The 42457-nt window shown below is 66.4% G+C and carries 27 protein-coding genes and 1 riboswitch (1 of these 28 running past the window's edge); of the genes, 10 read left to right on the top strand and 17 right to left on the bottom strand.

Annotation, left to right across the window (positions count from 1 at the left end; translation table 11 throughout):
* The 9 genes from CYU59_RS20245 to pks2 (CYU59_RS20205) form a co-directional block, all read right to left on the bottom strand.
* On the bottom strand, positions 1 to 735 hold a 735-nt coding region (locus CYU59_RS20245), incomplete at its 3' end, for a polysaccharide pyruvyl transferase family protein (RefSeq protein WP_293001983.1).
* Entirely contained in the window at positions 732 to 1601 is an 870-nt protein-coding gene (locus CYU59_RS20240; RefSeq protein WP_293001980.1) for a glycosyltransferase family 2 protein, read from the bottom strand. The genes CYU59_RS20240 and CYU59_RS20245, both read right to left, overlap by 4 nt.
* Positions 1598 to 3061, bottom strand: a complete 1464-nt coding sequence (locus CYU59_RS20235) for a PE-PPE domain-containing protein (protein WP_293001977.1) — start codon at positions 3059 to 3061, stop codon at positions 1598 to 1600. The genes CYU59_RS20240 and CYU59_RS20235 overlap by 4 nt, the downstream gene beginning before the upstream one ends.
* A gap of 33 nt (positions 3062 to 3094) precedes the next feature.
* Positions 3095 to 3841 carry a GAP family protein gene (locus CYU59_RS20230; RefSeq protein ID WP_293001974.1) on the bottom strand — a complete coding sequence of 249 codons (747 nt, stop codon included), beginning with the start codon at positions 3839 to 3841 and terminating at the stop codon, positions 3095 to 3097.
* Positions 3841 to 5091, bottom strand: a complete 1251-nt coding sequence (locus tag CYU59_RS20225; protein ID WP_293001972.1) for a glycosyltransferase — start codon at positions 5089 to 5091, stop codon at positions 3841 to 3843. Before CYU59_RS20225 ends, CYU59_RS20230 begins: the two co-directional genes overlap by 1 nt.
* Positions 5088 to 8333 (bottom strand): RND family transporter, encoded by a 3246-nt coding sequence (locus CYU59_RS20220; protein ID WP_293001970.1) that lies wholly within the window; start codon positions 8331 to 8333, stop codon positions 5088 to 5090. The genes CYU59_RS20225 and CYU59_RS20220 overlap by 4 nt, the downstream gene beginning before the upstream one ends.
* A 70-nt stretch (positions 8334 to 8403) precedes the next feature.
* Positions 8404 to 9843, bottom strand: coding sequence for a condensation domain-containing protein (locus tag CYU59_RS20215; protein ID WP_293001968.1), 1440 nt, complete (start codon positions 9841 to 9843; stop codon positions 8404 to 8406).
* Between the two features lie 53 nt (positions 9844 to 9896).
* Complete coding sequence (gene pks2, locus CYU59_RS20210; protein WP_293001966.1) at positions 9897 to 16175, bottom strand: sulfolipid-1 biosynthesis phthioceranic/hydroxyphthioceranic acid synthase; 6279 nt, start codon at positions 16173 to 16175, stop codon at positions 9897 to 9899.
* Positions 16176 to 16181: 6 nt separating this feature from the next.
* Positions 16182 to 22445 (bottom strand): sulfolipid-1 biosynthesis phthioceranic/hydroxyphthioceranic acid synthase, encoded by a 6264-nt coding sequence (gene pks2, locus CYU59_RS20205; RefSeq protein WP_293001964.1) that lies wholly within the window; start codon positions 22443 to 22445, stop codon positions 16182 to 16184.
* 848 nt (positions 22446 to 23293) lie between these two features.
* Between pks2 (CYU59_RS20205) and CYU59_RS20200 the strand changes: the two genes are divergently transcribed.
* The 3 genes from CYU59_RS20200 to CYU59_RS20190 all read left to right on the top strand — a co-directional run bounded on the left by CYU59_RS20200 (position 23294) and on the right by CYU59_RS20190 (position 24937).
* Complete coding sequence (locus CYU59_RS20200; protein ID WP_293001962.1) at positions 23294 to 23518, top strand: hypothetical protein; 225 nt, start codon at positions 23294 to 23296, stop codon at positions 23516 to 23518.
* Entirely contained in the window at positions 23515 to 24156 is a 642-nt protein-coding gene (locus CYU59_RS20195; RefSeq protein WP_293001960.1) for a TetR/AcrR family transcriptional regulator, read from the top strand. Before CYU59_RS20200 ends, CYU59_RS20195 begins: the two co-directional genes overlap by 4 nt.
* Before the next feature lie 97 nt (positions 24157 to 24253).
* Positions 24254 to 24425: riboswitch (M-box (ykoK) riboswitch) on the top strand.
* 296 nt (positions 24426 to 24721) lie between these two features.
* Positions 24722 to 24937: an Rv1535 family protein gene (locus CYU59_RS20190; protein ID WP_293001958.1), complete on the top strand. Its 216-nt coding sequence runs from the start codon at positions 24722 to 24724 to the stop codon at positions 24935 to 24937.
* A 62-nt stretch (positions 24938 to 24999) separates the two neighbouring features.
* On the opposite strand, the gene CYU59_RS20185 is transcribed toward CYU59_RS20190, so the two are convergent.
* Positions 25000 to 25764, bottom strand: coding sequence for a lipase family protein (locus CYU59_RS20185; RefSeq protein ID WP_293001956.1), 765 nt, complete (start codon positions 25762 to 25764; stop codon positions 25000 to 25002).
* Between the two features lie 133 nt (positions 25765 to 25897).
* Between CYU59_RS20185 and CYU59_RS20180 the strand changes: the two genes are divergently transcribed.
* Both CYU59_RS20180 and ileS read left to right on the top strand, forming a co-directional pair.
* The gene (locus CYU59_RS20180; RefSeq protein WP_293002006.1) at positions 25898 to 26695 is read left to right on the top strand and encodes a thioesterase family protein; all 798 of its coding nucleotides are present in this window, start codon (positions 25898 to 25900) and stop codon (positions 26693 to 26695) included.
* Between the two features lie 258 nt (positions 26696 to 26953).
* Positions 26954 to 30070, top strand: a complete 3117-nt coding sequence (gene ileS / locus CYU59_RS20175) for an isoleucine--tRNA ligase (protein WP_293001954.1) — start codon at positions 26954 to 26956, stop codon at positions 30068 to 30070.
* Here ileS and CYU59_RS20170 read toward each other — a convergent pair.
* Positions 30060 to 30842: a class I SAM-dependent methyltransferase gene (locus CYU59_RS20170; RefSeq protein WP_293001952.1), complete on the bottom strand. Its 783-nt coding sequence runs from the start codon at positions 30840 to 30842 to the stop codon at positions 30060 to 30062. The two genes, ileS and CYU59_RS20170, sit on opposite strands and share 11 nt — an antisense overlap.
* A 198-nt stretch (positions 30843 to 31040) precedes the next feature.
* On the opposite strand from CYU59_RS20170, the gene CYU59_RS20165 reads away from it, so the two are divergent.
* Entirely contained in the window at positions 31041 to 32429 is a 1389-nt protein-coding gene (locus tag CYU59_RS20165; protein ID WP_293002004.1) for a DNA polymerase IV, read from the top strand.
* Here CYU59_RS20165 and CYU59_RS20160 read toward each other — a convergent pair.
* A complete protein-coding gene (locus tag CYU59_RS20160) occupies positions 32394 to 33314 on the bottom strand; it encodes an asparaginase (RefSeq protein ID WP_293001950.1) in 921 nt (306 codons plus the stop codon). The genes CYU59_RS20165 and CYU59_RS20160 overlap by 36 nt on opposite strands.
* Positions 33315 to 33433: 119 nt before the next feature.
* Here CYU59_RS20160 and lspA point away from each other — a divergent pair, with 119 nt between their 5' ends.
* On the top strand, positions 33434 to 34153 hold the full coding sequence (lspA, locus tag CYU59_RS20155) for a signal peptidase II (RefSeq protein WP_293002002.1): 720 nt from the start codon (positions 33434 to 33436) through the stop codon (positions 34151 to 34153).
* Positions 34150 to 35076 carry an RluA family pseudouridine synthase gene (locus tag CYU59_RS20150; RefSeq protein WP_293001948.1) on the top strand — a complete coding sequence of 309 codons (927 nt, stop codon included), beginning with the start codon at positions 34150 to 34152 and terminating at the stop codon, positions 35074 to 35076. The genes lspA and CYU59_RS20150 overlap by 4 nt, the downstream gene beginning before the upstream one ends.
* On the opposite strand, the gene CYU59_RS20145 is transcribed toward CYU59_RS20150, so the two are convergent.
* Positions 35077 to 35832 carry a class I SAM-dependent methyltransferase gene (locus tag CYU59_RS20145; protein ID WP_293001946.1) on the bottom strand — a complete coding sequence of 252 codons (756 nt, stop codon included), beginning with the start codon at positions 35830 to 35832 and terminating at the stop codon, positions 35077 to 35079.
* A 279-nt stretch (positions 35833 to 36111) separates the two neighbouring features.
* Between CYU59_RS20145 and CYU59_RS20140 the strand changes: the two genes are divergently transcribed.
* Positions 36112 to 37260, top strand: coding sequence for a uroporphyrinogen-III synthase (locus tag CYU59_RS20140; RefSeq protein ID WP_293001943.1), 1149 nt, complete (start codon positions 36112 to 36114; stop codon positions 37258 to 37260).
* A complete protein-coding gene (locus CYU59_RS20135) occupies positions 37257 to 37970 on the top strand; it encodes a sirohydrochlorin chelatase (RefSeq protein ID WP_293001941.1) in 714 nt (237 codons plus the stop codon). Before CYU59_RS20140 ends, CYU59_RS20135 begins: the two co-directional genes overlap by 4 nt.
* Here the strand turns inward: CYU59_RS20135 and nirD are convergent.
* The 4 genes from nirD to CYU59_RS20115 all read right to left on the bottom strand — a co-directional run.
* On the bottom strand, positions 37967 to 38371 hold the full coding sequence (gene nirD, locus CYU59_RS20130) for a nitrite reductase small subunit NirD (RefSeq protein ID WP_293001939.1): 405 nt from the start codon (positions 38369 to 38371) through the stop codon (positions 37967 to 37969). The two genes, CYU59_RS20135 and nirD, sit on opposite strands and share 4 nt — an antisense overlap.
* A gap of 1 nt (position 38372) precedes the next feature.
* Positions 38373 to 40898, bottom strand: a complete 2526-nt coding sequence (gene nirB, locus CYU59_RS20125; RefSeq protein WP_293001937.1) for a nitrite reductase large subunit NirB — start codon at positions 40896 to 40898, stop codon at positions 38373 to 38375.
* An 88-nt stretch (positions 40899 to 40986) separates the two neighbouring features.
* On the bottom strand, positions 40987 to 41547 hold the full coding sequence (locus tag CYU59_RS20120; protein WP_293001935.1) for an NTP transferase domain-containing protein: 561 nt from the start codon (positions 41545 to 41547) through the stop codon (positions 40987 to 40989).
* 8 nt (positions 41548 to 41555) lie between these two features.
* On the bottom strand, positions 41556 to 42457 hold the 3' end of the coding sequence (locus CYU59_RS20115) for a bifunctional nitrate reductase/sulfite reductase flavoprotein subunit alpha (protein WP_293001933.1). The gene runs 3118 nt beyond the window's last position; 902 of the gene's 4020 nt are visible here — the last part of the coding sequence; its start codon lies off the right edge, out of view — the gene reads right to left on this strand; the stop codon is at positions 41556 to 41558.

The raw sequence follows: 42457 nt of genomic DNA, 5'->3' as shown, positions 1-42457 counted from the left end.
GAGTTCGTGTGCTGCGGCGTTGGCGTTGGGGGGGTGCACGATTGGGGCGTCGAGGCCGGCGAGTGCGTGTTCGGTCCAGCGTCGGTCGGCGCGGTTCATCAGAATCCCGACAAAGCGATGACCCTGCTTCGCCAGATGTGCCGTGGCGCCAGCAATCTCGGATGCAACAGCGTCCGGGTCGCGTCCCCAGAGATCGTCACCGAATCCGAGGTTCAGTCCGATCAGGCCGTCTTCAGCGGCGACGTCGGGGCGGGGCAGTAGCAGGGCCGGATCACCGGACACGCTGACGTCCAGGCCGGCCTCGGCCAGAAGTTGCGCGCTGCGCGGGCCTCGCACCGACACGGTACGAAACTCCGACAGCAGCGGCACCCAACGTTTCAGCTCACCTCTGCCGGAACCGCTGCGCCGCCCGACGAAACTGGGATCTTCGACGCCGACGCCGATCGCGTAGCTCCCGTTGTTCCGGGTGAGTGCGCGGCCGCGGGTGACCATGCGACGCCAATGACGTCGACCGACGAGGGTGCCACCGCCGACGACCTGGATGCTGTGCCGCAGTGAGCGGTTCAATCCTGTTGCCGCGGCGTGAATTTTCTCACCGGGGAAGCGCGGCACGTCCAGCACCGTGGCACCGGGTAGCTGTGATCGCACGGCGTCGTAGATCGCGTCGTCGCCGATGTTGCCCATCCGCTGCCAACCCAGGTAAGCGACCAGGGCATCGTTGCGGTGGATGCTCATCGGATCGGCTCCAATGTCTTCGGGCCAGTCGGTGTCCGGCCGCCGACGACAAACCGCGTGATCCCGTGCTTACGAATCAGATAACGGGTCGCGGTGCTTTCCCATTTGCGACGGTTCTTGCCGCGCACGTCGATGTGGTGGTGGACGACTCGGACGCTCGGATCGAACTGACGATGAATGCCCTTGGTATCCAGGCGGATCGCCAGATCTTGAGCTTCGTGCGAACGTAACGCGGGGTCGTAGCCGCCCACAGCCTTGAAAACATCGGAGTAGACCAGCAGGTTGCCTTCGTGAAGCCAGTACGCTGCCCGTGGCCTCGGGTCATCCAGCAGCCGGGGCCAGCCCGGGGCGATCGGACCTGCCACACGTTGGACCATGCCGGCCAACCGCGGCTCGTGCCGCCAATGGTCAACCAGGCGCGGAACATTGGAGGTGAAATTGCCCCACAGGGTGAACGCCGCGCCGAAATTGCAGTACTCCTGGCTGCCGTCGGTGCGGCTGACCAGGCCACCGATCATGCCGACACCGTGGCGGAGATAGCGTTCGGCAATCTCGCGTGCCACCGTCGGGGTGTCGGCAGTCCTCAGTTCCATGTCGGCGTCGATGAAATGGATCAGCGTGCCGTCGCCGACGCGGCCGATGATCTGGTTGCGGTTGGCACCCGCACCGCGGTTTTCGGGACTGCGCAGCAGTTCCACGTTGTCGCCGAATTCGCCGACCACGTCGACACTGTCGTCGATAGAGGCATCGTCGAGAACGAAGATCCGGTCATAGCGCTGAGCAAGCAGTTGCGGTAGGAGGGTACGCAGATGCTCGCCCATGTTGTAGTTGGGCACCGCGGCGACGACCGGCAGTCGGCGGGTCACAGCGACGGCACCAAATCGGTCAGCGTGGCCAGGATCGACTCAGCGGCATTGTCGAAGACCGTCTGCGCGAAACCGCCCAGCAGCGGGTAGATCGCCAGATCGGCCCCGATCGACAACCCGAGTGCCTCGATCGGGTTGTCCAGGTTGTCCATGATCAGGCTGAGGTTGTACTCGGGCACGCTGATCAGCGCCGCCTGCAGGATGTCTTCGGTTGCGTCGTACGTAGCGGACAAGGTGCTGCCGATATCCGACAGGGCATCTGCGATGTCGCCGGAAAAGGCCGTCAGCGCAGCCGGATCGTTCAGCAGGGTGGTCAGCGCCGACAAGATCTCGTCGGGATCGAACACCGTGCCCGAGGTCAACGACGAGGTGTCCGTCAGACCATCGAGCAGCGAATCGAGAGACCACGACACCGGATTCGGGCCGGTGCCGGTGAAATCACCGATGAAGTCCTCGATTCCGGTCTGGGTCCCGGCGATCAACAGCCCGGGCAGCTTCTCGAAGTCGGCCAGGCTGGGCAGCAGCCCGAATTCGGTGGCCTCGTTCGCCGGTGCGGTCGACCAGCCGAATTCGGGGTCTCCGTAGCCCAGGTTCACCAGCGCGGTGAGATTCGGCTGAAGCAGGTCGGCCAGCGGATTGCCGATGATCGGTACCTCCCGCAGCGGATCCAGCAGCGGAAGGTCGTCGACCGGGATGATGTAGTAGTCGGTCAGGCCTCCCGTGGTGTCCAGCGGAATCGCTTGTGCGATCTGCTCAGGTGTGAGGGTGTCGTAGTCGAAATGCGTTTCGCTCATATACGCGTTGAGAACCGACAACAGGTTCAGCGGATAGCGCGGAAAGTCCGCCCAGGTGTCGTATTCCATCGTGTAGATCGTGGTGGCGAAGTCGTCGGAGGGTGTCGCGCCGGAAAAGTCGATTCCCAGGCTGGGCAGTTCCAGGCCGGCGAACCGCTCGAAGAGCCCGCCGTTGGGGTTCATCAGGTCGCCGATCAACACGAAGTTGACATCGGAGCTGGGTACGCCCTGCGCAGTGAGTTGGTCCATCGCGAGGGACGCGATGATCGCGCTCTGCGAATACCCGAAGACCCCGACCGGCGTGCCAGCGTCGAGATACGGCTGGAGTTCATCGATCAGGTTGCTGAGCCCTTGCGACACCGAATCATTCAGCGTCAGGTCACCGAAGTTCAGCGGATAGAACTCCTGCGGGGTGTACAGCGCGTCCGGCACGGCGTCGGGAAAGGCCGGCTGCCCGTCGAACAAAGCCTCCGACGGGAAAAAGAGGCTCTGAACCGTCGCGACCCAGTCGTCGTCCGGCACCGGCATGCCGGTGCCGCCCATGACCACGAACGGCAACGTATCGTCGCCGTGGGCGATCGCCGGCGTCATGGTCAGCGGCAGCAGAGCGGCGCCGGTGGTCGCGAGCGCGCCGAGCCATGTGCAGCGAGCCTTACGATGTGCCATCGTCGCCTCCGCGTTCGGCTGTTCTGTCAGGAATCACAGGCCACCAACGCCTTTCGCCAGCATCATGACCCCGAGTGCGCCGAGCAGCACCGCGAAGATCGGCCTGCGGCGCGCGGCCAACCACCCGTGCATGCCCATCACCACAGCCTGCGTCTTTCCCGGCGCCATCAGGTAGGCGACGAGTGGTAGCTCGGTGAGGGTGTAGGCGACCAACGTGAAGACCAAAGCGGCGGCAACCTGCGTGCCCGCGGCCGCCCCGGAAGCCATGATCACCAACATCGCTCCCCAGAACTCGAGCAGTTGAGTCGAGGTGCACAGACCTGCGACGAACGGCATTCTGAGAGACCGTCCCTCCAACGCGGCCGTCCAGGAGAGGCGAGGAAGCGGAATGCGGGAGAACACGGTCGGCGCTTTTCCCGGCTCGATCACCGGTGCAGCCGGATCGCTGACGGGAATCAGCGCGTAGGTGGCCTGACGCACCGGACGTGGCATGGCGAGCATGGCAGCGCCCGAGAGGGCGATCAGGCCGACGGCAATTTGAATCGGCGGGAGCGCCGGATGCCGGGCTATCGAATGGGTCAGGCGCACAACGGGACCCAGGAAGTCATGCAGGAGGAACAGGGACGCCAGGGCGGCGCCGAAGCCGGTAGCCATCAGACCACACCAATAGGCCAGCAGGTTGGCCAGCGGCCGCGGACGCGAAATCAACAGCGCCATGATCCCGATCCGCACCGGATCCTGGGCGGCGATGATGCCGAACAACAGCACTGCGCTCCACATCAGGCGGCTCGTTTCATGGTGGCGGCGGTTTCCAGGAGATCGGCCGTCGTGTGCACACTCGCGGCAGGTGTCGTCATTCGGCGCGCGATCAGCTTCGCCTTGGCCTCGCATTCGCCGGTGAGCACCGACCGCAGGTCGGCGACCAGCGATTGCCGGGTGGTGGCCGAGAAGCGCCGGGAGGAACCAACTTCGAGCCTTCGGACCTGAGCTGCCCACAGCGGCTGGTCGGCGGTGACCCACAGGATCAACGTCGGCATGCCGGCGCGCAGACCGGCGGCCGTGGTTCCGGCGCCGCCATGGTGGACGACAGCGCGGCACAAGGGAAAAACCGCCGCGTGGTTCATCGGCCCGGCGATCCTGACGCGCTCGGAGTTCCAGTCTCCGTCGACGTGATTGGCACCGACATAGATCAGCGCCCGCTCGCCCACTTCGGCGCACGCCGCACTGATCATCTGCACGGTGGCGTCGAACGACCGCACCGGCATGCTCCCGAAACCGAAGTAGACCGGCGGTCTCCCGGCGGCACACCACGCGGAGATCTCGGTGTCCGCGTCGGTCGGTGACGTCATCGTCAGTGCGCCGACGAAGGGCCGCAGGCGATTCCAGTGCGACCACTCGGACGCCAGCCCGGGAAAGAACAGCTCGTCGTAGGCCTGTATCTCGAGGGAACCGCGCTCGACGATGCGGCCGGTCGAGGGTCCGGCCTTGCCCGGCAATCCGAGCTCCCGGCGTAGACGGTTGTCGGCCCTTCTCGTGATGATCCAGTGCGCCCACCACAGCGCCGCGATGCCGGTGCGGGTCAACGGTGATGGCACCGTCGGCAGGATGTGACTGTTGACCCGGACCGGGAAGCAATGCAACCCCGCAAGTGGAATCCGATGATAATCCGCGACATTCACGGCGATTCCCTGCTGGACCATGCTGGTCATCAGCAGATCGGCGCCTTCCGACACGGACGTCAGCGTCCTGCCCATCTCCGCCCACACGTCGCCGAGGTAGTACTTGGTTGCGCGGAGGACTTTGACCGGAGTCGACAGACTCCAGACATTGCGGATGAACTCTTCTTCGTTGACCGACTCCGAACTCGGTCCGTACGCCACCACGTCGAGGCCGGCCGATTCGACGAACCCACACATGTTGGGTGGGACCGCCATTCGCACGTCATGGCCGCGGTTCTGCAACTCCCGGCCCACCGCGGCGAAAGGTTCGACATCGCCACGACTGCCGTGCACAGCGAGTGCGAATTTCATCGGTACGACCCCCTTCCGTTCGGCGAACGCCCGACATCGACCAGCGCCGCCTCGGGTTCGCCCGGTCGCAGATCGTCATCAGGCTCGTCTGGGTCGGTCGGTGGCAGCCGATCCTCGTCGGCCGTCAGCTCAGGCGTGTCCTCAGCAACTGCATCGTCGCGGCGACGCTGGCACCCGAACAAGATGCGTGTCAGGCCCTTTCGGATTCTCTCGCGGTAGTGATGCGTCGTAGCGGCGCGCGAAGAACGTCGATCTGGGTTCGACGGCCACCAGTTGCCTCGGCCGACCAGTGTGGCGATGGCCGGCACCGTCACGGTGCGGACCAGGAATGTATCCAACAGAATTCCGGTGCCCAGGACGAACCCGGCTTGCACCATCATCGTGATGCTTGCGAACAGCAGCCCGAACATCGACGCGGCGAAAATCAGGCCTGCCGCCGTGATCACGCCACCGGTGGATCCGACCGTGCGGATCACACCGACACGTATGCCGTGTGGTGACTCGTCGCGTATCCGGGAAATCAGCAGCAGATTGTAGTCAGCGCCGACCGCCACCAAGATGATGAAGGTGAGCCCCGGGACGGTCCAGTGCAACTCCTGGCCCAGTCCGAACTGAAATACCAAGGTGCCGATGCCAAGTGCCGACAGGTACGAGATGATCACCGAACAGATCAGGTACAGCGGCGCGACGATCGCTCTCAACAATCCGACCAGGATCAGGAAGACGATCACGACGGTCGTCACGATGATGAAGTTGAAGTCCTTGTTGTAGTAGTCACGAGTGTCCCGAAGTCCCACCGAGATTCCGGCCATCGACACTTTGGCGTCGGCCAGCGTCGTGTTCGGCTGAGCCTGCCGCGCGGTGTTGATGATCGAATTCACCTGGTCCATGGCGGCGATGCTGAACGGATTCAGCTTGGTCTGGACCAGATAGCGCGCGGCATGCCCGTCGGGTGAGACGAAAATGCCGGCTGCCTTCTTGAAGTCGTCGCGCGTCAGCACTTGCGGCGGAATGAAGAAGCCGGCCATCGGAGGGGCGTTGGCGCCGTTCTTCATAGCCATCAAGAAGCCTGACGCATCGTTGAGACCGGCTCCCATCTGTTTGGTCTGGCCGACGAGCAATTCCACCGCGTCGGCCAGTTTTCGACTGCCGTCGGCAAGCTGATTGGCGCCGTCCTGCAGGGTCGCCAGCTTTGCCGACAAACCACCGCCGCCCAGCATCTGCGTCGCATTAGTGAGATTGGCTACCAGTTCTTTCAATTTGGCTGTTGCCGATTCCAGACTCTCGTTGCCCTGGGTGGCTTGCAGCTTCTTCGACAGCTCCGCGATGCTGTCGAGCGACCCGCTCTCGTGTGCCTCGGCGATGCGCTGGAGCTCATCGCGGGCGGTGACGCAGTTCGGGTCCAGCGAGCACACCGGGGTGGTGTCGAGGGCGTTCAGGATCGGTCGGGCCAGGCCGGCAATGTTGTTGACATCGACCAGATTCAGATCGAGCGACTGGCCCAGCGAGCGCATCTCGGTGATCAACGTGGCGGCGTCGTCGAGCTGGTTGAGCATCTTCAGGCCGCCGAAACTGCGCTGCAGGAACGTCAGCGACTCGACCAGACCGCTGATGTTGGGCAGGGCCTGTTGGACTTGGTTGCGCAAGTCGCCCAACGCATTCGCCAACTGGTTAGCGCCGTCGGTCATGGTGTCGAGCTCGTTGGTGTGACCGTTGATTTGTTGCGACGCATCACCGAGCTTGTTGCCCACTTCGCCGGCCTGCCAGGCCAGTCTGGCCTGTTCGAGTGACTCGCCGGTGGGCCTGGTGATGCCCCGCACCATCGCGACGTTGGGCAGCTGACTCACCCGCTGGGCCATCTGCTCCAGGTCGGCCAGGACCTTGGGGTCACGCATGTCGCGCGGCGACTGGATGAACAGGTATTGCGGAATGATGGTGTCCAGCGGAAAGTGTTGCGCCATGACGTCGTAACCCGCAGCGCTTTCCACCGAGCTCGGCAGTGTCTTGCGGTCGTCGTAGTTGTAGCGCGCGTAGGCCGAGCAGGCCGCCAGGGTGATCAGGATCAGCAGACTTGCGACCAGATGGATCTTGGGACGGCGCACGATCCGTACCCCGGAGGTCCGCCAGAACCGGGTGGTCAACTCGCGGCGCGGCTTGATCCAGCCGCGGCGCCCGGCGAGTGTCATGATGGCGGGCAACACGGTCACCGCGGCCAGAAATGCCACGGTGACCGCGATCGCGAGCGCCGGGCCAACCGTGGAGAAGACCGGCAACTTGGTGAAAACCATGGCGACGAAAGTGACGGCCACGGTGGCCGCCGAGGCGGCGATGACCTTTCCGATCGACCCCAGTGCGTGCCGGACCGCATCATCGGACTCCGCGCCCAGCCGAACGTAATCGTGGTAACGGCTGATCAAGAAGACCGCATAATCGGTTCCGGCGCCGTACACGATGCCGCTCATGAACACCATGGTCTGGCTCGAGACGCCGAGGCCCAGTTCGGCCAAGCCGGCCAGCACCCCCTGGGCGGTCACCAACGATATGCCGATGGTGATCAACGGCATGACCAGCGTGAGCGGATTTCGGTACACGATCAGTAGGATCAGCAACACCATGATCCCGGTGCCGAGTTCGATCACGTGCATGTCGCGTTGGCTGATCGCGGTGAGGTCCGCCGCAGTGGCTGCCGGTCCGGCCAGATGGGCGACCAGGGTCGACCCTGACACCGTCTGCTTGATGAGCGTCGAAGCGTTCTGGAAGGCCACCGCACCCTCGGCGGATCCCGCATGACCGGCCAGTGCGATGGGCAGATACCAGGCCTTCTTGTCCTTGCTGGACAGCACTTCCCGGACTTCTGGCGAACCGAGAAAGTCCTGGAGAGAGACCACGTCGGCGGTGTCTTGCCGAAGTTTCCCGACCAGGGTGCGGTAGGTGGTCTCGTCGGCGGGGGACAGGTCCTTGTCGTCGGTCAACACGGCCAGCACGACGTTGTCGGTTCCCTTGTCGTGGAAGGCCGCGACCATCTCGCGAGCGGCCACCATCATCGGGGCATCGTCGGGCATGATGGCCGCCTGCTTTTGCCCGATGACCACCGCCAGTGGTGGCAGGCCCAGCGAAACCGCGGCCGCGAGGGCGAGCCAGAGTGCGATGACGATCAGGGGGTGGCCGGTGACGAGCCTGCCCAGTCTCGGGTAGACGCCCATCATCGCGGGCGGTTCGATCACGTCCGTCCGCGATGACATCGGCTTGGTTACCGCCGGGAGAAGTTGCGAATCCACGGATTACAGCTGGGCATGGAAGTCTCCTACCCGCTCAGGCCGACTGGGTGAGAGCGACTTCGCGCACCCGGGTGGCTGTGTAGCGGCGCTCGGCGACCCGCACATACACCGATTTCAACACCGCGAGAAATTGGGTGACCGATTCGCGCGCGACCGGATTGTCGGGGAACAGGACGACTGCGCGAGTCTCGTTCTCCAGTCTGGTCACCCGGATGTCGAATTGGGCAGGTGCACCGCCGTCTTGGAAGATCCGGGCATTCAGGCCTTGCAGCTTCTCGGTGACCAGAGCCGAGAACGGCGGGATGCCGAGGTCGATGTGGAACATCAGCGGCACGCGCCGATCGGGGCGCTGCAGCCACGGCGCAAGGTCCAGAACCCGGGCGAAGGGGACCTTGGCCAGCTCCCGCCCGGAATCGAAGGATGCCTGCGCAGCCCGCACAGTCTCGTGGAACGATGAGGGGTCGACGGGCACCGTGATCGGCACGAAGCCGGTGATCCACCCCGAGGTCATGAAATCCTCTGGAGTGCTGCGGATGTCGGTGACCACATATCCGTAGTAGGTGTCGGCACCGGTCAGTTCACGCTCGGTCAGCGCGGCGCAGGCGAACACCCCTCCGCTGAACCGGGCACCCGCCGAGACACAGACGGATTCGAATGCGGCGGTCTGCTTCTGGTCGAGCAGCGTCAGGCTCATCAGGTCGCAGATTCCGGATCCGTCGCCCAGCGACACCGGGCAGTCCGGGAGAGTCCCGGAGTTGCTCTCGAAGTAGTCGATCCACGCCTTGACCTCCGGCGACTCTGCGGTGAGGGACGAGAGGTACTTGTGTTGCCGCTCGCAGTAGTCGAGGTAGCTGCCGGCCTTGGGTAAAGCGATCGGCGCGCCACCGCCGGCCAGCGCCGCGTACTGCATCTGGATCTCGGGCAGCAGCACGCTCGGGTAGGTCGCGTCGATGTTGATGTGGTCGATCGAGATGCAGAACGTGAAGTGATCGGGGTGCTGAATGATCATGAAGCGAAAGCTATCCCACTGCAATGGATCCGGAGTCGCCATCGCCAGACTCTGCAATTCGCCGGGCGACAACTCGCCGTGCTTGGTGGGGGCGAACTTGATCGCGGCGGGATTGTCGATGGCCCGCCTGACGATGTTTCCGCTGTCGAGGTATTCGAACCAGCTGTGGAAGGTGTCGTGGCGCCGAAGGTGCGCGTTGATGACATGCGTCATGGCCCGGACGTCGCACTGGCCTGGGATCTCCCACGTGGCGATGCACAGCCGGGACATGTCGACGCCTTTCGACGCGAAATCCAGCCAGCTGCGCAGGTGTTCGGCCTGCATGTAGCTGGCCGGCGTCGGATTGATCGGCGCCTCTTGCGCTTTGGCGAGAGTGGCCGCCGTCGGCCCCCATGAGACGACTGAACCGGCTTCTGGAACCCAGTCGTACACGCTCTTCACCGTTACTTTCCCTACTTCGAGCACTCTCGCCTCCTCAGTTCGTTGGGTGTGATCACGAAATCTTCGTCAGTGGGCCGTCACGCCGGCACCGCCTCGAGGTCTGCCAACTCGTTGCACAAGTGACCGGCGAGTCCGCGAACGGTCGTGATGTGATACGAACTGATCCGAACACCCGTCTCGGTCTCGATGCGGGTGCGCAATTCCAGATTGCCCAAGGAGTCGAGGCCGTATTCGGCGAGCGACCTGTTCGGATCGACGCTGCGCCGCAAAATCAGGCTGACTTGCTCCGAGACCAGTCGACGGAGCCGGTCGGGCCACTCGTCGGCCGGCAGCTCGACCAGTTCACCGCGGAATTTTCCTGCCTCCGTGGCACTTTGGTCCGCGGACTGCAGCGCTTCGGCGAACCGGCTGCGTTGCGCGAGGGCGGTCAGCCACGGCGTTCCGGTGATCGATATGTAGCCGGTGTAGCCACGGTCGTGACGCAGTAACGCCTCGAACGCATACGCACCGTCTTCCGGCGCGATCATCGTGGTCTCGCCGGCTTCCGCCAGACCAGCGCCGCGGCCGATCTTGTCCCACGCTCCCCACGCAATCGCCGAGGCGGGCAGGCCCTGTGCTCGTCGCCAGTGGGTGAAGACGTCCAGCCAACTGTTGGCCGCCGCGTAGGCGCCCTGTCCGCGTGACCCGAGCAGCGCTGCCGCCGAGGAGAACGAGCAGAACCAGTCCAGCGGCTGGCCGACCGCGGCGTGGTGCAGATTCCAGGCGCCGTCGACCTTCGGTGCCCAGTCGCGGTCGATGAGCTCGTCGGTGATGTTGTTCAGCGTGGCGTCCTCGACCACGGCCGCGGCGTGCAGCACTCCGCGCAGCGGTAACCCGCCTGCGGTCGCCGCTTCGACCAGGCGGTCGGCGGTATCGCGGGCCGCGATGTCACCGCATTGCACCACGATGTCGGCGCCGGTCGCACGGATCTGCTCGATTGTCTGCTGCGCCAACGGGTCCGGCTGCGATCGGGAGGTCAGTACGATGCGGCCGCAACCGGCTGCGGCCATCTTCTCCGCCAGGAACAACCCGAGTCCACCGAGGCCGCCGGTGACCAGGTAGGCGCCGTCCTCGCGAAAAGCGCGGGCCGCGTCCTGCGGCACCACCGCGGCACTGGTTCCGCTCCGTGGAACGTCCAGGACGAGTTTGCCGGTGTGCTCGGCCGCGCTCATCACCCTGATCGCGGTGGCTGCGTCGCCGAACTCGTACCGGGTGTACTCGGCGGGCGGCAGCTCTCCGCCGGCGACGCGGCGGAACACCGTATCGAGCAGCTGCCCGATCCGCTGCGGATGGGTTTCGGACATCAGCGCGAGATCGACGTAGTGGAACGTCAGGTTGCGACGGAAGGGATACATGCCCAGGCGTGCGTTGGCGTAGACGTCGCGTTTACCGATTTCGACGAAGTGGCCTCCGGCGGAGAGCAGTTCGAATCCGGCTCGCTGTGCGGCGCCGGTCAGCGAATTGAGCACGATGTCGACGCCGTAACCGTCGGTGTCGCGGCGAATCAACTCGGCGAAGTCGGTGCTGCGCGAGTCGTAGACGTGGTCGATGCCCATCCGGTGGAGCAGTTCACGACGCTGCGGGCTGCCGGCGGTCGCGAAGATCTCGGCACCCGCGGCACGGGCGATCGCTATCGCGGCCTGGCCTACACCGCCGGTCGCCGAGTGGATCAGTACCCGGTCGCCGGCCGAGATTCGCGCCTGGTCGTGCAAGCCGTACCAGGCGGTGGCGTGACCGGTCGCCACCGCAACCGCCTGATGGTCGGTCAACTCGGTCGGCAGCGTTACCGCTACTCGGGCATCGCACGTGACAAACGTTGCCCAGCAGCCATTTCGGGAGAACCCGCCGACCCGGTCGCCGACCTGATGCGCGGTGACGTCCGGGCCGATCGCGGTGACCACGCCGACGAAATCGACACCCAGCTCGGGTTCACGTTCGTCGATGGTGGGGAAGCGCCCCATCGCCATCAGCACGTCGGCGAAGTTCAGACTCGACGCGGTGATCGCCACTTCGATCTGGCCGGGGCCGGGGGAGACCCGCTCGAACGCAACGTGTTCCAGCGTCTGCAGGTCGCCTGGGGCTCGAACACGCAGCCGGACGCCGGCTTCAGCGTGGTCGACAAGGGTTGCGCGTCGTTCCTCGGGTCGAAGGGGACCCGGCCGCAGACGCGCGCCGTACCATTGTCCGCTGCGCCAGGCTGTCTCGTCTTCGGTGGAGCCGCTGAGCAGCTCCCGCGCCAGCTGCTCCACATCGGTCTGCTCGTCCACGTCGATCTGGGTGACGCGAAGATGCGGGTTCTCCGCGCCGATCACCCGCAGCAGGCCCCGCAGACCGGCCTGCTCCAGATTCACCGCGCCCGCTGAGGTGACGGGCTGTGCCTGCCGGGTCACGACGAACAGCCGGGGCGATTGCCCGGGCAATTCGGTCATTTCGCGGGCAATGCGCACCAGATGGCGAACCTGCTCGCGACCCGCTCTCGGGATCTGCTCGTCGGCTTCGGTTCTGCCGGGCGCCGTCACGACGATCACGCCGGCGAACTCGTCTTCGCGGAGGGAGTCCACGAATCGTCCGGAGACGCCATCGGCGTACGCGGACCACACCACCGACGTGACGTCCTTGTCGTGCGATTTGAGCGTGTCGGTCAACGTCGCCGCCAACAAATCCGACTCGTCGGAAGTGTTGACCAGCAACCACTTTCGAAGCTGATCAGCACCGGCGGCGGGCAGTGTCAGCGGCTGCCAGTCGATGGTCAGCAGGCTCTCCCCGAGCAACCGCTCGCGGGTGCCGGCCTCGGACGCCCCGGTGCCCATCTGCAACCCCTGGGCGGTCAGCAGGACAGCGCCGTGCGGGTCGATCACCTCGAGGTCGGCATCCAGACCGGCAGCGGACGCCGTCACCCGTGCGTAGCAGTGGCGCGCATCGCGCGTCGGGCCGTAGATGCGCAGCCGGCGCACGCCCAGGGGCAACAGCAGACCGCCGTTGCCGATGTGCTGCGCGCCCGGATGGGCGGCCACGGATTGAAAGCAGGCATCCAGCAGTGCGGGATGCACACCGAAGGCGCCCTGACCGGTCCGTACCGGGCTCGATGCACCGATCTCGGCCAAGATCGTGCCATCCGATCCGTGGCCGGTGTACACCGCGGTCAAACCGGTGAAGGCGGGCCCGAATTGGATGCCGCGCCGATCGAAAGAATCACGCACGGCAGTGCCGTCGATCCGGATCGGGTGGGCTTCCCGCAACGCGAGCACGTCGTGCGCGGGCGGCCGGGTGTCGGGATCGGCGGCGTGCAGGACCGCCGACGCCCACCGCACGTTGGTGCCCTCGTCGTTGGTCTCTACCGCGAATCCGGCGACGGTCGGCGTTTCGACCGACGCGACGGCGCCGACGGTGGTGTCGCCGTCGAGCAACAGCATCTGCTCGAAGCGGATGTCGCGGACTTCGGATGCCTCGCCGTGAACGGCCTTGGCGGCGGCCAACGCCATCTCGCAGTAGGCGGCACCGGGAAGGGCTGCGACATGGTGGATTTGGTGATCGGCCAACCACGGTGACGCCGTCGTGCCGACCTCGGCCTGCCACACGTGGCGCTCGGGCTCTTCTTGCAACCTGACGTGTGGACCCAGCAGCGGATGAGCGGACACGGTGCTGCCGCCGTGCGTCGGTGCTTCTCTGGCGGTCAGGATCAGGCGGCGGTGGGTCCAGGCCGGCAGCGGCGCATCGACGAGGTGCCCGACGGGATACAGCACTGAGAAATCCATCGCGGCGCCCGCGGCGTGCAGACCGGCCAGCAGCTCACGCACACCGTGCCGCAGCGGTTGCTGACGGCGCAACGCGGCGAGTGCGGCGACCGGTGTCTCCAGGTTCTGAGCGGTCTGCTCAACGGCCCGGATGAGCAACGGGTGGGGAGACAGCTCGGCGAAGACTCGGTAGCCGTCTTCCAGCGCCGCTTGCACGGCAGCACCGAATCGCACCATCTGGCGCAGGTTGTCGACCCAGTAGTCAGCATCGCAATACGGTTCCTCGCGAGGGTCGATCGAGGTGGCCGAGTAGTAGGGGATTGTCGGAGACATCGGATCGAGGTCGGTGAGAACGTCGGCCAACTCGTCGAGGATCGGATCGACCTGAGGCGTGTGCGAGGCCACGTCGACGGCAACCTCACGCGCCATGATGTCGCGTTGTTCCCAACCGGCGACGAGTTCGCGGACGGGCTCGGTGGTACCACCGATCACCGTCGACGTCGGGGAGGCCACCACCGCCACCACCACATCGTTGACCCCGCGTTCGGCCAGCTGCGAAATGATCTGCTGGGCGGGAAGTTCCACGGACGCCATTGCGCCACCGCCGGCCAGCCGGAGGCACAGCCGGGAACGGCGGCAGATGACCCGCGCGCCGTCTTCGAGGGACAGTGCGCCGGCGACGACAGCGGCCGCGGCCTCGCCGAGCGAGTGTCCGATGACCGCACCCGGGACCACGCCGTAGGACTTCAACGTCGCCGCCAGTGCGACCTGGATGGCGAAGATCGTCGGTTGAACCCGGTCGATGCCGGTGACCGTCTCCGGGGATGTCATCGCCTCGATCACCGAGAAGGCGGACTCGGCAGCGATGATCGGTTCCAGTTGCCCGATGGTCGCGGCGAAAACCGGTTCACTGGCCAGTAGTTCGGTGCCCATGCCGGCCCATTGCGAGCCCTGCCCGGAGAACACCCAGACCGGGCCGCGCTTGTCGTCTCCCACGGCCGGCGGATACGGCAGTTCGTCAACCGCGACCTCTCCCAATGCGGCGGACAGTTCCGGCAGGTCGGCCGCCAGCACGGCGGTGCGCACCGGCCCGTGGGCGCGACGACGGGCCAGCGTGTACGCCACATCGTGAACGGCGGCGTCGGACGCGCCGCGCTCCACCCAGTCGGCCAGCCGGGCGGAGGTTCGTCGCAGTGCCTCGACCGAGGTGGATGACACCGGGAACAGCAGCGGACGCCCGATCCCTGAATCGATTGCCGCACCGTTGTGTTCGTCGATCGCCGGTCGAACCCCGGGAGCCTGTTCGACGATGGCGTGCGCATTGGTGCCCGACATCCCGTACGACGAGACGGCAGCGCGTCGCGGGGTCCCGCCGTCGACGGGCCACGGCGCAACGGCCTGCGGCACGAACAGATTGGTGTCGACGAGGGTCAACTCTTCGGGTAGGCCGGTGAAGTGCAGCATGCGGGGGACTGCGCCGTGTTGTAAGGCCAGCACGGCCTTGATGAGGCCCACCGTGCCCGCAGCGGATTCGGTGTGCCCCACGTTGCTTTTGACCGATGTCAGCGCGCAGGGACCGTCAGTGCCGTAAACCTGTGCCAATCCCCGGTATTCGATGGGGTCACCCACCGGAGTCCCGGTGCCGTGCGCCTCGACCATCCCGACCGTGGCGGCGGCCACTCCGGCAGCGTCCAGGGCCGAACGGTAGGCGGCGACCTGCGCGTCCATCGACGGCATCGTGATCGTCTCCGAACGGCCGTCCTGATTGGTTGCGGTGCCACGGATCACGGCGAGAATTCGATCACCGTCGCGGACCGCGTCCGGCAGTCGCTTCAGGAAGACCATCGCACAGCCTTCGGAGCGAACGAAGCCGTTGGCTTTGGCGTCGAACGACTGGCAGCGACCCGTCGCAGAGAGCATGCCGATCGCCGACATCGAGGCGTTGAGCCGGGGTTCCAGCATCAGCATGCAGCCGCCGGCCAATGCGAGGTCGCTTTCACCCTGATGCAGGCTGCGGCACGCCATGTGCACCGTCACCAGGCCCGACGAGCAGGCCGTGTCGACGGTGACCGCGGGTCCACTGAGGCCGAGTGTGTAGCTGATCCGGCCGGACGCCATGCTGAATGCGGTACCGGTGTAGCCGTACGGTTCCTCCAGCGCCCCGGCGTCTCCGGTGACCAGGGTGTAATCGTCATGGGCCAGTCCAACGAAAACGCCGGTCGCGGAGCCGGCCACGGTTGCCGGTTGCACACCGGCGTGTTGCATTGCCTCCCAGGAGGTCTCGAGTAACAACCGGTGTTGCGGATCGATGGCGACCGCCTCGCGGTCGTTGATGCCGAAAAAATCCGAATCGAAGCCCGCGACGTCGTCGAGGAATCCACCCCACTTGGTCACCGAGCGGCCCGGCGTGCCCCGCTCGGGATCATAGAGGCTGTCGGCATCCCAACGCTCCGAGGGGATTTCGGTGATCAGGTCATCGCCGCGCAGCAGTGCCTCCCAGAGCAACTCGGGAGAGTCGATGCCGCCGGGAAGCCGGCAGGCCATGCCGATGACCGCGACAGGAGTGACACGAGGCTCAGGCACCGCTGCTCACTCCCCTCCAGCCGTCGCCGCGACGGTGTGGGAATCGGCCAGCTGATCGGCCAGGTACTGCGACAGCGCCCGCACAGTGCTGTGGTCGATGATGTTCTGGGCGCTGATACGAATGCCCGTCTCGGTTTCGACGCGGGTGCGCAATTCGAGTGTTCCCAGCGAGTCCAGCCCGTACTCGGACAGTGGACGGTCCGGGTCGACGGTGCGCCGCAACAGCAGTCCGATTTGCTCGGACAGCAGTTTCCGCAGTCGGCCGGGCCACTCGTCGACCGGAAGCTCGTTCAGTTCGGCCCGCAGCCTGCTCGAACCCTTGGCGCCCGGGCCCGCGGATTTGAACATCTCGGCGAACTTGCTGCGCTGAGCAAAAGTCGTCAGCCACGGGGTGCCGATCAAGGGCGCATACCCGGCGTAGGCGCGATCGTGGCGCAGCATCGACTCGAAGGCGAAGGCACCTTCGTCGGGAGCGATGGCCGTGTCGGTGTCCTCGGCGAGTGCGGTGGCCCGACCGACCTGGCCCCAGGCCCCCCACGCGATCGAGGTTGCCGGCAGACCCTGGGATTTGCGCCAGTGCGTGAAGGCGTCCAGCCAGCTGTTCGCCGCGGCGTACGCACCCTGGCCGGGAGACCCGATCAGCGACGCCGCCGAGGAGAACGAGCAGAACCAGTCCAGCGGTCCGTCGACGGTGGCTTCGTGTAAGTTCCACGCGCCGTACACCTTCGGCCGCCAGTCACGATCGAGAAGCCCGTCGGTGATGTTGACCAGGGTGGCGTCTTCGACCACCGCGGCGGCGTGCAGCACGCCCCGCAGCGGCAGACCCGTGATCGTCGCAGCGGCGACCAGCCGGTCGGCGGTGGCACGTTCGGCGATGTCACCGCACTCGACGACGATGTCGGCGCCGGTGGCCCGGATCATGTCGATGGTCGACAGCACCTCGTCGTTGGGCGCCGACCGTGAGCTCAGGACGATGCGGCCGCAGCCGGCGGCCGCCAACTTCTCGGCGAGGAACAATCCCAGGCCGCCCAGGCCACCGGTGATGATGTAGGAACCGTCGGATCGGAAAACCGGCACCAGGCCCGGCGGCACGGCCACCCGGGTCGGCTCGGTGCGTGGCACGTCGAGCACCAGCTTGCCGGTGTGCTCGGCCGCACTCATCGCCCGAATGGCGGTGGCCGCGTCGGACAGTGGGTAATGCGTGCTTTCCGGCATCGGCAGAACGCCGTCGGCGGTCAGCCGGTAGACGGTGTCGAGCAGCTCGTGGAATCGTTCGGGATGGCTGTGCGACATCAGACCCAGATCGACCCCGTGGAACGCGAGGTTGCGGCGGAACGGGAACAGTCCCAGCCGAGAGTCACCGTAGATGTCGCGCTTACCGATCTCGATGAAACGTCCTCCGAGAGCCAGTAATTCGATGCCGGCGCGCTGCGCTGCACCGGTGACCGAGTTGAGCACGATGTCGACGCCGTAGCCGCCGGTGTCGGACCGGATCTGCTCGGCGAACTCGATGCTTCGTGAGTCGTAGACGTGCTCGATTCCCCAGTCGCGCAGCAACTGTCGACGTTGCTCGCTACCGGCGGTGGCGAAGATCTCGGCTCCGGCGGCCCGTGCGATGGCGATCGCCGCCTGGCCCACGCCTCCGGTCGCCGAATGAATCAGCACCTTGTCACGTCGTCCGATGCGAGCCAGATCCTGCAGCCCGTACCAGGCGGTCGCGTGTGCGGTGGTCACCGCGGCCGCCTGGTGTTCGGTCAGACCCGCGGGCAACGTTGCGGCAAGGTCGGCGTCGCACGTGACAAACGTGCCCCAGCAGCCATTGGGCGAGATTCCGCCGACGCGGTCACCCACCTGGTGGGTCGTCACGTCGCTACCGACCGCGCTGACCACGCCCGCGAAGTCGGTACCCAGTTGGGGGAGCCGTCCCTCGAAGGAGGGGTAGCGGCCGAAGGTCACCAGCACATCGGCGAAGTTGATGCTGGATGCGGTGACCGCGACCTCGATCTCGTTGGGTCCCGGGGGAATTCGGTCGAAGGCGGTGAGCTCGATCGTCTGCAGATCGCCCGGCGTGCGAATCTGCAACCGCAGGCCGTCCTGCTGTGGGTCGGCCACTGCGGTGAACCGCTCCTCGGCCTTGAGTGGGCCGGGGAACAACCTGGCCGTGTACCACTCGCCGGCCCGCCAGGCGGTCTCGTCCTCGTCGGATCCACTGAGCAGCTGACGAGCGAGATGTTCGTGGTCGGTTCGCTCGTCGACATCGATCTGGGTCACCCGCAGGTCCGGATACTCGTTACCGACCGAGCGCAGCAGGCCTCGAAGTCCCGCCTGGTCCAGGTTGGCCCGGTCGCCGGGAAGCACCGTCTGGGCATTGCTGGTGACGACGAACAAACGCGTTGGCTCGCCGCCGCTTTCGGGCAGTTCGCGAATGATGCGGATGACATGTTGGACGTAATCGCCGCCGCGCAGCGCGCACTCCTCGTCCGGGCTTCCGTTCTTCGGTCCGGTCAGGACGACCATTCCGTCGAAACGGCCGGCCTGAAGCTGCCCGGCAAGCTCGCCGGCGATCGTTGCATGGTCGGCTTCGTGCGGCCAGCAAATCGTCGTGCTTTGCGCACGCGCAACTTTCAGCGCGTCGGTCAGGGCGTTCGCCACCACGTCAGCGCCTCCGGAGGTGCTGACCAGGAGCCAGTTTCCGGCTTCGGTATCGGCCGCCTCGGGAAGTTCGCGCTGCTGCCATTCGACGGTCAGCAGTCGCTCGTTGAGCAGCCGCTGCTGATTGGCACTTTCGGAGGAGCCGCTACCGATCTGCAACCCGTCCACGGTCAGCACCACGGCGCCGTGCTCGTCGAGTAGTTCGATGTCGGCCTCGACCCAGGTCGGATCCGCCCGGACCACACGCGAATGCGCGTACCGGATTTCGTGGGCCGGTCCCCATGTCCGCAGGCGGCGGACTCCCAGCGGCAACATCAGGCCGCCGATACCCGCGGACTGGATGGCGGGGTGAGCGGCGACCGACTGGAAGCATGCGTCCAGCAGCGCCGGGTGTACGTGATAGCTGGTCTGCTGCGACCGGATCGACGGCGGCAAGCCGACCTCGGCGAGCACCGTGTCCACCGATCCCTCGGCGATCAGCACCGCGGCCAGGCCGTGAAACGCCGGGCCGTACTGCAGCCCTCGCTTGTCGAACCCCTGCCGCAGTTCGTCCCCTTCGACCCGGCGGGGATGCTGGGCGCGCAGCGCCTCGATGTCGTATGCGGCGGGCTGGTCGGCTTCGGCTCCCGCCTGCAAGACGGCGCTGGCCCGCCGCGCGCGTTCACCCTCCTGTTCGGCCTCCACTACGAACTTGACGACGCCGGGCGACTCGACCGATGCGGCGGCCCCGACCGGTGTCTTCTCGTCGAGCAGCAGCATCTGCTCGAACCGGACATCGCAGATCTCGGCCGCTTCGCCGAGGACTGTGCGGGCCGCGGCGAGCGCCATCTCGAGATAGGCGGCACCGGGCAGGATGGCGATGTCGTGGATCTTGTGGTCACCGATCCACGGCAGGGCGTTGAGGCCGACCTCGGCCTCCCAGGCGTGGCGCTCCGGCTCCTCGAGCAGCCTGACGTGCGATCCCAGCAGCGGATGCACCGCAACGGAATTGGCACCCCGGGACCGAAGGTCGGTGTTGTCGAGTTCGTAGACGAACTGCCGGTGCGTCCACGACGGGAGCGGCGCATCGATCAGCTGTCCGCGCGGGTAGATCACCGAAAAGTCCACGGCCGCGCCGGCGCTGTGCAGATCGCCCACCAAGCTGCGCAGTCCGTGCGGCATTGCCTGCTCGCGCCGCATGCCGGCCAGCGCTGCCACCCGCATGTCGAGGCTGTCGGCGGTCTGGTCGACGGCGTGGGTCAACAGCGGGTGCGGTGCCAGTTCGGCGAACACCCGGAAACCGTCCTCCAGGGCCGCTTGCACCGCCGAGGCGAAACGGACGGTGTAGCGCAGGTTTTCGACCCAGTAGTCGGCGTCGCATTCCGGAACATCACGCGGGTCGAAGTGGGTGGCCGAGTAGTAGGGGATCTCGGGCTCGCGGGGTTGCAGATCTGCCAGCACCGCGGCGAGCTCGTCGAGAATCGGCTCGACCTGAGGGGAGTGGGACGCCACGTCGACCGCAACCTCGCGCGCCATGATCTCGCGCTGCTCCCAGGCTGCAACCAATTCCCGGACAGACTCGGTCGCACCGCCGATCACCGTCGACTTCGGCGAGGCCACCACCGCGACCACCACGTCCTTGATGCCGCGAGCCATCAGCTCGGAAAGAACCTGTTGGGCAGGCAATTCCACCGATGCCATGGCGCCCGCACCGGACACCCGCAGCATCAGCTTCGACCGGCGGCAGATGACACGCACGCCGTCTTCCAGCGACAATGCGCCCGCCACGACAGCGGCCGCCGCTTCTCCCATCGAGTGCCCGATGACCGCGCCCGGGCGGACCCCGTGCGACTGCAACGTGGCGGCCAACGCCACCTGCATCGTGAAAATGGTCGGCTGCACCCGGTCGATGCCGGTGACGGTTTCCGCGGCCGAGATCGCCTCGGTCACCGAAAAACCTGATTCCGCAGCGATCAGCGGCTCGGCTCGCGCCACCGTCGCGGCGAACACCGGTTCCGTGGCCAGCAGTTCAGCGCCCATCGCCGCCCACTGCGACCCCTGTCCGGAGAACAGCCACACCGGTCCCAGGTCGTCGCGACCGACCGCCGGCTCATATGGAATCTCGCCGGAGGCAATCTCCCGCAATGCCGCGGTCAACTCCGGCAGGCTGCCCGCCGTCACCGAGGTTCGTACCGTGCGGTGCGCGCGCCGGCGCGCCAGCGTGTAGCCCAGATCGTGTGCGGTGAACTCGTCGGGGTGGGCGTCGACCCAGTCGGCCAATCGAGCCGCCGTCTGGCGCAGCGCATCGGTCGAGGTCGAGGACAGCGGGAACAGTGGCGGACCTGCGGTGGTCGGGTCTGCCGCCTCGGCGTCGGCCGAGACAATCCCGGGTGCCTGCTCGACCACCGCATGCACGTTGGTTCCGGAGAATCCGTAGGACGACACCGATGCCCGGCGTGGATGAGCGCCGTTGGTCGGCCACGCAGTGATGGCCTGCGGGACGAAGAGCTTGGTCTTGATGTCTGCGAGAGCATCCGGCAGGCGCTCGAAGTGCAGGTTCTGCGGGATCACCCCGTGCTGCAGCGCCAAGATCGCCTTCATCAAACCGAGCGGACCCGACGCCGACTGTGCATGCCCGAAGTTGGTCTTGACCGAAGCCAACGCGGTGGGGCCGGTGATGCCGTAAACGCTTGCCAGACTTTCGTATTCGATCGGGTCGCCGACCGGCGTCCCCGGGCCGTGCGCCTCGACCATGCCGACGGTGGCGGCGTCGACACCCGCTTTGGCCAGCGCCGATCGGTATACGGCGCTCTGCGCCTTGGCCGACGGCACCGAGATGTTGACGGTGTGGCCGTCCTGGTTCGCCGCGGTGCCGCGCAGCACTGCCAGGACGCGGTCACCGTCCGCCACAGCTTCCGACAACCGCTTGAGTAGCAAAACCACGCTGCCCTCGGACACCGCGAATCCGTCCGCCGCCGCGTCGAACGCATGGCAACGCCCGGTGGGGGACAGCATCCCCTCGGCGGACCCGGCGGCGAACTTGCGTGGTTCCAAGCTCACCGACGCGCCGCCGGCCAACGCGAGGTTGCTCTCGCCGCTGTGCAGGCTCTGGCAGGCCAGGTGGATGGCCAACAGGCCTGACGAGCAGGCGGTATCCACTGTGACCGCAGGACCATGGACTCCCAGCGCGTAGGAGATCCGGCCCGAGCCCAGACTGAAGTTCGTGCCGGAGAATCCGTACGGTCCCTCCAGCGCCGCGGCATCGGCGGCGAGGTACGAGTAGTCGGAGTGGGTCAGGCCGACGAACACGCCGGTCAGCGTGCCGGCGATCTGCTCAGGTGTCAGGCCGGCGTGCTCCATTGCCTCCCAAGCTGTTTCCAGCAGCACGCGGTGTTGTGGGTCGCTGGCCAGCGCTTCCCGGTCGCCGATGCCGAAGAACTCGGCGTCGAAACCTGTCGGGTCGTCGAGGAACGCGGCCCACTTGGAGATCGAGCGACCGGGGACCCCGGGTTCCGGGTCGTAGTACTGATCCATGTCCCAGCGATCCGCGGGCACCTCCTTGACCAGGTCGTCGCCGCTCAGCAACGCGGTCCAGAGCTGTTCGGGGGACTCGATACCGCCCGGAAGCCGGCATGCCATGCCGATCACCGCGACCGGAGTTACTGGGTTTTGGCCGTTGCGCGGCGAGGAACCGTTGCTCGGCAAAGAATTACTCGAATCCAAGTACGCCGACGGCGTGTGATTCGTTTCGGAAGTATGCAATTCGCCCTCTTTCTATACGCAAAGCACTACGCGACTAAGCGAGTTACTGCCCGAGTGGAAAAGCGCGACTCGATCGCAGAAATCTACACCCCAGCGCGCCAACACGCGATCGGAATATTGGCAACTGAAGTTGTCACTACTTTGCCAATTGTGAGCGAATGCTCCGAAAATTGATTGTCGGCCGAACGGCGGACAATCACTGAAGACGCAGTCATTTCCCCCCCTTTTCCAGGCAGGGCGATACGCCACCGAGGTAGACGGTCGGTGTTTGCCCGGCCCCGGGTGCTGCAGGGCTCAAGATCGGCCTGGAGTCTGTCGGATCGCCAATGACGCGGCTTTTTTGCACGTCAGAAGGCTTTCTGAGGTAGAGACGTTATTCGACACCCATCTAGTGCCGGGGTCCGCGAGGCGAATCGTTACCTTATCGTGATCAACGGCGCGGGCGCCGTCAACTGCACTGACGGTTGTTTAACAACGTTTTAACCGTTTCTCAGGAGTGGTTCAGCAGCTGGCGGGGTTCGCTCGCTTTTCGGCGCCATGCTGAGTTTTAGTCGTTGCTTTTTCGGGCTCGCTGTTGTAAGCGCATCCGCCGTGCCGTCGGTGCCCCCGCCGGCATTTGACTGACTGATCAGTCAGTTAATAAATCCGACCCACGATTGACATATCAATCAGTTTTAATGAGTGACATATTGACACCCGAATCAGTAATTCGTAGCGTCGTTGAGATGCAAACAAAGGTGGTCGAAATGCTCGGCGAGAAGCTCCTGTACCGCGCCCTCGGCCCCTGCCGCGCCCCATGGTCCGTCGGATGGGACGTGGATGTATCGGTGAGTACGTCGCCGACAGTCGGTCTGGTGAGCGGCCGGCCGGCGATCCACCGGCCCACGAGCGCCACCACGGTCGCGTCCGTCGCTCTCGCGGCGCGTCCGCGCAAGGCGGGTGTCCGATGACGGAAGACGCGAGGACGCGCAAGCGCCGTGCGATCAGTAAGGAAGACAAGTCCAGGCGGCGCGTGGAGATCATGGCGGCGGCTAAGAAAGTCTTTGCGCGCAACGGTTTTCACGCGACGACGATCTCTCACATCGCCAAAGAAGCCGACATGGCCTACGGGTCGGTCTACTGGTACTTCGACTCCAAGGACGAGCTATTCCATGCGCTGATGGCTGCGGAGGGTGATGCACTTCGTGAACACATCGCCGCGGCCATCGCCGCAGCGAGCGCGCATCCCGACCGAGATTGGGAGCCTCTTCGCATCACCGTGCAGGCAATCTTGGAGTTCTTCGAGGCCGACAAGGCCGTCACCAAGCTCTTGTTGCGCGACGCGTACGCGCTGGGCGATCAATTCGAAAAGCACCTCGGCAGCATCTACGAGCGCTTCATCGACGACATCGAGAAGCACATGATTGTCGCCCAGGAGCTCGGAACCGTGATCAGCGCGCCGCCGCGGATGCTCGCCTTCAGTCTGGCCGCGCTGATCGGCCAGCTCGCCCATCGCCGCCTGACCACCGACGACGGGGTCAGCTCTGCCGACGTTGCCGACATCGTCGTCTCCTTCGCCCTCAACGGATTGCGGCCCAGGGTGGGCTGAGTCTGGCCGGACCTCGGTCACGAATGCATTACGGCAGGTCAGCGGGATCGGCGCGGCGAATTGACCCGAGCCGAATGTTGGGGCATCATCGACCGGGTAAGCACCTCGTTAGGTGAGGCGTCTACACGGATACAGGCCACTGACCCCGAACGTCGAGAGACGCCCAGGGTCAGGACAGCTCCTCCCGGCTTAAGGGTTGAGCCCAAGTGGCTTCCAGGGTTTCCCGGATACGCCGTGTAGTGCCGAAACTCTGACGAGTGGGGTGCGGACCGACTTGATTGAGGTCGGCATCTGTATTCCTGCTTGCGCCTGAAGTGTGCGATATTCCGCACGTGCTGCGACGCGAGGAGGTGAGGGACGCGTGAGTTCCAGTTCTAGTCCGAGTCGATATCCGGACGTTTCGTCCCGAACCGGCCTGCGGCGCGCTGCCTCCAGCTGAGCCATCTCCGCTCATCTCGCACCTCGCCTCATCGCACCAGCGGTCCAGCGCACATCTGCGTCGACGCCGTTTCGGACGGACACCGAATCCCGTTGTGCCCGTTTGAATTTTGCTTAGGAGGCGATCATGACCGCTGCACTGTACGACGAAGTAACGACGGCGACGTCCGCGCCCCAGCTCCGGGTGGTGGCCGACCCGATGCCGGCGCCGAAGACCGCCAAGCGTCCGGGCCCGACGAGCGGGGACCCGCTGGTCGAGGGCGCTGCACGACTGCTGTGCGTTCCGCTGCGCCAGCTCTACGCAGCATTGTGGCGCGCTGGAGTCATCGAAGTAGGCGCCTGAACAGTTCGCGATCTCCCGGTAGTCGAAGTGCTGCAACAGCTTTCGGTACCGGGAGTTTTGCGTTACTGCGCAGCCGCGACGAGGCCGGACAGCCCGTCCCGGTAGGCGGCAAGCCCGTGTCGCCACGAAATCGACAGCGGCGGCCCACCACTGTCCACCGAGATTTGCGACCCCACATGCACGTACGCACCCGGCGGTAGGTAGGGAACGAGGTCCAGGAAATTCACCACTCGGTAACAGCTTTCGATGACCGCATTGAAGCTCGCCGCAAAGTCGCCTGACCCGGTTTTAGGGCCGGCGAACGTAATGAGCCGGGGCTCAATGGTGTTCGGCGGCATGGCGCGGGCGATATCTGGCGCCGCGAGGACGGCAAGTGCTGCGCCGAGGCTGTGGCCGGTCAGCAGGATGTGATCGCATCCGGCTGTGGTGGCCGCCAGCTCAGCGGCGATATTGGTGCGGACCAGCTCGTAGACGTCCTGAAAACCGGTGTGCACCTGGCCGAAGCCGCTGATCGGGCGGTAGTCCTGGCGGAAAGCATTGATATCGGCCACCCACTCGGCCAGGTCGGATGTCCCGCGAAACGCCAGAAATGCGGTGCGGCTGGACGGATTACGCCCCATCAGACCGAAGATGTCCGAGTCCTTGGTCATCGCCGCCACCGCGGGATGCGGATATGTCAGCGTGTTGAGGGCCACGGCATCGGCCTGGATCAGACTGGTCTGGATGTAACCGGCCGGCAGGTTGGCGGGGGTCCCGTCCATCACGGCGTACGCGGCCTGCGCCAGCGCCAGCACCACGTCACGGGCGAAAACCGGATCGAACGCCACCGCCGCAGTGTAACGGTCAACGCCCTGTCTCGAGGATGGTCGAGCCAGATGTAAGCTTCCGTGCAGAATCGACGACCTAGCGAACCCTGCTGTAGCAGAGTCGAACTCAGGAGACTCCGGATCAGTGGCCGAATTGCACGCGCTTGACCGCGCGCTCGAGCTCGACGAGGTGAGTGCCGACGTCGTGCGGGGCAGGACGCGGCCGGAGTGGGCGAACATGGTGGGACCGTTCGGTGGTGTCACGGCCGCGGTGTTGCTGAGGGCCATCGAGTCGCATCCCGATCGACTCGGTGAGCCCGTCGCGCTGACAGTGAATTTCGCCGCACCGATTGCCGACGGAGAATTCGAGATCTCTCGTCGAGCCGCTCGCACCAATCGCACCAATCAGCACTGGATCCTGGAGCTCAGCCAGAACGGCGTGGTCGCGACGACGGCGACGGCCATCTTCGGTATCCGCCGCGACACCTGGTCGGACACCCAGGCGGTGCCCCCGGACGCGCCGCCCCCGGAGCAGATCGAGCGCAGCAGTCGGGAGAACCTGCCGGCCTGGATTGGCTTGTACGACATGCGGTTCGCTGAAGGCTCGTTCTCCGGCGGCGCGGTAGAGACCGGCTCGTCGTCGACCACCACACTGTGGGTGCGCGACGCCGAACGGCGCGAGATCGACTTTCCCGCGCTCGCCGCGTTGTCCGACATCTTCTTTCCGCGAGTGTATTTGCGCCGCGGTGTCGTCCCGGCCGGCACGATCTCGATGACCACCTACTTTCACGCCGACGGCCATCACCTCGACGCGCTCGGCGGCGACTACATCCTGGCGACGGCCCGCGCGGACCGCTTCGACCGCGGGTTCTTCGACCAGAATGCGCAGCTGTGGAGCCGCGACGGTCAGCTACTGGCCAGCACGTATCAGATCGTCTATTTCAAGAGCTGACGGGTCGCCACCACCCGGCTTGCGCCCGGCCGTAGAATCAATCCGCGGCATTGATCCGGCTATCACCGGGGAGCCTTCGGAAGAACAGCCTGCACCTGCGGTTTCGCCGGCTCAGTAGAACCGAACGGGTCGGCCCGTCACAGCCGAATGATGAGCGGCCACACCCCAGGTGTGGCAAGCGGGGTGGTACCGCGGCGCTGGTGCACACAGCACTTCGTCGTCCCCGTGCCTGACAACGGCACATGGAGACGACCCGCAGTGACCGAAAGCTCCTATCCCAAGCCCGCCGGCGGCGCACCCGACTTGCCGTCGCTGGAACTCGAGGTCCTCGACTACTGGGCGGGCGATGACACCTTCCACGCCAGCATCGATCGCCGCGCGGATGCTCCTGAGTACGTGTTCTACGACGGTCCGCCATTCGCCAACGGGCTTCCGCACTACGGGCATCTGCTGACCGGCTACGTCAAGGACATCGTCCCGCGGTATCGCACCATGCGCGGCTACAAGGTCGAGCGCCGTTTCGGCTGGGACACTCACGGGCTGCCGGCTGAACTCGAGGTCGAGCGGCAACTAGGCATCACCGACAAATCGCAGATCGATGCGATGGGTATCGCCGCTTTCAACGACGCATGCCGCGAATCGGTGTTGCGCTACACCGATGAGTGGCGTTCCTACGTGACCCGCCAGGCCCGCTGGGTCGACTTCGACAACGACTACAAGACGCTCGACCTGCCCTACATGGAGTCGGTGATCTGGGCGTTCAAGCAGCTGTGGGACAAGGGATTGGCCTACGAGGGTTACCGGGTGCTGCCTTATTGCTGGCGCGACGAAACTCCACTGTCCAATCACGAGCTGCGGATGGACGACGACGTCTACCAGAACCGGCAGGATCCGGCCCTCACGGTCGGGTTCGCCGTGACCGAGGGAGATCTGGCGGGCGCGCACCTGTTGGTGTGGACGACGACGCCGTGGACCCTGCCGTCCAATCAGGCGGTCGCCGTCAACCCCGATGTCAGCTACGTACAAGTCCGGGCCGGCGAACAACGCGTCATCCTTGCCGAGGCCCGATTAGCTTCCTACGCAAGAGAATTCGGCGAAGACCCAGAGTTGCTGGGCAGCTATCAGGGCAGCGAGTTGGTCGGCACCCGGTACCGTCCGCCGTTTCCGTATTTCATGGACTCGTCCAACGCATTTCAAGTGTTGCAAGCCGACTTCGTCACCACCGACGACGGCACCGGGATCGTCCACCTGGCACCGGCCTACGGTGAGGACGACAAGGCGACCGCCGACCGAGTCGGCATTGTGCCGGTGACGCCCGTCGATGCCAAAGGCCGATTCGACGCCACCGTGCCGGATTATCGAGGGCAGCACGTCTTCGACGCCAATCCGAAGATCATCAAGGACCTCAAGAACCGTACCGGCCCGGCCGCGGCCAACGGTGCGGTGTTGATCCGCCAGGAAACCTACGACCACCCCTACCCGCACTGCTGGCGCTGTCGCAATCCGCTGATCTACCGGGCGGTGTCGTCGTGGTTCATCAAAGTCACCGAATTCCGCGACCGGATGGTCGAGCTCAATCAGCAGATCACCTGGTACCCGGAACACGTCAAAGACGGCCAATTCGGCAAGTGGCTGCAAGGAGCCCGCGACTGGTCGATCTCGCGAAACCGCTACTGGGGCACCCCGATTCCGGTGTGGGTTTCCGACGATCCGGACTACCCTCGGATCGACGTCTACGGAAGTCTCGACGACCTGGAGCGCGACTTCGGCACCCGGCCGGACAATCTGCACCGGCCCTACATCGACGAGCTGACCCGGCCCAATCCCGACGATCCGTCGGGGCGGTCGACCATGCGTCGCATCCCGGACGTGTTCGACGTCTGGTTCGACTCCGGCTCGATGCCCTATGCCCAAGTGCATTACCCGTTCGAAAACCGCGACTGGTTCGACACTCACTACCCGGGTGACTTCATCGTCGAGTACATCGGGCAGACCCGCGGCTGGTTCTACACCCTGCACGTGCTGGCCACCGCGCTGTTCGACCGGCCGGCATTCAAAGCCTGTGTGGCGCACGGGATTGTGCTGGGCAGCGACGGCCAGAAGATGAGCAAGTCGCTGCGCAACTATCCCGATGTCAGCGAGGTCTTCGACCGCGACGGTTCCGACGCCATGCGCTGGTTCCTGATGGCTTCGCCGATCCTGCGCGGCGGCAACCTCATCGTCACCGAGCAGGGGATCCGTGACGGGGTGCGCCAGGTTCTGTTGCCGTTCTGGAACGCCTACAGTTTCTTGGCTCTCTACGCGCCGAAAGTCGGTACCTGGCGCACTGATTCGAAGCATGTGCTGGACCGCTACATCCTGGCCAAACTCACCGTGTTGCGTGACGACCTGACCGTGTCGCTGGATGGTTGCGACATCTCCGGAGCCTGCGAACAGCTGCGGCAGTTCACCGAGGCACTGACGAACTGGTATGTGCGACGGTCGCGATCACGGTTCTGGGACGAGGACCCGGATGCCATCGACACTTTGCACACCGTGCTCGAAGTGACCGCGAGGCTCGCGGCGCCGCTGCTGCCGATGACAACCGAGATCATCTGGCGCGGCATCACCGGTCAGCGCTCGGTGCACCTGTCGGACTGGCCGGAGGCCGCCGTACTACCGGGAGACGCCACGCTGGTCGACGCCATGGACCAGGTGCGGGACGTCTGCTCGGTGGCATCGTCGTTGCGGAAGGCCAAGAAGCTGCGAGTACGGTTGCCGCTGCCGAAACTGACTGTGGCGGTCGATAATCCAGACCTCCTAGCGCCGTTCGTGGACCTGATCGCCGACGAGCTGAATGTCAAGAGCGTCGAGCTCACCGACGACATAGCCGGCTATGGCCGCTTCGAACTGACCGTCAACGCCAAGATTGCCGGGCCGCGATTGGGTAAGGACGTGCAGGCCGCCATCAAAGCGGTCAAGGCCGGCCAGAGCGTCGTCAATGCCGATGGCACGCTGACCGCCGGCCCGGCGGTACTGCGTCCCGAGGAATACAGCTCGCGGTTGGTCGCCGCCGACCCCGAGTACACCGCGCCGCTGCCGGGTGGCGCCGGGTTGGTGGTGCTGGACGCCACGCTCACTCCGGAGCTCGAGGCCGAGGGCTGGGCCAAGGACCGCATCCGTGAACTGCAGGAGTTGCGTAAATCCGCCGGCCTCGACGTCTCCGACCGGATTCGCGTGGTGGTGTCGGTGCCGGCGCGGCGACTGGAGTGGGCGACCGCGCATCGCGAGCTGATCGCCGGGGAGATCCTGGCCACCAGCTTCGAGTTCGGCGAGCCGGGTGCCGAGTCGACCGAGATCGGCGACGATGTCCGGGTGGCTATCGCTAAGAGCTGAGGACTGCCGAGGTGCCGAGGGTGACGTACTGCATGGTGAAGCCGCCGCCGAGCGAATCCACAGCTGCCCCAACGGTATCCAGCACGATGCTCAGCTGTTCGGGCGCCAGGATGGTGAGCTGCCCGGTGGTGGCCAGATGGTCGAGCCACTCGTCGCGGGTGTAGTGCCGCTGCCATTCGAAGCGCCACTGCTCTGGTTCGCCGAAGCCGCCGGCGGTGTGGATACCGTCCACGGCCCGGCTGACATTGCGTAGTTGCAGGTCGAGGCCCGGGGTCTTCAGCGGTCCGTCCGGCGCCACCCGGCTCAAGACCTCGTCGAACGGGTCGGCGATCTCGGCGGGTGGATCGAAGACGTGCCAGTACAACGCCAGCAGCCCGTGCGGCCGCAGCACCCGCGCTGCTTGAGCGGCACCGAGCACCGGGTCGACCCAGTGCCAGGCCTGCCCGGCGACCACCGCGTCGAAAGTCCGGCCGCGGGAGTCCCATTGCTCGAACTTGCCGATCTCGACTTCGATTCCGGTGCGCCGGGCGAACTCGGCCATCCGCGTATCCACGTCGACGCCGAGCACGTTGATGCCTGACGCCCGGTACTGCCTTGCCCCGATACCGGTGCCGCAGCCGACGTCCAGGAAATCGGTGCCCGGACTGGCCGCGATGACGCGCCGGATCAACTCGTCGGGGTAGGCCGGTCGCGCCCGGTCGTAGCGGTCGGCGTCTATTCCGAAGGACTCTGCCACCCGCCGCATCTGGTGCGGCAATTCCTCGATCGACATGGGTCTGACGTCTACACCACGAAACCCCGGCTGTACCAGGGGCTGTGGACACCGGTACGAGCGCCCGGGCGAGGCGCTCCAGTCTCTGACCGCGAAAGTGCAACTGTCGAGGCATTACTCGAGTGGACGTCTCGGTGGTTGCACTCTCGGCGTAACCAGGGCGGCGCAATAGCATCGGTGATTGTGGATTCCCGCTGGGTGCTGCACCTCGACATGGACGCGTTCTTCGCGTCGGTCGAGCAGCTCACCCGGCCCACGCTGCGAGGTCGCCCGGTGCTGGTCGGCGGGCTGGGTGGTCGGGGTGTGGTGGCCGGCGCCAGCTACGAGTCGCGGATTTTCGGGGCGCGTTCGGCGATGCCGATGCACCAGGCACGCCGGTTGATCGGGGTGACCGCGGTGGTGTTGCCGCCGCGCGGGGCGGTGTACGGGGTCGCCAGCCGCCGGGTCTTTGCCACCGTGCGAGAGATGATGCCCGTCGTCGAACAGCTCTCATTCGACGAGGCGTTCGGAGAACCGCTGGAATTGGTCGGCGCTTCGGCGGAAGAGGTCGAGAACTTCTGCGCGCAGCTGCGACGACGGGTGCGTGAAGAGACCGGGTTGATCGCCTCGGTCGGCGCCGGCTCCGGCAAGCAGATCGCCAAGATCGCCTCCGGTCTGGCTAAACCCGACGGCATCGAGGTGGTCCGGCGCGCCGACGAGGCGCTGCTGTTGGACGGTCTGTCGGTGCGCAAGCTCTGGGGAATCGGACCGGTGGCCGAAGAGAAGTTGCACAGGCTGGGCATCGAGACGATCGGCCAGCTGGCAGCCCTGAGTGAGGCCGAGGTGGCCAACATCCTGGGTGCGACGATCGGGCCGGCCCTGCACCGGTTGGCCCGCGGGATCGACGACCGGCCGGTGGCCGAACGCGCGGTCGCGAAACAGATCAGCTCCGAGTCCACCTTCGCGGTGGATCTGACCACCCTCGACGGTCTGCGGGAAGCGATTGCGCCGATCGCCGAGCACGCCCATCAGCGGCTGTGCCGCGACGGCCGCGGCGCCCGGACCGTCACCGTCAAGCTGAAGAAGTCGGACATGAGCACGCTGACCCGGTCGGCGACCCTGCCCTATGCGACCACCGATGCCACGGCGTTGGTCGCACTGGCCCGTCGACTCTTGCTCGACCCGCGTGACATCGGCCCGATTCGGCTTCTGGGAGTCGGCTTTTCAGGTCTGAGCAGTGTGCGTCAAGATTCGCTGTTCCCCGATCTGGACCTGGCAGTGCCGGACACCGAGCACAGTGATGACAGTGCTCCGGCTTTGCTCGACGCTGTCGCGCCGTCGACGCCGGAGCCGACGGGCTGGCGGATCGGGGACGACGTCACCCACCGCGAATGGGGCCACGGTTGGGTGCAGGGCGCCGGCCACGGCGTGGTCACGGTGCGTTTCGAAACCCGGGGCACCGGGCCCGGCCCCGCGCGCACCTTCTCCTCCGACAGCGACGTCATCGATCGGGCGAATCCGATCGACAGCCTGGACTGGCCGGACTACCTCGAGGCCATCGCCGAGGCCGCGTCAGACCAACCGGTCGACGACGTCGCTCAGGGGTAGCCGGGCTGCCAGCGCCGCCATCGTCAACACCCGGGCCTGGCTGGCCGGCAACTGCGGCACCATCACCGCGCCCGCGTCCACCAGGTCTCGTCCGGGTCCGTAGCCGGGGCTGACCCGCCCGCCGACCACCCGGGTCGACACCGCCACGACGATGCCGTCGCGACAGTGCCGTCGCACCGCTTCGATCACAGGATCGGCGGCGTTGCCGGAACCCAGTGCCTGCAACACGAGGCCGCGTGCCCCTGCCGCCACGAAGGCGTCCAGCGCGACCGCGTCGCCACCGGCGTAGGTCGTGACGATGTCGACCCGCGGAGCGTCTGCGGCGTTCAACTCGCCGATGAAGGGACGAGGCTTGTTCTGCATCAACGTCACCCCGGCGTCGACGCTGCCGAGTTTCTGGCCGGCGAAGCCGATGCCGGTGGCCACCTTGTGCAGACCGGCCGGCCGCAGAATCCGGCCCGCGAACGACACCAGCACACCAAGCTCGCTCGCGGCGGGATCGCCGGCCAGCGTGACCGCGTCGCGCAGGTTCGCGGGGCCGTCCGCGTCAGGTGCGTCGGCGCCGCGCATGGCGCCGGTGATCACCAGCGGCGCGGGGCCGCCGTAGGTGAGGTCCAGCCACAGCGCCGTCTCCTCGAGGGTGTCGGTGCCGTGCGTCACGACAATGCCCGACGCGCCGCGATCGACGGCGGACCGGGCCGCCGACCCGATCACGTCCCAATCCGGAGGGGTCAGACGCGAGCTGTCCTTGGCCATCACGTCGATGATGTCGACGTCGAGGCCGGCCGCGAGATCGGCGCCGCCGTGGGTCGGTCGCTGGACCCCATCGGGCGCGGCGCTGCTGGCGATGGTCCCGCCGGTGGCGATGACTGTCACACGGCTCATGGGAGAAATCATCCCGCACGGCACAAGGACGGCGAGCGCAGCGGAGACCGGCGCGGGTGCTAGTGGATGATGGTGGCGTGACTGACCATCCACCAGGATCGACGGATCCGGTGACCCCGGTGTCTCCGGCCGTGTCGGCCTCAGCATCCGACACCCCGCCGCGGCGACGCCAGCCGCTCTTGTTGTCGGTCGCCGCCGTCGTGCTGGCGCTGGACATCGTCACAAAGGTGCTGGCAGTCAACCTTTTGACGCCGGGGCAGCCGGTGCCGATCATCGGCGACACGGTGACCTGGACGCTGGTCCGCAATTCCGGCGCCGCGTTCTCGATGGCAACCGGCTACACCTGGATGTTGACGTTGATCGCCAGCGGTGTGGTGCTCGGCATCTTCTGGATGGGGCGCCGGCTGGTTTCGACGTGGTGGGCGATCGGCCTCGGGATGATCCTGGGCGGCGCGATGGGCAACCTGGTCGACCGGTTCTTCCGATCGCCGGGACCGCTGCGCGGGCATGTCGTCGACTTCTTGTCGATCGGCTGGTGGCCGGTGTTCAACGTCGCCGACCCATCGGTGGTCGGTGGGGCGATTCTGCTGGTCACCTTGTCGGCGCTGGGGTTCGACTTCGACACGGTCGGCCGGCGGCCACCCGCCGACGACGATGCAGAGCGAAGCGATGCGGAGGAGCGGCGGCGTGTGACCGCTGACGACGATGCAGAGCGAAGCGATGCGGAGGAGCGGCGGCGTGTGACCGCTGACGACGATGCAGAGCGAAGAGATGCGGAGCCCGACAAGGCTGAGCCAGGCGACGCGAGGCCCGCCGAAGGCGCCGACGAGCCTCGATGACCGATCGCTCGATGCCGGTGCCGGAGGGCCTCGCGGGCATGCGTGTCGACGCCGGGGTGGCGCGGTTGCTCGGGGTGTCGCGTACGGCGGCCGCCGCGATGGCTGAAGACGGTGGCGTCGAACTGGACGGAGCACCGGCCGGCAAGTCCGATCGGCTGACCGCCGGAGCCTGGCTGCAGGTGCGGCTGCCCGAACCCCCGGCGCCGATCGAGAACGCCGCCGTCGACATCGAGGGCATGGACATCCTGTACTCCGACGACGACATCGTTGTCGTCGACAAGCCGCCCGGGGTGGCCGCGCACGCCTCGGTCGGCTGGACCGGGCCGACGGTGCTCGGTGGCCTGGCCGCGGCCGGCTACCGCATCACCACCTCCGGGGTGCATGAGCGGCAGGGCATCGTGCACCGGCTCGACGTCGGCACGTCCGGGGTGATGGTGGTCGCGATCTCGGAGCGGGCCTACACCCTGCTCAAGCGGGCGTTCAAACAGCGCACGGTCGACAAGCGTTATCACGCACTGGTGCAAGGACATCCCGACCCGTCCAGCGGCACCATCGACGCGCCGATCGGCCGGCACCGCGGACCCGAATGGAAGTTCGCGGTCACCTCCGACGGCCGCCACAGCGTGACTCACTACGACACCGTCGAGGCTTTCGTCGCCGCGAGCCTGCTTGATGTACACCTGGAAACCGGTCGCACACACCAGATTCGGGTGCACTTCGCCGCGCTCCATCACCCGTGCTGCGGCGACCTGACCTACGGCGCGAACCCCAAGCTCGCGCACAAGCTCGGCCTGGAACGCCAGTGGCTGCACGCGCGCTCGCTGTCGTTCATCCACCCCGGCGACGGACGGCAGGTCGAGTTCGTCAGTCCTTATCCGGCGGATCTACAGCACGCGCTGACTGTGTTGCGCGCCGAGCATTAGCTACGGTTTGCGCGCCTCGGCCAGAACTCGCGTCGAATGCGCGACGAACGGGCCGCCGGCCGTGATCTGCTCGTGCATGTCCCGCAACCGGTCGCGATAGCGTTCGACGCTGAAATCGGGCACCGTCCAGATCACTTTGCGCAGGAAGTACACGACCGCACCGACATCGAAAAACTCGGCCCGCATACGTTCCAGCCGCATCTGCACGACCTCCAGACCGGCTTCCCGCGCCCGTGCGCTCTGGGTATCCGGTTGCAGCTCAGCACCTTTTGCGGGCTGCGGACCGAGGAAGTATTGCGACGATTCCACCATGGTCGCCGGCCCGATCTGCTGGGCGAGATAAATACCGCCGGGCCGCAGTACCCGGGCGATCTCGGCCCACCGGATGTCGATCGCGTGCCGACTGGTCACCAGGTCGAACGCCGAGTCGGCGAACGGCAATGTCGGCTCGTCGCGGGTCGCCACCAGCACGACTCCGCGCGGGTGCAGCAGCCCGGTGGCCAGCGCGGCATTCGGCGGCCAGGACTCGGTGGCGACCATCGTCGGCGGGAAGCTCTCCGCTCCGGCGAGAACCTCGCCGCCGCCGGTGTCGATGTCCAGGGCCGCCGACGCCGACGCCAACCGCCGGCTCATCAGCTGCTGGTACCCCCAGAACGGACGCTCCTCGGTGGCGCGACCGTCGAGCCAGGAGAAATCCCAGCCGTCGACCGGTGCTGCCTCGGCCTCGGTAATCAACTCGTCGAATGTGCGGCTCATGACAGCATTCTCGCTGACCGGAAGTCCCGCTCAGTGAGCAATCGAACAGCACGCCGATTTGCCAGAAATAATTCGTTCGGCGACGCTTGGACCCGCCGTCGATACCGACCTCATCTGGCACTACTGCTGGCTCACCGGACTCCTGAGTCGAATGTGAGGGTGAATTCATCGCGTCGACACGGCTGGCACCGGTGAAGCAACATCGAACTCATAAGTTCTTCAAGCAAGCTTGAGCTGACGGGCAGGACACATGGCGAAGCGATTGGATGACCCGAGGGTATGACCGAGCCGGATGCGGCGTCATTGACGGGGTTCACGGTGGCCGTCACCGCGTCGCGGCGCGTGGATGAATTCACCACGATGCTGCGGCGTCGTGGTGCAGACGTCGTGTCCGCCGCTGCCATGAGCATGGTTCCGCTTGCCGACGACGTCCGGCTGCGCGCCGCCACCGACAACGTGATCGACGCGCCGCCAGACATGTTGATCGCCACGACCGGGATCGGGTTCCGCGGTTGGGTCGAGGCAGCCGAGGGATGGGGAGTCGCCGAGACGCTGCTCGCGTCGCTGGGTAAGGCCCGGGTGATCTCGCGCGGGCCGAAGGCAACCGGTGCCCTGCGGGCGGCGGGTCTGCGCGAAGAATGGTCACCGGTCTCGGAGTCGTCCGAAGAGGTGCTGGACCACCTGACCGTCGACGACCTCGACGGCAAGCGGGTGGCGGTGCAGTTGCACGGCGCCACGGACGACTGGGATCCGGTTCCGGGGTTCGTCGACACGCTAGCCGAGCGCGGCGCCACCGTGGTCGGAGTGCCGGTGTATCGCTGGGAGCCACCGGAAGATCTCGGCCCGTTGGACGGACTGATCGAGAAGGTCGCGCTCGGCGGTGTGGACGCGATCACGTTCACCTCGGCGCCCGCCGCGGCATCGTTTCTGATGCGGGCCGAGGAGTTGCGGCTCACCGAAGCCGTGCGGCGGAATATGAGCAACTCGGTGACCGCGTTCTGTGTCGGACCGGTGACGGCCCGGCCGTTGAACCATGCCAACGTGCCGTCCGTGCAACCCGAGCGGATGCGTCTCGGTGCGCTGGCCCGCGCTGTCGCCGACGAGTTGCCGCGTCGCCAGCCGGACCTGTCGGTGGCCGGTCACACCCTGGGCGTACGAGCGAGCTGTGCGGTGGTCGACGGCGTCGTGCGGGATCTGTCGCCCAACTCGCTCGTGCTGCTGAAAATGCTCGCTGCTGCGCCCGGCGCGGTGGTGTCGCGAGACCGGATGCTCGAAGCGTTGGGCGGTGATGACCCGCACGTGGTCGAGGCCGCCGTCGCGCGGCTCCGGTCGGCGATCGGCGCCAGAGAGCTGATCGCCACCGCGGTCAAACGCGGTTACCGGCTCGCGGTCGACTTCATGCCCGACGACGCCGAGACGCCCGCATGACCACACTTCTGGTTGCTCACGGAACACGAAACCCGCACGGCGTCAGGATGATCGGCGACCTGGCCGAGGCAGTCACGGGTCTGCTGGCCGAGCCGGTACGGGTGGCCTTCGTCGATGTGCTGGGCCCGACGCCCGCGGAGGTGCTGGGCACCCTGCGCGACGAGCCGACGGTCGTGGTGCCGGCTTTGCTGTCCAGCGGAGTCCATGTTCGCGTCGACGTGCCGCGCTACGTCGCAGAATCCGGGCACCGTCGGGTCACCGTCAGCCAACCGCTGGGCCCGTCGCCGGAATTGGCCCGCGCGATGATGTGCCGGCTGGTCGATGCCGGCTGGCGCCGTGACGATCACGTGGTGCTGGTCGCGGCCGGCACCCGGGACCCGAGAGGGCGTGGCGAGTTGCGCTACACCGCCGCGGCGTTGTCGGCGATGGCCGGACACCGGGTTTCGATCGCATTCGCCGCCCCCAGCCCCGACCGGTTCGGCTATCCGTCGATACCCGATGCTGTGGCACAGGCCCGCCGATCGGGTGCTCGACGGGTTGCCCTGGCGTCATACCTGTTGGCCGACGGTCTGTTTCAGGGACGGCTGCGTGACGCCGGTGCTGACGTGGTCGCGGCGCCGCTGGGCCTGCATCCCGCGGTGATCAGGCTGGTGTGCCGCCGTCGGCGGGAAGCCGCTTTGACGCCGGCGATGGCGGCGGCGCTGAGCTAGGCCGACAGGCCGGCGCGCCGGTAGCCGAAGCGGATTTCGGGGGAGTTGGCCACCCACACCGTGCCGTCGACGCCGACCCGGGTCGCGTAGACCGGAACGGACACGCCTTGGGCGTCCAGGCACTGGCCGTCGACAAGGCTGAAGGCCTGCTTCTTCAACGGGGACTGGACCACGGGCACACCGGCGCGGTCGCCGACGACGCCTCGGGACAGTACCGCCGCGCGACCAATCGGGTCGATGTTGCCGACCGCGCGAATACTGTTGTCGGCCAACAGGAAAAGCGCGACTTGTGCGCCGTCGGGCAAGAGCACCGCGACACCGCGCATCGGCTGCAACCGGGCGACCGGGCAGGCGGACGTCCAGTCGCGTCGCCACCGTCCGAGATCGAATGTCGTTGCCATGTCAGCGGGTCCTCACTGTGGGTGTGCCGATCAAGACGGGTACCTTGCGCCCGTTCTTCTCGGTGAATTCGACGGTCGGATCGGGTGCGCCCGGCGCGTTGACGAACGACACGAAGCGGGCCAGCTTCTCGGGATCGTCGAGAACGGCTTTCCACTCGCAGGTGTAGCCGTCAACGTGTCGATCCATCGCTGTCTCGAAATCGTCAGCGAGACCTAACGAGTCGTCGATCACCACGTCTTTGAGGTGGTCGATGCCGCCGTCGAGTTCGTCGAGCCACGGCGCCGTGCGTTGCAATCGGCTCGCGGTGCGGATGTAGTACATCAGGAATCGATCGATGTAGCGCACCAATGTGTCGTCATCGAGGTCGGAGGCGAGCAGCTGGGCGTGTTTGGGGGTCATGCCGCCGTTACCGCCGACGTAGAGGTTCCAGCCGGACTCGGTGGCGATCACTCCGACGTCTTTGCCTCGCGCTTCGGCGCATTCGCGCGCACATCCCGAGACGCCCATCTTGATCTTGTGGGGTGCACGCAGGCCGCGGTAGCGCAATTCCAGGTCGATGGCCATCTGGACGGAATCCTGCTGGCCGTAGCGGCACCAGTCGGTGCCGACGCAACTCTTCACCGTGCGCAGTGACTTGCCGTAGGCGTGACCGGACTCCATGCCGCCCTCGACGAGCCTGAGCCAGATCTGCGGCAGTTGGTCGACGGTGGCGCCGAACATGTCGATGCGCTGTCCGCCGGTGATCTTGGTGTAAAGCCCGAAATCGCGGGCGATCTCGCCGATCAGGATCAGCTGCTCCGGGGTGATGTCGCCACCGGGCACGCGGGGAACGACCGAGTAGGTGCCGTTGCGCTGCAGGTTGGCCAGGAAATGGTCATTGGTGTCCTGCAGCGACGCCTGCTCGCCGTCGAGGATGTGCTCGGAGCTGGTCGAGGCCAGGATCGATGCCACCGCCGGCTTGCAGATGTCGCAGCCCGTGCCGGTGCCGTAGCGTTCGATCAGACCGGAGAATGTCCGCACGCCGCTGGCTTGGACGATCTCGAACAATTCGGCTCGCGACTGGGAAAAGTGCTCGCACAAAGCCTTTGAAACTTCGACGCCTTCGGCGGTCAGCAGTTGGGACAGCAGCGGCACACACGAACCGCAGGATGTGCCTGCCGAGGTGCAGCCCTTGAGGTCGGCCACCGTGCAGGCGCCGTCGGCGATGGCCGAACACAACGCCGCCTTGGTGACGTTGTTGCAGGAGCAGATCTGCGCCGCATCGGGCAGCGCGCCCACTCCGATCGCGGGCCCGTCAGTGCTGCCGGCCGGGGCGATCAGGGCGACCGGATCGCCGGGCAGCGGTGAACCGACCAGCGGCCGCAGCACGCCGTAACTCGAAGCGTCGCCGACCAGTACGCCGCCGAGCAGGGTCTGGGCGTCGTCGGAGAGCACCAGCTTGGCGTAGGTTCCGCCGATCGGATCGGACACCACCACTTCCAGCGCGCCCGGTGTGGTGCCCAGCGCGTCGCCGAAACTGGCGACGTCGACGCCGAGCAGCTTGAGCTTGGTGGACAGGTCCGCGCCCGGGAATTCCGCGTCACCTCCGAGCAGCCGGTCGGCCACGACTTCGGCGCCCGCGTAACCGGGACCGACCAGGCCGTAACACCGGCCCTCGACCGCGGCGACTTCGCCTATCGCGTAGATCGCGGGATCGTCTGTGGTGCAGCGTAAGTCGCAGCTGATGCCGCCACGCTCACCGAGCTCGAGCCCGGCGGCGCGGGCCAGCTCGTCGCGCGGGCGCACCCCGGCGGAGAACACCACCAGCGCCGCGTCGATCACCTCGTCGTTGCTCAGCGTCACCCGCAGGCCGCCGGAGCCGTCCGGTTCGATCGCCGAGGTGCCGGCGCCGACCGTGACGCCGATGCCCAGATCGCGCACCGAACGCAGCAGGTGCTCGCCCCCGGCCTGGTCGACCTGCAGTGGCATCAGCCGCGGCGCGAATTCGACGACGTGCGGCCGCATTCCGAGTAGCCGAAGCGCGTTGGCGGCTTCGAGGCCGAGCAGTCCACCGCCGACGACGACGCCGACCGCGCCGGGATTGCGGGCCAAAGCCGCCTCGGCATCGATCCGAATGGCGTCCAGGTCGTCCAGCGTGCGGTAGACGTGACAGCCGGCGCTGTCGTGACCCGGCACCGGGGGTACGAACGGATACGACCCGGTGGCCAAAACCAATGCGTCGTAATCTAATTCAGATCCGTCGGCAACGAGCAGGCGTCGCGCTTCCCGGTCGATGGCCGTCACGGCGCTGCCGAGGCGGAGCTCGACCAGGTGATCACCGGCGTAGTCGTTGCCGGCCAGCGCGAGCCGTGACCGGTCCCAGGGGCCGACGTAGGAGGACAAGCCGACCCGGTCGTACGCGGCGTCGGCCTCTTCGCCCAGCACCACGATCCGCCAGCTGCCGTCGGCGTCGCGGGACCGCAAGGCCTCGACGAAGCGGTGTCCCACCATGCCGTGCCCGACCACCGCCACTGTGCGTTGACGCACTGACACTCCTCTCCGAGAGCTCGGTTCGAGGCTAGGAGCTGCGTATTGCGCCGGCGTCGCTCAGCGTTGCCACGCCGTCACGCCTTTCTCACTCCGTGTCGCGGGCCCGCGTGAGGGCGGCGTGTGCCCGGGCAGCCGCAAGCTGTTCGGGGGTGTCGATGTCGCTCACATCGCCCACCGCGGCCCGCACGGCAGTGGCCGGTATGAGATCCCTCACTCGGCGCGGGCCGGCGGCCAGGGCCGCGAGCAGCGCCGTCGAATCCCACACCGCGGTCAGGTACTGCGGGTGACCGGTCTCATCGACCGCCAAGGCGACCGGCGCGTCTCCACGGGCCGCTGCTAGCGCCGTCACCGTGGCCGCCTCGATGCCTGGCAGGTCAGCCGCGAGCACCACGATGTCCGCAGCGCCCGTGGGCAGCGCCGACACGCCCGCCGCAAGCGCCGCGACCGGGCCCGCTCCGGGCGGATCTTCCCGCACCACAACGACTCCGGGCGGCACCTCGCGGGGCGGCCCGACCACCACGACCGCGTCGGCACCGTCGACCGCGGCCAGTGCGATGTCGAGCAACCGCCGCCCGCCGATCCGCTCCTCGGGCTTATCCGCGCCGAGGCGCCGCGACGCCCCACCGGCCAGAATGACAGCCCGCATCGCGGTGCTCAATACACGTCTCGGACGTAACGTCGTTCGGCCGACATCGCATAAAGGTAAGCCCCGGCACTTTTCGGGCTACGGCCGCTCTGCTGCGCAACGACGCCTCGTAGCGTCTCGTCGACGTCGCGGGCCATGCGGGCGGCGTCGCCGCAGACGTAGACGTAGGCGCCGTCGGTGATCCATTTCCACAGATCGGCGGCGGACTCGCGCATCCGGTCCTGGACATAGACCTTGGTGTCACCGTCACGGGAGAAAGCGGTGTCCAGTCGCGTCAGCAGACCGGATTGGGCGAAGCCCTCCAGCTCGTCGCGGTAGTAGAACTCCGTCGCCTCGTGACGCTCCCCGAAGAACAGCCAGTTGTGTCCGTTGTGTCCGCGGGCGGCCCGCTCGTGCAGGAATGCGCGAAACGGCGCGATCCCGGTGCCGGGCCCGATCATGATCGCGCGGGCCTGCGGATCTTCTGGCGGCCGGAAGTATTTCGCGGGCTGGATGAAAACGTCGATCTCGGCGCCGATTTCCAGGTCGGCGAGATGGCCCGAGCAGACACCGTGCCGGCTGGCGTCGACCGGCGAGCGGAATCGCACGATGCCCGGCGTGACGTGCACTTGAGTCGGGTCTTCGAGCGGGCTCGACGATATCGAGTACAGCCGCGGCGTCATCGGTTTCAGGACCTCGAGCCAGTCGTCGAGGTTCGCCGTCACCGGGTGGGCCACCAGAAGGTCGAGGAGTTGGCGTCCCCAGATCCAGTCCGCGAAGCCGGCCGGATCGTCGATGACGGCTTGCAGGTCGGGCGACGGGTTGCGCTGATGAATGAACCGCACCAGGTCCGGGGTGATCCGGGTGATGTCCAGCCGGGTCCGGAAAGCCTCTGCCAAGGGCAGTTTCGCGCCTCCCACCGTGATTTCTC

Source organism: Mycobacterium sp. (genome assembly GCF_002863225.1).
Classification (GTDB): domain Bacteria; phylum Actinomycetota; class Actinomycetes; order Mycobacteriales; family Mycobacteriaceae; genus Mycobacterium.
This window is presented reverse-complemented; position numbering and strand designations above follow the sequence as displayed.

Excerpts from the sequence above, each read along its gene's own strand:
- CYU59_RS20235 (WP_293001977.1), bottom strand. The coding sequence starts at position 3,061 with ATGGCACATCGTAAGGCTCGCTGCACATGGCTCGGCGCGCTCGCGACC.
- CYU59_RS20230 (WP_293001974.1), bottom strand. The coding sequence starts at position 3,841 with ATGTGGAGCGCAGTGCTGTTGTTCGGCATCATCGCCGCCCAGGATCCG.
- CYU59_RS20225 (WP_293001972.1), bottom strand. The coding sequence starts at position 5,091 with ATGAAATTCGCACTCGCTGTGCACGGCAGTCGTGGCGATGTCGAACCT.
- CYU59_RS20220 (WP_293001970.1), bottom strand. The coding sequence starts at position 8,333 with ATGTCATCGCGGACGGACGTGATCGAACCGCCCGCGATGATGGGCGTC.
- pks2 (WP_293001964.1), bottom strand. The coding sequence starts at position 22,445 with ATGGCATGCCGGCTTCCGGGCGGTATCGAGTCCCCCGAACAGCTCTGG.
- CYU59_RS20200 (WP_293001962.1), top strand. The coding sequence starts at position 23,294 with ATGCAAACAAAGGTGGTCGAAATGCTCGGCGAGAAGCTCCTGTACCGC.
- CYU59_RS20195 (WP_293001960.1), top strand. The coding sequence starts at position 23,515 with ATGACGGAAGACGCGAGGACGCGCAAGCGCCGTGCGATCAGTAAGGAA.
- CYU59_RS20190 (WP_293001958.1), top strand. The coding sequence starts at position 24,722 with ATGACCGCTGCACTGTACGACGAAGTAACGACGGCGACGTCCGCGCCC.
- CYU59_RS20170 (WP_293001952.1), bottom strand. The coding sequence starts at position 30,842 with ATGTCGATCGAGGAATTGCCGCACCAGATGCGGCGGGTGGCAGAGTCC.
- CYU59_RS20160 (WP_293001950.1), bottom strand. The coding sequence starts at position 33,314 with ATGAGCCGTGTGACAGTCATCGCCACCGGCGGGACCATCGCCAGCAGC.
- CYU59_RS20150 (WP_293001948.1), top strand. The coding sequence starts at position 34,150 with ATGACCGATCGCTCGATGCCGGTGCCGGAGGGCCTCGCGGGCATGCGT.
- CYU59_RS20145 (WP_293001946.1), bottom strand. The coding sequence starts at position 35,832 with ATGAGCCGCACATTCGACGAGTTGATTACCGAGGCCGAGGCAGCACCG.
- CYU59_RS20140 (WP_293001943.1), top strand. The coding sequence starts at position 36,112 with ATGACCGAGCCGGATGCGGCGTCATTGACGGGGTTCACGGTGGCCGTC.
- CYU59_RS20135 (WP_293001941.1), top strand. The coding sequence starts at position 37,257 with ATGACCACACTTCTGGTTGCTCACGGAACACGAAACCCGCACGGCGTC.
- nirD (WP_293001939.1), bottom strand. The coding sequence starts at position 38,371 with ATGGCAACGACATTCGATCTCGGACGGTGGCGACGCGACTGGACGTCC.
- CYU59_RS20120 (WP_293001935.1), bottom strand. The coding sequence starts at position 41,547 with ATGCGGGCTGTCATTCTGGCCGGTGGGGCGTCGCGGCGCCTCGGCGCG.